The following is a 56,496-nucleotide window of genomic DNA, read 5'->3' on the forward strand; positions in this document are numbered from 1 at the left end:
CAGCGCCCGGCCGGGCAGCACCACGCCCTCCGGCGTCCACCAGGGCAGGCGGGCGCCCCAGTGGTGGGCGTTGCCGTCCGGCAGGTCCCCGGGCGGCTGCGGGCGCACGTGGTAGCGCGCCGCCGGGTCCAGGCCGGGCAGCCGCAGCGGGCCGGGCGGGTAGTCGGCGCTGGAGGCGGTGGCCACCAGGGCGTACAGGGCGTCCGAGCCGTCCGCCGCCACTACGCCGTGCAGCAGCCGGGACGGGTCGGGGTGGTCGGCGTGCACGGCGGTGCCGGTGTGCAGCAGGCCGCGCAGCTCCTTGTACAGCGCGACCCACCGGGCCAGCCGCTGCCGCTCCCCGGGGCCGGCGGCGGTCAGGTCCCATTCGATGCCGAAGTGGCCGAACAGGGCGGTGCCGGCCCGGAAGTCCAGGGTGTGGCGGCGCTCGGTGGTGTGGCTGGTGGCGGCGCCGACATGGGTGCCCATCAGCTCCAGCGGGATCAGCGCGTTGGTCCAGCGCTGGATCTGCTGGCGTTCCAGGGCGTCGATGCAGTCCGAGACCCAGACCCGGTCGGTGCGCTGGAGGATGCCCAGATCGACCCGGCCGCCGCCGGAGGAGCAGGACTCGATCTCCACTCCCGGGTGGCGGCGGCGCACCTCGTCCATCAGCCGGTAGACGGCCAGCGTCTGGTCGTGCACCCCGGCCCGGCCGTCCGGCTGGTGCCCGGCCTCCACCAGGTCCCGGTTGTGGTCCCACTTCAGATAACGGACCGGGTACTCGGTGAGCAGCGCGTCCAGCCGGGCCAGCAGATGTCCGAACGCCTCCGGCCGGGCCAGGTCCAGCACCTGCTGGTGGCGGGCGGCGCCGGGCAGCCGGCCGCCGGTGGCCATGATCCAGTCCGGATGGGCACGGGCCAGTTCGGAGTCCTCGCTGATCATCTCGGGCTCCACCCACAGCCCGAACTCCATGCCCAGCCCGTTGACATGGCTGATCAGCGGGGAGAGCCCGGCCGGCCAGACCTCGTCGGAGACATACCAGTCGCCCAGTGCCCGGCGGTCGTCGCGGCGGGCGCCGAACCAGCCGTCGTCCAGCACGAAGCGCTCGGCGCCGACCTCGGCGGCGGCGTCCGCCAGCGCCTTGAGCCGCTCCAGGCCGTGGTGGAAATAGACCGCCTCCCAGGTGTTGGCCACCACCGGGCGGGGAGTGGCCGGGTGGCCGGGGCGGGCGCGCAGCCAGCGGTGGAAGCGGGCCGAGACCTCGTCCAGGCCGGCCGCCGCGTAGCCGCCGAACTGCCAGGGCGAGGTGTAGACCTCGCCGGGCGCCAGGATCACCTCGCCGGACAGCAGCAGCTCGCCGGAGCCCAGCAGGGAGACCGAGTGGAAGGTGCGTTCGGCGAAGGTGCGGAGATTGCCGGACCAGGCGGTGTGCACCGCCCAGACCTCGCCGTGCCGGCTGCCGAAGCCGGGGGTGCCGGCGGCCAGCAGATGGGCGGCGTCGTAGCCGGTGCGCCCGGTGCGGTTCTCCCGCATCCGCAGGCCCTGGGTGAAGGCGGTCCGCTGCGGGCTGCGTTCGCGCAGATGATGGCCGGTGAAATCGAGCAGTTCGGCGGCGGCGGGCGGCACCGGCAGGGTGAGATGCAGACCGTCCAGGGCGAACGGGGTGGTGCCCCGGTTGGTGACCCGGGCCCGCTGCCGCACCAGCCCGGAGGGGGTGAGTCCGATGGTCAGCTCCAGCCCCAGCCCGGCGGTGGCGTCCTCGGCCCGGACCGTCACCCGGCCGCCGCCGTCCTCGGGGGCGGTGCCCCGGGTCACCGCGGTGTCCGTGACGGTGAAGGCCGTGGAGAAGTCCCGGCCCGCCCGGTGGCCGGTCAGGCCGGGGGTGCCCAGCCAGCCCGCCGACTGCTCGGGCAGCACGGCCACCTCGACCGGGCCGTCCACCGAGAAGCCGATCGGCTGCGGCCGGGCGGCCAGCCGCAGCGCGGCCAGCGCGTCGTCGTCCAGCGGCCCCGGGTCGGCGCCCCAGTGCACCACCCGGGGCAGCCGCCCGCCGGAGAGGTCCAGCACCAGCCCCACACCGTCCGCGCGCAGCTGCACCGTGCCGGCGGGCGGCGGGGACGGCGAGCCCGTCCGTGAGGGGGACTGCGAAGGGGACTGCGAAGGGGACTGCGAAGGGGAATGCGAGGGGAGATGCGAAGTCGTCACCGCAGCAGTGTCCTTCCCGATGACCCCACCGGGCCGTTCCGGCCGGTCGGAGCACTCATTGACTTTCTTAATTCACCTGCATAAGAATCCCCTGCACAGTACCCGGAGACCGACCGATTGAGGAGAGCCCGATGGAACGAGAGAGCCTGCACGAGGGCTGGCGGATGACGGTCCTCTCCGGCCCGGCGCTGCCGGCGGACCTCGCGGGCGCCGAGGTACCCGCCGCCGTGCCGGGCTGCGCGCACCTCGATCTGCTGGCCGCCGGGCTGATCCCCGATCCCTGCCAGGACCGCAACGAGGCGGCACTGGCCTGGGCGCACCGCGCCGAATGGCGCTACACCCTGGACTTCGCCGCCGCGCCCCCGGCCCCGGGCGAGCGCACCGACCTGGTCTTCGACGGCCTGGACACCGTCACCACCATCGAGCTGGACGGCCGCCGGATCGGCGCCACCGCCAACATGCACCGCGGCCACCGCTTCGACATCCGCGGCCCGCTCACCGCCGGCGGCAACGGCAACGGCAACGGCGGCGGGGACGGGGCGGGCCGGCACACCCTGGCCGTCACCTTCCACTCCGCCCTGGAGCACGCCGAGCGGCTCCAGCGGGAGCTGGGCGAGCGGCCCCGCGCCTACCCGCACCCCTTCAACATGGTCCGCAAGATGGCCTGCTCCTTCGGCTGGGACTGGGGGCCGGACCTGCAGACCGCCGGCATCTGGAAGCCGGTCCGGCTGGAGCGCTGGCACACCGCCCGGATCGCCGCCCTGCGGCCCCTGGCCACCGTCACCGGCTCCGGCGCCGGCCGGGTGGAGGTCCATCTGCGCGTCGAGCGCTCCGGCCTGGAGCCCGCCGGCGATCTGCTGGCCACCGCCCGCATCGCGGAGCACGAGGTCCGGACGGTGATCCCGGCCGCCGCCGACGAGGCCGTGCTGACCCTGCAAGTGCCCGACGTCCTGCTGTGGTGGCCGGCCGGCCACGGCGACCAGCCGCTGTACGGGCTCGACGTCACCCTGGCCCGGCCCGGCGGGGCGGAGCCGCAGCGGGAACTGGACAGCGCCGGGCGCCGGATCGGCTTCCGCACCGTCACCGTGGACACCACCCCCGACGAGACCGGCACCCCCTTCACCTTCGTGGTCAACGGCACCCGGATCTTCGCCAAGGGCGCCAACTGGATCCCGGACGACCACTTCCTCACCCGGATCACCCGGGAGCGGCTGGCCCGCCGCATCGACCAGGCGCTCGGCGCCCACATGAACATGCTCCGGGTCTGGGGCGGCGGCATCTACGAGACCGACGACTTCTACGACCTGTGCGACGAGCGCGGCATCCTGGTCTGGCAGGACTTCCTGTTCGCCTGCGCCGCCTACCCGGAGGAGGAGCCGCTGCGCGGCGAGGTGGAGGCCGAGGCCCGGGAGAACGTCACCCGGCTGTGCTCCCACCCCTCGCTGGTGCTGTGGAACGGCGGCAACGAGAACCTGTGGGGCTACCGCGACTGGGGCTGGCGCGAGGAACTCGCCGGCCGCACCTGGGGCCTGGGCTACTACCTGGAACTGCTGCCCCGGATCGTCGCCGAACTCGACCCGGGCCGCCCCTACGCCGACGGCAGCCCGTACACCCCCGGCCAGGCGCCCGACGGCATCCACCCCAACGACCAGGACCACGGCTCCCGGCACGAGTGGGAGGTGTGGAACCGCGCCGACTACACCCACTACCGCGACCACATCCCGCGGTTCTGCTCCGAGTTCGGCTTCCAGGGCCCGCCCGCCTGGGCCACCCTCACCGACGCCGTGCACGACGACCCGCTGACCCCCCTCTCCCCGGGCTTCCGGCAGCACCAGAAGGCCGAGGACGGCAACGGCAAGCTGGAACGCGGCCTGGCCCCCCATCTGCCGGTGCCCGCGGACTTCACCGACTGGCACTGGGCCACCCAGCTCAACCAGGCCCGCGCGGTGGCCTTCGGCATCGAGCACTTCCGCTCCTGGTGGCCGCGGACCGCCGGCGCCGTGGTCTGGCAGCTCAACGACTGCTGGCCGGCCACCTCCTGGGCGGCGGTGGACGGCGCCGGGCGGCCCAAGCCGCTGTGGTACGCGCTGCGCCGTGCCTTCGCCCCGCGGCTGCTGACCGTCCAGCCCCGCAACGGCCGCCCGGCGCTGGCCGCGGTCAACGACACCGCCCGCCCCTGGACCGGTGAGCTGCGCCTGGCGCGCCAGACCCTGGGCGGCGTGATCCGCGCGGAAGATAAGATCGCCCTCGATGTCCCGCCCCGCTCCGCCGCCCTGCTGCCGCTGCCCGGAGCGCTGGCCGAACCGGGAAAGCCGGAGGAGGAGGTGCTGGTGGTCACGGCCGACGACGCCCGGACCTGCCATCTGTTCGCCGAGGACCGCGAGCTGGCCTACCGCCCGGCACCGCTGCGCGCCGAGGCCGTCGCCGTCCCGGGCGGCTACCGGGTGGACGTGCACGCCGAGTCCTTCGCCCGGGACATCGCGGTGTTCGCCGACCGGCTGGCCCCGGACGCCGAGGCCGACGACATGCTGGTCACCCTGGCCGCCGGCGAGTCGCACTCCTTCCTGGTGCGCACCGCCGCCGCACTGGACCCGGCCGCACTGACCCGCCCGCCGGTGCTGCGCACCGCCAACGATCTCCGCGCCGGGCGGTCCTGAGATGAGCACCGCGGAGCACGACCGGCCGTCCCCGGGAGCCGTCGGGCTGGTCCTGGCCAGACCCGCCCGGCTGCTCGGCGTGGAGCCCTTCTTCATGGAGTTCATCGCCGGCATCGAGGAACGCCTGGCCGAACACGACCTCTCGGTCCTGCTGCACGTGGTGCCGCACCATGAGGCGGAGATCGCCGCCTACCGGCGCTGGGCGCGGGGCGGGCTGACCGACGCGGTGGTGCTGGTCAATCTGACCGCGGGGGACCGCCGCCCGGCGGTGCTCACCGAACTGGGCCTGCCCGCGGTGGTGGCCGGCAACTGGGAGGAGCCGCCGAAGCTGCCCGCGGTGCGCACCGATCACGCCGCCCCGGTCCGGGAGGCCCTGGCCCATCTGCTGGAGCTGGGGCACCGGCGGATCGCCCGGGTCAGCGGCCCGGAGGACCTGCTGCACACCATGGCCCGCACGGAGGCGCTGCGGGCCGGCTGCGCCGAGGCCGGGGTGGCACCGGTGATCGTGGCGGGCGACTACTCCGACGAGTCCGGCACCCGGCTGACCGAGGAACTGCTGCGCCGGCCGGAGCCGCCCACCGCCATCCTCTACGACAACGATGTGATGGCGGTGGCCGGGCTGGCCGCCGCGCATGCCCTGGGGGTGGAGGTGCCGGGCCGGCTCTCCCTGGTGGCCTGGGACGACTCCCCGATGTGCCGGCTCGCCACCCCGCCGCTGACCACCGTCAGCATGGATGTGCACCAGTTCGGCATGTCGGTGGCCGAGTCGGTGCTGGAGGTCATCGCGGGCGGCCCGGTCGGCGAACGCTGGTCCCCGGCCGCCGAATACACCGCCCGCGCCACCACCGCCCCCGCTCCCTGAGCACCGCGCTGTCGCACCGGCCCGGCCGCGGCCGGGCCGGGCCGCCCGGCCTCAGCGGCCGGCCGCCGCCCCGGCCTGCACCACCGCGGCGGTCCCGGTGCCGGGCCGGGCGGCCCAGCAGGCCGCCGCCGCGCCGAGCAGGCCGGCGTCGCCGCCCAGCCGGGCCGGGGCCACCCGCACATGACGGGTGAACGGCAGCCCGGTGTAGTCGGCCAGGGCCCGCCGCAGCGGACCGAACAGCACGTCTCCGGCGCGGCTGACCCCGCCGCCGATCACCGCCGTCTCGATCTCCACCAGCGCCGCGGTGGCGGCGATCGCGGCGGCGAGCGCGCGGGCCGAGCGGTCGAAGGCGGCCACCGCCGCCGGCTCGCCGCGCCGGGCGGCGGCCGCCACGCCCGCGGCGCTGTCCGGCTCACCGGGGCCCGGCCGCCAGCCGGCCTCCCGGGCGTGCCGGGCGATATGGGTGCCGCTGGCGAGCAGTTCCACACAGCCCCGGCCGCCGCACGGGCACCGGTCGCCGCCGAAGTCCACACTGATGTGCCCGATGTGCCCGGCGTTGCCGGTGGGGCCGGCATGGATCCGGCCGTCCAGGACCAGTCCGCCGCCGACCCCGGTGGAGACCACCATGCCCAGCACATGGCGCTGCCCGCGGGCCGCGCCCAGCCAGTGCTCGCCGGCCGCGAAGGCATTGCCGTCGCCGATCAGGACCACCGGCCGGCCGGTGTGCTCGGCGACCGCCCCGGCCAGCGGGAACTCCCGCCAGGACGGGATGTTCACCGGGCTGACCGTGCCGGCCGCGATGTCCACCGGCCCGGCGCTGCCGATGCCCACGGCGGTCGTCGCCGCCCAGCCCGGATGACCGGCCAGGGCGTCGGTCACGGCCCGGACCGCGTCCAGCATCTCGGCGGCGGTGCCGCGGGCGGGGGTGGGGCGCTCCACCCGGGCCGCCAGCCGCCCGGCGCGGTCCACCAGGGCACCGGCGATCTTGGTGCCGCCGAGGTCGATGGCGGTCACCAGCTCTGCGGGGAGGGACGACACGGGGCGGCTCCAGCGGTCTGAGCAGGGGCGAGTGCGGGCAGCGGACTGCCCCCGACACGGTATGCCACTTTTTTAAGTCCGTAAACTTACTTCTGGGTGCACGCGCTCTCGCGCTGTGTGTCGATCGGCGTTCGATGCGGCCGTCTTGGGAAAATTCGCCCGCTAAGTTACTTCACTGATATAAGAAAGCCCTCTATAGTCCTGCCCGCGGTTGCGCCGGAACGCCGGATGCCGCGCCCGCGACGCACCCGATAGGGTGAGTCGGTAAGCGCTTTCTACCGTTCTGCGATGCCATCCCGAAGGAGCCGCCGCGTGGCGACGCGCGAGGGACCACTCGATCACCGCTACCGGGGCGAACACCCCGTCCGCACCCTGGTCTATCTCTTCCGGGCGGACCGCCGGCGGCTGGCCGCCGCGGTCCTGGTGTTCACCGTGAAGCACAGCCCGATCTGGCTGCTGCCGCTGATCACCGCCGCCATCATCGACACCGTCGTCCAGCAGCTTCCGGTCTCCCGGCTCTGGGGCAGCGCCGGGGTGCTGCTGTTCATCCTGCTGATCAACTACCCGCTGCACCTGCTCTACGTCCGCCTGCTCTACGGCTCGGTGCGCCGGATGGGCACCGCGGTGCGCTCCGCGCTGTGCACCCGGATGCAGCAGCTCTCCATCGGCTACCACTCCCGGGTCAGCGCCGGGGTGCTCCAGACCAAGGTGGTGCGCGATGTGGAGACCGTCGAGCAGATGGTGCAGCAGACCGCCGAGACCGGGCTGGGCGCGGTCACCGTGCTCATCGGCGGCCTGGTCATCATCGGGGTCCGCACCCCGGAGTTCCTGCCGGTCTTCCTGGTGGTGGTGCCGGCCGCGGCGCTGCTGGTGATGCGGCTGCGCAGCCGGCTGCGCAGCCACAACGAGGACTTCCGCCAGGAGGTGGAGCTGCTCTCCGCCCGGGTCACCGAGATGACCCGGCTGATCACCGTCACCCGGGCGCACGGCCTGGAGCGGGACGCGCTGAACCGGATGGACCGCACCCTGCGCCGGGTGCTCGGTTCCGGTCTGCGGCTTGATCTGCTCAACGGCAGTTTCGCCTCCCTGGCCTGGGTCTTCCTCAATGTGCTGGGCATCGCCTTTCTCACCGGTTCGGCGCTGATCTCCTACTACGGGGTCTGGGGCATCACCCCGGGCGATGTGGTGATGCTGAGCGCCTTCCTCACCACGCTGACCACCTCCACCACCACGCTGATGGGCCTGGCCCCGGTGATCAGCAAGGGGCTGGAGTCGGTGCGCTCGGCGGGCGAGGTGCTCCAGGCGCCGGAGCTGGAGGAGAACGCCGGCAAGACCGAGGTCACCGAGGTGCGCGGCGGCTTCGAGTTCCGGGGCGTGGGCCATGTCTACGACGACGGGGGCGACGGCGGGCAGGGCCGGGCCGCGGTGCGCGACTTCACCCTGACGGTGCAGCCGGGTGAGACCGTCGCCCTGGTCGGCGCCTCCGGGGCCGGCAAGTCCACCGTGCTCAATCTGGTGATCGGTTTCATCCGTCCCACCTCCGGCCGGCTGCTGCTGGACGGCCAGGACATGAGCACCCTGGATCTGCGCAGCTACCGGCGCTTTCTGTCGGTGGTGCCGCAGGAGTCCATCCTCTTCGAGGGAACCGTCCGGGAGAACGTCGCCTACGGCATGGCCGAGGCCGGCGACGACGCGGTGCGCCGGGCGCTGCACGACGCCAACGCGCTGGAGTTCGTGGACCGGCTCCCCGACGGGCTGGACACCGTGGTGGGCGACCGGGGCTCCCGGCTGTCCGGCGGCCAGCGCCAGCGGCTGGTCATCGCCCGGGCGCTGATCCGCGACCCCCGGGTGCTGATCCTGGACGAGGCCACCTCCGCGCTGGACACCCGCTCCGAGGCCCTGGTCCAGCAGGCCCTGGCCCGCCTGGTGGCGGGCCGCACCACCTTTGTGGTGGCCCACCGGCTCTCCACCGTCCGGGGCGCGGACCGGATCGTGGTGATGCGGGACGGCGCCATAGCCGAGATCGGGACCCATGACGAACTCCTGGCCCGTGGCGGCGCCTACACCGCGCTGCACGACGGGCGGCCGGCCTGACCGGGGGACGCGGGCCTTTCCCTCGCTGCTCCCGGGGCCGGCGCACTGCGGGCACCGTCCGCGAACTCGGGGCGGTTTTCCGGGAGTTCGCCCCCGGCTCCTTGACGGGAGCATGGTGAGTTCCTAGAGTGTGGGCGCTCTGATCGGAATATTTCCGAAATATTTCGGAGACGGCTCGGGCGGCTCGGTCCCGGCGCACCGCACCGCGGCAGTGGAGGCCCGGGGCCGGCGCCCGGACAAGCCCGCCCGGCACAGCTGACCGAACGCCCCATCGGTCAGCAAGGGGCCGGCCGGAACCTCCCATCGGTTCCGGCCGGCCCCGCCCGTTCAGCTCCCGCCGGCCGGCCGGCCCAGCAGACCGTCCTCCCGCGCCCGGTCGGCCAGGTCCAGTTTGGTGTAGGTGGGGCGGCCGGCCTCCCGGTACTTGCGCTTGATCCGCTCCAGATAGGTGCGGGCGGTGGCCGGGCGTATCCCGGTGCAGCGGGCCGCCGCGTCCAGGGTCAGCCCGGAGGCATAGGCCAGCAGCAGCCGCTGTTCCTGCCCGGACAGCCCCGGCCGCGGTGTCCCCCCGGCCCGCCGCTCCCCGTCCGGCCCGTCCGGCGCGTCCGGCGTCCCGGACGGCCCGGGTTCCGGCTCCCGCCCCGGCAGCTCCGGCCGTCCGGTGACGATCCGGCGCACCGCGCGGGCGAGTTCATTGAGATCCCGGTCCCTGGTGAGATGGGCCACGGCCCCGGCCGCGCGCACCGCCGGAAGCTGGGCGGCGGCCCCGGCCGCCCCCACCACCAGCACCCGGGCCCCGGTGGCGGCGATCCGGCGCACATTGTCCGCCGGGTCCGAACGGTCCGCCAGCTCCAGCCCGAGCAGCACCACATCGGCCCTGCGGCGGCGGCGCAGCAGCTCGTCGACGGTGGCCGCCGCCGCCCGCAGCCGCAGATCCGGCGTGCGGGCCAGCCAGGCCGCCAGTCCGGAGAGGAGCATCCGGTCGTCCTCGACGGCGGCCAGCGATATCACCCGCGCCACCCCGATCCCGGCTCCGCGGCCCGTTCCGCCGGGCGGCCGTCGGATCTGCGGGGCCGGGGCGCCGAGGGGTGAACGGGGAGAGAGGGCGGGGGGTTCCACTGCGTCGCGGCGGTGCTGCGGACGCCCGCGGAAACAGTCATCGGGCTCTCTCCTCCTCATCGATGCCGTCGTGCCGGTCCGCGCCGGAGCCGCCCCGCCGACGCCCCCGCGCGTCGGGACCAACGCCCGCCGGCGCAGCGCCTCATGCGCCACCCGGACCACCCCAGGAGCATGCCATGGGCAAGCGCAAAGCGGGGGACACGGTGTCCGGTTCTTCACCAACGGTGACGGATTTCCCCTGCTCCGGGTGCGCCTATCGCCGCCAGGTCACGTTGTCAAGAGGGATGTTCATCCGTCTTGGTATCCAAGCGGTGACCGGCCAGGCTGCCACCGGTCCCCTGCCTCCGGGCCGGACCGCCGACCGCCGCCGCGCCGCCGGGAAGACCGGCTCTGCACCCCCGCGGCCCCGCGGAACACGCCCCGGTCGGTGGCCGGGGTCCCCCCGGCCCGCCCCCGGCCGGAACCGGACCCTTCATCCCGCAGGAGCCGCCTCGATGTCACAGAGCCCGTCCCCGGCTTTTCCGCAGGACCCCCCGCCCGAAGCGCTGTCCGCGCCCACGGACCGCTTCCTCGCCGGCATCGCCGAACTGGCCCGCACCCGGTTCGACTGCCAGACCTATCCCCTTCAGCAGCTTCCGGCCGACGACTGGGCCCGGCTGGTCCGGGCCGGGGTGCTGCTGCCCGCCCTGCCCAAGGAGTTCGGCGGCCGGGACAGCCACGCGGAGATGTGCCGCGTGGTGGAGATCCTTGCCGAGTGGAACCTGCCCATCGCCATGTATACCAAGATCATCACGGCGGTGGCGCTGCGGCCGATCGCGCTGCGGGCCGACGAACGGGCCCGCCGTGAGGTGCTGCCGCAGTTCGCCGGGCAGTCCCCGATGATCTGCGGCTTCGCCGCCACCGAACCCGGCTGCGGGTCCGGCATGTCCGCCATGACCACCGTTTTCACCGAGACCGCGGACGGCTATCACCTGCGTGGCCGCAAGCACTGGCAGGGCTTCAGCGGCACCGCCCACTGGTGGCTGGTGGCCGCCCGCAGCGCGGATGACGGGCCGCGTCGCTACGGCTACTTCATCCTCCGCCGTGACGAGGGTTTCCGTACCGTCCGGCGCTACGACGCGCTGGGCATGAAGGCGCTGGACTACGGCCTGAACGAGATCGACGCGGTCATCCCCCGGCACCGCAGGATCGATGCCGAGGAAGGCAACCTCAGCGCCATGGTGGAGATGCTGATGCCGCCGCGCGCCATGATGTCCGCCCTGGCCGCCGGCTTTCTGCGGCGGATCAGCCGGGAGGCGCACGCCTATGCCGAGCGCCGCCGGATCGGGCCGGCCCCGCAGTCCGCGATCCGCTTCGTCCGCTACCGGCTCAAGTCCATCGAGACCTCGGCGCTGATCTGCGAGGCGCTCAGCCACCACCTGCGCACCGAGATGGACCTGAAGGCGGACATGACGGAGTTCTTCCCGGCCGCACTGGCGATGAAGACCGTCGCCACCGAGCGGATGGTCGGCTCCGCCCACCACTACCAGCAACTGGTGGGCGGCGAGGGCTACCGCACCGGCTCCGGGACCAACATCGCGGGGCAGGCGTTTCTGGACACCCGGGTGTTCACCATCTTCGACGGCACCAACGACCTGCTCAGCCAGCAGCTCGCCGAGTACTGCCTGGCCCGCTGCGACGGCCGTCCGCTCAGCGGCTATCTGGCCGCCCACCCGGACTTCGCCGCCGCCGTGGCCGCGCACCGGCTGGACCTGCGGTTCCTGGACGGGACGCTGCGCCAGGAGCATCTGGTGCTGGCCGGCCGGGCGATCGCGTATCTGTTCGCCATCGCCCGGGTGATGCGCTGGGCGGCCGAGGAGCCGGCGGGTTCCCGGCCCGGCCGGGCCCGGCCGGCGATCGCATTCCTGAAGTCGGACATCGACGGGGTGCGGCGCGAGTTCGAGCTGCTGGCCGCCGGCGTCCTGGACGATCCGCCCGACGGCGGTCCGGCCGGACCGGAGGCGGACACCGGGGAGGCGGTCCCGCTGCTCTCCCGCTCGATACCCCGCCCGGCGGTCCCCGCCCACTGACCCGTCCCGCCCACCGGCCGTCCGGCGCGGCGGGCCGGCCCCGGCTCAGCCGCTGTCCGCTTCCAGATCCGCGGCGGCGATCTGCAGTGCGGTGAGCACCGCGCCCGGGTCGCCGTCCGGTGCCACCGCGCCGGGCAGCAGCTCCCGCAGCTTCTCGCGCAGCGGCAGCCAGCTCCCCTTGCTGACCGGCTGGAGCTCCGCCGACGGCATCTGGCGCACGAACTCCCACAGATGCCGGTCCGCCGGATTGGCCAGCACCGCCTGGCTGCCGGACTCGGTGGGCGGGACCGCGCCGTGCTTGGCGCTCAGCAGCTCCACATTGTCCGCCCGGTACACGAACGCCAGGAAGTCGCCGATGGCCTCGCCGTGGCCGCTCCCGCGGAAGGCCAGCAGCCAGTCGGCGTGCCCGGTCGGCACCGCGGCCTCCCCGTCCCGGCCGGGGAAGGCGGCGTGCGCGTACGGCACCGTGGACTCGTCCATGGCGGCCAGCACGGCGGGATGGGCCAGTACCATGCCCGCCCGGCCGGCCAGGAAGGCCCCGTACGCCTCGCCGCGGTCCAGCCGCCACCGGGGCCCGGCCAGCCCGGGCGCCACGATGTTGTCCCGCAGCCACTCCAGCGCCTCGGTGTTGGCCCGCTGGTCCAGCACGTAGTTGTCGGTGATGTTGGTGTAGCCGCCCCCGCCGGCCAGCAGCCAGACCATGGCCTCCTCGTGCACCGAGTCGGCGCCGAACTGGAGCGCGTACGGCACCGGCACCCCGGCCGCGGCCAGGGCCTCGGCGGCCTCCCGCAGTTCCCGCCAGCTCTCCGGCGGACCGTCGAGTCCGGCCCGGGCGAACAGCCCGGTGTTGTAGAACAGCCGCGGGGTGCTGCTGACGAACGGCATGCCGTACTGCTCGTAGTGCAGCTCACCGGCGTGGGCCAGGGAGAGGATGAAGTCGGACTGCACCGGCAGCGGCAGGATCTCCTTGGTCCGGTACAGCAGGCCGTCCGCCGCATAGGACTCGAACGAGGCGGCCTGGGCGATGTCCGGGGCCTTTCCCGCCGCCACCCGTTCGGCCAGCACCGTGTCGAGCCGTTCCCACGGCACCAGCTCCACCTCGATCTCGACACCGGGGTGCTCGACGGCGAAACGGGTGGTCAGCTCCTCCCAGAGCGCCGAGATCGGAAGTGCGGTGCGCCGGCCGTAGTCGGCCGCCAGCAGCGTCAGGGTGAGGTCCCCGTCGCCTCTGGTGCCGGTGCAGGCGGCTCCGGCCAGCAGGGCCGCCGCCACGGCCGCCACGGCGGTGCGCAACCACCGGCCGCCCCTGCCTCGTCGGTGTCCGCTCCGCCCGGCGTCCGTCACGGCATTCCCCCTCCGGCCGCGTCCCCCGCTGGGCCGTGCCTTCCCGTGCGGCCGGTCCGGTAGTCCTGCGGCAAGCGCTTTCCGGAGGCGTTCACAAGGCCGTTCGAAGCACTGCCGCAGCGGGTGTGACCTGGGAGGATCAGGGGGTCGCAAGCGCCGCGCCGGACCGCGCGCCGCAGCGGCCCGGCGGCCGGCCGCGCGGGCTCACCGGACCCGGCGGTCCGGGGCGACGGGCCCGGTCAGCGCGCGGCCGGCCCGCCCCCGTCCGCCGCCGCCGGAACCTGCCGGCCGGCCGTGCGGCCGCCGGACGCCGTCACTTCTTGCCGCCGGGCGGCGGCGCCTCGCTGGGCTGCACCAGCACAAAGCCCTCGCCCTGGAGCATGAGCTGCATGACCTCGCCGGAGCCGCCGGTCACCATGGAGCGCACGCTCTGGCTGCGGTGCAGCGAGGTGTGCAGGGCACTGGACCAGCCGACGACCGCGTCGGTGTCCACATACACCGGCTCCTGGGAGGTGACCGGGATGATGACGGGGTTGCCGTCACAGACCAGTCCGATCCGGCCCTGCCCGGCGAACTGGCAGTTGAACAGACCGCCGCCGGCCATTCCGGCGCCCTTGACCATCTTGATGTCGTAGTTCAGGGTCGGGTCGAAGCACAGCACATTGCGGCCGTTGACGGTCAGCGCGTCCTGCGGCTCCAGTTCGATGACGAAGCAGCTCTGGGCGAGGTGGGCGAACCACACCTCACCGACGCCGCGCACCGCCATCAGCGACAGTCCCTCGCCGGTGACCGCGCGTTTGAACATGTTGCCCAGTCCCTGGTGCTTCACCTCGAACTGGAGATTGCCGCGGTAGGCCACCATGGCGCCCTGCCGGGCATAGCACTCGCCGTTGACCGCGTACTTGATCGCGTGTGAGTGCTGGAGCGTCATGCCCGGCGCGGTCGGTACCTGGGCCTGGAATTCCGACTTGGAGAAAAGATCACTTCTCATGGGCAGATCATAGGCTCGCAAGGGTGAACTGTTCCCCGGAACGCCCCACGCCGGAACCCGTGCGCCCTTAAACTCCGGCGGGTGGATCTTCTGGACGCCGGGCGCATCGTCGCCGGACTGGTGCTGCTCATCGTCGGCGGCGAGCTGCTGGTGCGGGGGGCCTCCGCGCTTGCCCGCCGGGCCGGCATATCCGCACTCGTGGTCGGGCTGACGGTGGTCTCGGTGGCCACCTCCTCGCCGGAGCTGGCGGTGACCCTGGGCGCCGTGCTGCGTGACGAGCCCGGGCTGGCGGTGGGCAACGCGGTCGGCAGCAATATCGCCAACATCCTGCTCATTCTGGGCGTCTGCGCCGTGGTGACCCCGCTGCTGGTGCGGCGGCGGCTGGTGCGGCTGGACCTGCCGCTGATGGCGGCGCTGTCCGCGGCGCTGCTGCTGATGGCGCTGGACGGCCGGATCGGTGCCTGGGACGGGATCGTCCTGCTGGCCGCGATGGCCGGCTATCTGGCGCTCACCGTGGTGACCGGCCGCCGGGAGGCGGCGGCCGGGGCGGCGGGTGATTCGCCGGCCGCCGGAGCCGGCGCCCCCGCCGATGATCCGCCCCTGCCGGTGCCCAGGTCGCTGCTGCTGGTGGCCGGCGGGGTGGGACTGCTGGTTCTCGGCGCGAACCTGCTGGTGGAGGGCGCGGTCAACGCGGCCACCGCGGCGGGGGTCAGCAGCCTGGTGGTCGGCCTGACCGTGGTCGCCGTCGGCACCTCGCTGCCCGAACTCGCGGTCTCGGTCATCGCGGTGCGGCGCGGCGAGCGCGATCTGGCGGTGGGCAATGTGGTCGGCAGCAATATCGCCAACATCGGGCTGATCCTGGGCCTGCCCGCGGTGCTCTCCGGGGACGGCCTGCCGGTGCCGGACGCGGCGGCGGCCCTGGACATCCCGCTGATGCTGGCCGCGGCGGTGGCGCTGCTGCCGATCGCCTTCACCGGCTTCTCCGTCGCCCGCTGGGAAGGCGCCCTCTTCCTCGGGCTGTACACCGCCTACACGGCCTATGTGGTCCTGGCCGCCACCGAGCACGACGCGCTGGACGGCTTCACCGCGGCGATGGCCTGGTTCGTGCTGCCGCTGGTCGCCATGACCCTGATCGCCGTGACCGCCTACGAGTTCGGCCGCCGCGCGGGCCGGCCCGGCCCGGACCCCGGGGAACCCTAGCCCCCGGGCCCGGGCCCGGGCGCGGGCGCGGTCAGGGATCCAGGCGCTGGAGCAGGCCCCAGGTGAATTCGGCGACATGGCGGCCGGGGTTCCCGTGCCGGTCGGGCGCGGTGAAGAGGAGCCGGAACCGGGTGGGCGCCGAGCCCTCCCCGGGCTCGGCGGGCGGAAAGGCCCGGGCCACCTCCTCCACGGTGCAGCTCCACGGCCGCAGATCGGCCAGGGTGCGCGGCTCCGGCCCCCGGGAACCCATGGCTCGCACCAGCCACTCGTTCCACACCGCTCCGCCCGGTCCGGTCAGCACCTCGAACCGCAGATCCGGCCAGAGCGGCACCGGCCAGCGCAGCACCCGGCAGTCGAGGTCGCCGATCCGGCGGCGGCCGGTCTCCGCGGGCGGGCCGAGCAGCGCCCGGTAGCGGGCGAGCGGCCCGCGCGCCCCGGGGGAGCGGACCATGGCCTGCCACCGGCGGTTGGCCTCCCGCATCTCGGCGCGCCCGGTGCCCAGTTCGCGCAGCGCGTCCTCGACCAGACCGGGCTGGTGGTCGGCCATCCGCCGCAGCAGCACGAGCTGGAAGCGGAGCGGGCCGGGCAGTGCGGCGGGGCGGCCGGTGCGGGGGTCGGGCACGGTGGGCTCTTCGGGGCGAGGGGCGGTCGGTCGGACCCGGGTCAGCGGCGCGGGGCGTCCCCGGGGTGGTCGCCGAGCCACTTGGCCGCGATCTCGGAGAGCTCGGCGTCCCGGCCGGCCAGCATCATCGCGATCATCTGCGCGTCGCCGCGCAGCGACCAGGCCGGGTGGCCGAACGTCGCCGGGTTGTTGCCCTCGATCAGGAAGTGCGCCGGCCAGGCGGTGCCGTAGCCGATCAGCGGCAGCCCCGCCAGCAGCCGGGGCCGTCGCCGTACCGCCCCGTAGACCGAGACCGCCAGCCCGGTGAGGGTGCCGGCCAGATGCGCCCAGCGGGTGGCGGGTCTGGAGTGCATGGCCACGTAGTACGGCCAGAACTCCTCATACGACGCAAAGCGGTGAGCGGGCATGACCGCACGCTACCCACCGGCCGGCGCCCTTGTCACCACGGCTGCCGCCCGGCGGCCGGCCGGGCGGCGGGGCCGTAGGCTCGGCCCATGGCGAAGTATTTCGATGTGCATCCGGACAACCCGCAGCGCCGCACCATCGGCCAGGCCGTGCAGATCGTCCGGGACGGCGGGCTGATCGTGTACCCGACGGATTCCTGTTTCGCGCTCGGCTGCCGGCTGGGCAACAGCGCGGGCCTGGACCGGATCCGCGCCATCCGCCGGCTGGACGACCGGCACCACTTCACCCTGGTCTGCCGGGACCTGGCGCAGCTCGGCCAGTTCGCCCAGCTCGACAACGCGGTCTTCCGCACGGTGCGCGCCGCCACCCCCGGCCGCTTCACCTTCATCCTGCCCGCCACCAGGGAGGCGCCGCGCAAGCTGCTGCATCCCAGGCGGCGCACCGTCGGGGTGCGGATCCCCGGCCATGCGGTCGCCCAGGCGCTGGTCGAGGAGCTCGGCGAGCCGCTGATCTCCAGCACCCTGCTGCTGCCCGGCCAGGAGGAGCCGCTGACCCAGGGCTGGGAGATCAAGGAGCAGCTCGACCATGTGGTGGACGCGGTGCTGGACTCCGGCGACTGCGGCACCGAGCCCACCACCGTGGTCGACTTCTCCGCCGCCGAGCCGGAGATCGTGCGCCACGGCGCCGGCGACATCTCCCGCTTCACCTGACGGGGCCCGACGGCTGCGGCCGGCCGGCGCCGCCGGTCCGGGCCGCCGCGCCCCCGCCGCCTCATGCGCCGGGGCGCCGGCCGATGAACAGGGTGCGTCCGGGCCGCTCACCGCCGTCGGCGGTCTCCTGTGCGGAGGAGACCGTGAAGCCCGCCCCGGCCAGCAGCCGGCGCCAGTCGGCGGCCGGGAACAGCCCGGTCACATGGGCCTCGTGCGCCGTCCAGACCCGTCCGTCGGCCTCCCGCACGGTGAAGGTGTAGTCGGTCCGCACGGTGCTGCCGCCCGGCTCCGGGGGCCGGCTCCACTCCAGATAGCGGGCACCGCTGCCGTCCGGCGCGTCGCTGCCGCCGCAGTCGGTGCCGGGCCGGTAGGTCTCGGCCAGGTGGTCCGGGAAGAAGACGGCCACCCCGCCCGGGCGGCAGTGCGCGTGCGCGGTGCGGAAGGCGGCGGCCAGTTCCTCCGTGGTGGTCATGTAGTCGATGGCGTCGTGCACGAACACCCCGTCGAAGTCCCGGCCCAGCCGGAGGTCCCGCATGTCGCCGCGGAGGTGCTCCACCCCGGGGTTGAGCTTCCGGGAGACCGCCAGCATCTCCTCGGAGAGGTCCACCAGCGTCAGTTGGTAGCGGTCGCGCAGATGGAAGGCGGTGTGGCCGCCGCCGCTGCCCAGCTCCAGCACCTGCCGCACCGGCCGCCCGGCCAGGCCGAACAGCCGGGCGACGGTCTCGGCGTCCTCCTGGTAGACCTCGACCGGGGAGATCAGCGGCCACCAGGGGGCGAGGTCGCCGTACAGGCGGGCGGCCGGCGGGCCGTCCGGGGCCGGTGTCGTCATGGCGCTCCGCATCTCCGGCCGCCGGGCGGGCCGCCCCCGGAACACCGCCGGCGGCACCCCGGCGTTCCGCAGGGGATGGTATCCCGCGCCGCCGCACCCTTGACGGACGGGCGCCGGGCCGGTGGGATGGGGAGAGTCGGTGAGCAAGCGCTTGGTCAATGAGGAGGACGGCATGGCGGTGGATCCGCGCGGGGCGGACTTGAAGCGGTATCTGGACGAGGATCCGGGCGGGCCGGTGGTGATGCTCAATCTGCTGCGCTTCGCCGAGGACGGCCGGGAGTCCTACCGCCGGTACGCCGAGGCGCTGGCCGAGACCTTTCTGCCCCGCTACGGCGGCCAGGTGCTCTACGCCGGGCAGGGCTCCACCCCGCTGGTCGCCGAGGAGGGGCAGAGCTGGGACGCGGTGCTGCTGGTCCGCTACCCCAGCCGCGAGGCGTTCTCCCGGATGGTCGCCGACCCCGAGTACCAGCAGGTCACCCGGCTGCGGACGGCGGCGCTGACCGAGGCCGTGCTCCAGGCCACCCACCGCTGGTCCCCGGTGGCCGGCTGACCGCCGGGCACCCGGCCCGCCGGGCTCAGCGGCCGGGCAGCGCGGTGCGGACCACGGCCACCCCCAGCGGCGGAAGGGTGAGCGCGCCGGCGGCCTCGTCACCGGTGATCAGATCGACACCGGCGGCCGGCAGTTCCACCCGGGCCGGCCCGGTCTCGGAGTGATTGAGCAGAAAGAGATAGCGGGCGTCCGCGCCCTCGCGGACGGTGGCCTCCACCTGCGCGGGCGCGCCCGCCAGCAGCGGCCGCACCCCCGCCTCGGCCACCGCCCCGAGCAGCACCCGGCCCAGCGTGGCAGCGTCCGGCCGGGTGCCGAGGTAGTGCACCCGGCCGGCGCCGACGTCGTTGCGCAGGATCGCGGCGCGGCCCGCCAGCAGGCCGGTGCGGTAGGTGGCCACCGTCTCCGCGGTCTCCGGGTGGATGCTGTCCTGCCACCAGTCGGCGCGGCCGGTGGTGCCGTCCGGGAACGCGAGTTCGAAGGTCTCGCCCTCCCGGGCCGGCCAGAACTCGTCGATCCAGGCGCCGATCAGTTCCCGGAACGCCCCCGGATAGGCGGGCTGCCGCACCTGGTTGGCGGCGTCCGCCACCCCGGAGAAGAACGAGCAGACCAGGGTCCCGCCGTCCCGCACGAAGCGGGTCAGCCCGGCCGTGAAGCGGTCGTCCACCAGATAGGCGCTGGGCACCACGACCACCCGGTAGCGGTCCAGGGCGGAGCCGTAGCCCACCACGTCCACCGCGTGCTGCGCCTGGAGCAGCGGCCGGTAGTGGCCGGTGACGATCGCCGGGTAGTCGAAGTCGTTGCGCGGCAGCCCGTGGGTCTCGGTCAGCCCCCACCAGGCGTCCCAGTCGAAGAGCACCGCGATCCGGGCCGCCGGGCCGGTGCTGCCGACCGCCTCGGCGATCCGGGGCAGCTCCCTGCCCAGCGCCTCGATCTCCCGCCAGGTGCGGGAGGCGGTGCCGGAGTGCGGCAGCATCGCCGAGTGGAAGCGCTCGTGACCGCCCCGCCCGGCCCGCCACTGGAAGTAGAGCACGCTGTCCGCGCCGTGCGCGATCGCCTGGTAGGAACCCAGCCGCATCAGGCCGGGCCGCTTGACGTTGTTGACCTTCCACTGCGAGACGGCGCTCGCCGCCTGCTCCATCAGCACCCATGGCTCGTCGCGCAGCGAGCGCATGAGATCGAAGTTGAGCGCCGCCGCCACCCGGGAGTCCGGCTGCCCGGGGTCGGGGTAGATGTCCAGCGCCACCGCGTCCTGCTCGCGAGCCCAGCGCCAGTAGTCGGCGTGCTTGTAGAAGCGCATGTAGTTGGTGAGCACCGGGATGTCGTCCCGGAAGGAGCGGACGATGTCCCGCTCCCGCACGAAGCACTCCAGGAGCGCGTCGGAGACAAAGCGTTTGTAGTCCAGCCGGCGGGTGGGATTGGACCAGGACCGGGGGATCTCCGGCGGATTGACCTGCTCCCAGTCGGTGTACACCTGTGACCAGAAGCGGGTGTACCAGGCGTCGTTGAGCGCCTCCAGGGTGCCGTAGCGGCGGCGCAGCCACTCGCGGAAGGCGACCGCGCTGCCCGGGGTGTAGGGCGTGGGCCCGTACTCGTTGCCGATGTGCCACATGGCCAGCGCCGGATGGTGCGCATACCGCTCGGCCAGCGCCCGGGTGATCCGGGCGGCGTGCTCGCGGTAGCGGGGGGGAGGTGGGGTCGAAGTGCAGGCGGTTGCCGAAGCCGAAGGTCTCCCCGTCCTCCATCACCGGGTGCACCTCGGGATGGCCGTGGCTGAGCCAGACCGGCGGGGCCGCCGTCGGGGTGGCCAGATCGACGGCGATCCCGCCCGCGTGCAGCAGCTCCATCACCTCGTCCAGCCAGCCGAAGGTGAAGCGGCCGGGCTCGGGTTCCAGCGACGCCCAGGCGAAGACGCCCAGGGTCACCAGATTGACCCCCGCGCGTTTCATCAGGGCGATGTCCTCGTCCCACACCGGCCGGTCCCACTGCTCGGGGTTGTAGTCCCCGCCGAAGGCGAAGCCGCCCAGCCGGGCCCGGAATCCGTCCATGCGCCTGTTCACGGTCACCTCGGTCACACCGGTGCTCCTTACCCGCCCCGCGGACCGGCAGTCCTGTCGGCGGCAGAAAGCGGTTACCGGATGCCCTCCCGCATCCCATGACCGGGAGAAACCCCAGGTGGGAGCCGCACTCTCATCCCGGTATCCCGCATTTCCGGCCGGCCGTTGCGTGGGCCGGGCCGGCCGTGGGACACCTTTCCCGGCCCCGGTCGCCGCCGGATGACCGGGCCGGACGGAGCCGACTGACGAGGGGTGAGCATGTTGCAGGTCTCGCTGCTGGGGCCGTTGGAGATCACGGTCGGGGGGCGTCCGGTGCCCGTCACCGCGCGGCGGGCGATGCGGTTCCTGGCGGCCCTGGCGCTGGCCGGCGGCCGGCCGGTCGCCATCCCCGGGCTGGTCGAGTCCGTATGGGCGGACCGGCCGCCGGCCACCGCCGAGGCCCAGCTCCAGACCGTGGTGTGGCGGCTGCGCGCCGCCCTCGCCGAGGCCGGCCTGCCGGCCGGCACCATCGCCCGCCGGTCCGCCGGTTATCTGCTGCCGCGGGAAGCGTTCCGCACCGATCTGGCCCGCTTCCGCACGGATGTGGAGACCGCGCGGGCCGAGCTGGGCCGGGGCCGCACCGACGAGGCGGCCGGCATCCTGCGGTCCGCGCTGGACCGCTGGCGCGGCCCGGCGCTGCTCGGCATCGGCGGCGGGGCGACGCTGGCCGCGGCGGTGGAGCGGATGGAGGAGGAGCGGCAGCGCGCCCATGAGCAGTGCGTCCGGCTGGACGTGCTGCGCGGCAGGCACCACGCGGTCAGCGTGGAACTGCGCGAACTGGTCGCCCTCCACCCGCTGCGCGAGTCCCTGGTGTGCACGCTGGCGCTGGCGCTGTACCGGTCGGGGCGGCAGACGGACGCGCTCGGCGTGCTGCGGCGGACCCGGGACCGGCTGCGCGACAGGCTGGGGATGGACCCCGGCCGGGAACTGGTGCGGGTGGAGCAGGCGATCCTCCGGCAGTCCCTCGCCTTCTCCGCGGCCGAGAACCGGCTGGAACTCCGCCAGATCGAGCGCGCGCTGGAGGGCTGAGCCGATGGCCGTCGCGCCCCCGTGCCGCCGCCCGGCGGCTAGCATCGTGGCCGCAAGGGCTGGGATGTGCGGGAGGACGGCTGCGGATGGGCCACGGCCGGGATGCGGAACTGGCCCGCGAGCTGCGTGCCCTGAAGGAGAGCTCGGGGCTCAGCTTCGAGGCCCTCGCCACCCGGGCCGGCATCAGCCGCTCCGCGCTCCACCGGTACTGCACCGGGGCCACCGTGCCCGGTGAGTTCGCGCCCGTGGAGCGCTTCGCCAGGGCCTGCGGTGCCGGGCGGGAACGTCTGCTGGCCCTGCACGCCCTGTGGGCGCGGGCGACCGGGGAACCCCCGGCGGCGCCCGCGCCGGAGGCTCCCCGGCCGTCCGCGCCGCCCGCCGCGCCGGACCCGCCCGGAGCGGGCCGCGGCCGGCGCACGGCGCGGAACCGGCTCCGCCTGGCCGCCGCCGTCGCCGCGGTCCTGCTGCCGGCCGCGGCGGCGCTGCTGGTGTCCTCCTCCGCCGCCCCCGAGGAGCGGGAGCCGCCCGGACTGCTGCTCACCGACGCCTGTGCGGGCCCCGTGGGGCTCGGCCAGCAGGGCGAGTGCGTACGGGAGGTCCAGCGGCTGCTGGACGCGGCCGGCGCGGCCGGCACCGAGAGCCATGGGCGTTATGTGCCCAACACGATGCGCCGGGTGCTGGCCTTCCAGGTGCTGGCCGGTCTGCGGCCGAACGGCGTCGTGGACGGGGACACCAAGCGGGCCCTGTACCGGGGCGGCGTCAGCCTGGCCGCCTGGGACAAGGAGCGGGTCGCGGAGCACATCCGGGAGGTCTTCGCCGACACCCCGGACCCGGAGGAGGCCGTGCGCCTCGCCGACTGCCGGTCGCTGCTCGATCCGCTGTATGTGCTGTCGGGGCTGCGGATTCCGCGCAGTTGGGGGGTGTTCCAGCTCAGCGAGCCGCTGATCGGGGAACTCGGCGGTACGCTGCGGGACGCGCTCGATCCGGCCTGGAACATCGAGGCGGCGCACCGGCTCTGGTCCCGGAACGGCGACTTCGGGGAGCTTTCGGACTGTCTGGTGTCAATTCCGTGACGTGGTGCGTAGTGGTGCACATGACACGGTAGAGTCTCGCGGGACAGTCGCACGGGGGAATGCTCCGGGGGAATCACCATGTCCGACGTCCGGGTCGAGGACCATGTCAGGGCGCTGGCGGAGTCGTTGCGCACACTGAAGGAGCGCACGCCGCACAGCTACGACACACTGGCCGCCCGGCTGAACATCAGCCGTTCCGCGCTGCACCGCTACTGCACCGGCAAGGCCGTGCCGCCGGATTTCCGGATCGTCGAGCTGCTGGCCGGCCTGTGCGGGGCCGGGGAGCGGGAAGTCGCCGGGCTGCGCCGCACGTGGACGCTGGCGCGGGAGAGCGAGCCGGCCGCCGCCGGGCCGCCGGACACCGCGGAGCCGGAGCCGGAGTCCCGGCCGGAGCGGGACCCGGATCCCGGGCCGGCTCCCGGGCCCGCGCCGTCCGGCGGGCCGCCGGGCGGGGGAGCGGTGGAGCCCCTGCCGCGGTGGCGGCGGGGGCCGTGGATCTCGGCCGCGCTGCTGGCCGCCGTGCTGGTCACCGCGGTGGTGACCTGGAATGTGCGCGGCATCGTCGACTCCCCCGAGGAGCTGCCCGCCGCGGCCGGTGCCGCCGGTGCCGGGGAGGCCGACGACACCGGCACCGAGGACGACGCCCCGCCCGCGCCCACCGATGACGACCGCAGACTCTTCTCCCCCGAGTGCGCCGACCTGATCACCTTCGGGCAGCACGACGACTGTGTGCGGGAGGTCCAGGAGCTCCTTGCCGGCCGGGACGCGCGGATCGGCATCGACGGCCAGTTCGGCCCGGAGACACTGCGGCGGGTCACCGCCTTCCAGGTGCTGGCCGGGATGGACATCGACGGCATCGTCGGCGACGGCACCAAGGAGGCCCTGTACTCCTCGGACGTCACCATGGCCACCTGGACTCCGGAGCAGGTGGAGGCGCGCATCCGGGAGGTGTTCACCGAGGAGCCGGGGCTGGCGGTGCGGATCGCCAAATGCCAGTCCCTGCTGGACCCGCTGCACATCCTGCCCAACACCGACGGCAGCCGGAACTGGGGCGTGTTCCAGATCTCCGACCACCGGCTGCGCGATCTGCGGGGCACCCCCGCTCAGGCGCTGGACCCGGAGTGGAACATCCAGGCCGCACACCGCCTCTATGCGCAGAACAACGACTTCGGCAACTGGCCGCACTGCCTGGCCGCGGCCGAGGACTCGGCCGAGGACGCGGGCGAGAACTGAGACCGGCCGCCGGGCCGGCGGTGAGTCCGGGCGGAGGACCACCAGGGGCACACGCCGTGCCGGCGGCCCGCGCGGCGCGGGCCGCCGCTTCCGGGCGGTCCGCCCCGCAGCGGGTTGCTCACCGGCCGGCCCCTTCCGGCAGCAGATGGGCGAGCAGCAGCTTGACCGCCAGCACCGGGGCCACCCAGGCCAGATACGGTCCGGCGTCCGGCGGGATCAGCAGCAGACCGGCCGTCACCAGGGCGGCGGCCCCGTGCGCGACCGGGCGGCGCAGCGGACCCGGCGCCGCGGTCACCGCCACGGCCGCGGCCAGTACCGCGCCATGGGTGGCCGCGGCGGTGGCCCACCCGTAGCCCGGGACGGTGAGCGCCAGCACGAAGGGCTGGCCGTGCGCGACGACGAATCCCAGCCGGTGGCGGGCGCCCCGGCCGGGCCGGTGCCACCAGCGGCGGGCGGCGTCCGTGGCATTGGCCGCCGCGCCGCCGAACAGGTCCAGCGCCACCACGGCGTACTGCCACCAGTGCCAGCCCGCGCCGCCCTGCCAGGCCGGCCAGGCCACGGCCGTGAAAGCCCCGCAGCCGGCGGTGACGGCGGTGACCCGCCGCTCGCCCGCCGAGGCGCCGGGGCCCACCAGCAGCGCGGCCGGGCGGAGCCGGGGGACGCTCACGCCGGTGCTCCGTCCCCCGGGACCAGCAGCCGCAGCAGCGGTTCGGTGAGCCCGGTGAGTTCGACGGAGGGATCGACCAGCCACTGGAGCAGGCAGCCCTCGATGGCGCCCACCAGCACGGCGGCATGCCGCTCCGGGTCCACCGGCAGGGCCGCTCCGTCCCGCGCCGCCTCGGCCAGCAGCGCGGCGACCGCCGCCCGGTACTCCCGGTAGAACGCGGCCAGGTCCAGCGGCTGCGGTCCTGCCGCGCGGTCCGCCGACCACACGTCCAGCAGCACCAGGGCCAGTTCCCGCTCCCGGGCCAGCAGCGCCAGCACCGCCCGCACCATGGCGGCGAGCCGCCGCGCGGCCGGGGCCTCGCCGGCCGCGGCCTCCTCCAGCACCTGCGCCGAGCGCGCCGCGAGCCCCTCGAAGGCGGCCCGCAGCAGCTCCTCCCGGCTGTCGAAGTACAGATAGACGCTGCCCTTGGCCACCCCCGCCTCGCGTGCCACGTCCTCGATCCGGGCGGCGGCGAAGCCGCGCCGGGCGAAGACCCGCACCGCGGCCGTGAGAATCGTCTCCCGCCGTGCCGCCCGGTCCGCCGCTCTGGGTACCACCCCGGTTGCTCCTTCCGCTCGTTCCGCGCCGCCCGGCGGCCGGTCCCGGATAAATGACTGACTGGTCAGTCATGATAATCGGTGCGGGGCCGCCGGGCAAACGCGCGGCCCGCCGGGGGAGCGCGGCGCGGCTCCGGCTCCGGCCCGCGGCCGGGTGATCGCGGATGATGGGGGACGGGGCCGGCCGGACAGCCGAGGCCGGACCGCCGAGCCACCGCGCGGGAAAGGAACTCTCATGGACGAGCAGGGCGAGCGCTTCGATGTCGTGGTACTCGGAGCGGGCCCCGGCGGATATGTCGCCGCGGTCCGCGCCGCCCAACTGGGCAAGCGGGTCGCCGTCGTGGAGGAGAAGTACTGGGGCGGCGTCTGCCTGAACGTGGGCTGCATCCCCACCAAGGCCCTGCTGCGCAATGCCGAGCTGGCGCACCTCTTCACCCACGAGGCCGAGACCTTCGGCATCCGGGCCGAGGGCCGGGTCACCTTCGACTACGGCGAGGCCTTCCGGCGCAGCCGCCGGGTGGCCGACGGCCGGGTCAAGGGCGTGCACTACCTGATGAAGAAGAACCGGATCACCGAGTTCACCGGCCGGGGCACCTTCACCGGTCCGCACACCCTCCGGGTGGCGCTCGCCGACGGCACGGCCCGCACCCTCCGCTTCGAGCACTGCATCATCGCCACCGGCGCCACCCCCAGGCTGCTGCCCGGCACCCGCCGCAGCGAACGGGTGGTGACCTACGAAGAGCTGATCCTCACCGAGGAACTGCCCCGCTCCGTGGTGATCGCGGGCGCCGGCGCGATCGGCATCGAGTTCGCCTATGTGCTGCACAACTACGGGGTGAAGGTCACCGTCGTCGAATTCATGGACCGGATGGCGCCGCTGGAGGACGCGGACGTCTCCGCCGAACTCGCCCGGCAGTACCGCAGGCTCGGCATCGAGGTGCTCACCTCCACCCGGGTGGACACCATCGACGAATCCGGCCCGCAGGTGCGGGTATCGGTCACCGGCAAGGACGGCGCCCAGCGGGTGCTGGAGGCCGACAAGGTGCTCCAGGCCATCGGCTTCGCCCCCAATGTGGCCGGCTACGGCCTGGAGAACACCGGGGTGCGGGTCACCGAGCGCGGCGCCATCGAGGTGGACGGCCGCTGCCGCACCTCCGTCCCGCACCTCTACGCCATCGGCGATGTCACCGCGAAGCTGATGCTGGCGCACGCCGCCGAGGCCATGGGGGTGGTGGCCGCCGAGACCCTGGCGGACGCCGAGACCATGGAACTGGACTATGTGATGATCCCGCGGGCCACCTACTGCCGGCCGCAGATCGCCGGCTTCGGCTGGACCGAGGCGCAGGCCAGGGAGCGGGGCTTCGACGTCAGGGTCGCCAAGTTCCCGTTCACCGCGAACGGCAAGGCGCACGGCCTGGGCGACGCCACCGGCTTCGTCAAGCTGATCAGCGACGCCCGGCACGGCGAACTGATCGGCGGCCATCTGATCGGCCCGGACGTCACCGAGCTGCTGCCCGAGCTGACCCTGGCCCAGCAGTGGGACCTGACCGTCCATGAGGTGGCGCGCAATGTCCACGCCCACCCGACGCTGGGCGAGGCGGTCAAGGAGGCCGTCCACGGGCTGGCCGGCCACATGATCAACATGTGAGACATGCCGGCGGGCCGCCGGCGACCCGGCGGCCCGCCCGCCCCGCCGGTGCCGCTCAGGGCCAGGACGGTTCGTTGCGCGGAATGACGACCAGTTCGGGAATGCCGCTGCCGGCCGGCACGGACAGCGCGTACAGCACCGTGTCGGCCACGATGTCCGGGCTCTGCAGCTTGCTCAGATCCGTCTCCGGGAACCGCTCGGTGATGAACGGGGTGTTCATGCCGCCCGCGATGATCCCGGTGACCCCGACGCCCAGACAGTCCCGCTGCGCCTCCTTGAAGAGGGTGTGGGTGAACGCCCGCAGCCCGTGCTTGCTGGCGGCATACGGCCCCGCCTCCGTCCAGGTGCGGTTCGCCGCGGTGGACAGGATGTTGACGATATGGCCGCTGCCCCGCGCCACCATCCGCCGGTAGCCCTCCAGGCACATGTACCCGGCGCCCAGCAGATTGGTCGAGACGACCCTGGTGAGCTCCTCGGCGGTCAGGTGCTCCAGCGGCCTGGAGACGTCCACGGCCGCGTCGTTCACCAGGATGTCCGGCGGCCGGCCGCGTTCGTCCAGCTCCCGGAAGGCCGCGGCGACGGCCCCCGGATCGGTGACATCCAGCTCCAGGAAGCCGGCCTCCCGGCCCTCCGCCCGCAGCCGGGCGCAGACCTTCTCGCCCTGCTCCCGGCGGACGTCCGCCACCTGCACGGCCGCCCCCGCGTCCGCCAGCCGCCAGGCGATGGCGGCCCCCAGCCCGCGCGCCGCCCCGGTCACCACGGCGTGCCGTCCGCTGAGGTCGCATGCCGCCGTTTTCTCCATGGAACTCTCCCTTCGGCAGCCGAATCCGATCCGGCAGTGCTGACCGCCGCCCGGGGTAGCCGCGGAGGTTCCGGCTGAAACACCGCTGCTCCCGGCGGCGGTCCTGCGGTGCCGGTACGGGACCGGCGGCCGGTTACTCGTTGAACACCGCGTGGCTCACCTTGTCCGGCCCGCTGAACTCGTCCTCCTTGAGGTGGGAGAGCTTGTCGATCACGGCGTCGTCGGCCTTCTTCTTGCGGGCGTTCTGCACGAGCTGATCCCGCTTGGCCGGGTAGTCGACGCCGCTGAGCGCCTTCTGCAGATCGATGGGGTTGATCTTGGCCATGGTTGCTTCCTCCCTGGACATGGCGTGTCCGGTGCGCTCCGGGTTCCCGTCCCGCCCGGCGGTAACCGGCCGGCGCCGCCCGGCGCGGCACCCGGGGTTTTCCCGGCGGCGGCTGGGCACCCGGGGGACGGACCAGCCGCAGCAGCGCAGGGAGGTGGTCCCGATGGCGGGGCACAGGACGATTCCCCGGCGGCACGGGCGCACACCGGCGCCGTCGCCCCCGGCACCGGCCGGGGTGCGGGCGCCGTCGCCGGAGGAGCGGGCCCGTCCGGCCCGTCCCGGGGTGGAGCACGGCCCGCCCCCGTCGGAGCAGACCGTGGTGCACCCGCCCGCCCTGGGGCTGCGGGACGACGTGATCGGTTTTCTGCTGATCATCGCCGGCGTCTGGCTGTTCTTCGCGCCGTGGGCGCTGGGCTACCCGTTCGCCGACGGGGCCAACGACGCCCATCTGGTGGAGACCGTCACCGGTGTCGTGGTCTTCCTCGTCGGGCTCGGGCACGTGCTCTCCCGGGCCCGGGGCTTCTTCGCCGACATGCTGGTGATCGCCTCGGGGGCGCTGCTGGTCAGCGCGCCGTTCGTGTTCAACTACGGCGGCGAGGAGGGCCTGGGCGGCGCCCGGGCCAACGCGCTGGCGGTGGGCGTCGTGCTGATCCTGCTCGGGCTGTTCAGCTTCGCCTTCGGCGCCGGGGCCCGCCGCAGGCGCCACCGGGAACTCGGACGGAGCGCCGCCGGACCGCCCCGGTGACCGGGGCGGCGGTGAACGGGCGGCGGTGAAAGGGCGGGCCCGCCGCCCGCCTCAGTCCCCGGTCTCCTCCTCCTGCACCGCGCGGGCGAGGTCGTCCTTGTTCATCTTCGACCGGCCCGGGATGTCGTGCTCCCTGGCCTGCTCGTAGAGCTCGTCGCGGGTGGCGCCGGAATCCCCGGCGCCCCCGGCCGCCGGCTCGTACTCCTCCAGGGCCTCTTCCCGGCGCTCGCCGAACTCCTCGGCCAGCTCGGCGAGGCGGTCCCCGGCCACGGCCTCGCGCAGCGCGGGCAGCACCTCGGACTCCTCCTTCTCGACATGCTCGGTGACCGCCTCGACGAGCCGGCCCAGCAGATCGTCGAACTCCCCGCTGTCCGGGCCGGCCGCCAGCAGCCGGTGGATCAGCTCCTCGGCCTCCTGGTGCTCCGCCTCGCTGTGCCGGACCTCCTCCGCCTCGCCCGGCACCTCCTTGGCGATCAGCGGGTACACCCGCTCCTCCTCGGCGCGCGAGTGGGCGATCAGCAGCCGGGCGACCTCGTCCATCAGCGCCGCCCGGTCGCCCCCGTCACGCAGTTGCTCGAACAGTTCCTCCACCCGCCGGTGGTCGCGGGTGATGAGATCGATGACATCCGCCACGGTCGGTTCCTTCCTCTCCGCCCCGGGGCTCCCGGGCCGCGCGGCCGGGTACCCGCGGCCCCGGGCGGGTGTAACGCCGCCGTCCGGGTGGCCGGGCGCGCTCAGGGCAGCGGGCGGATGGTGATGCCGCCGTCCTGGCTGCGCGCGGTGATCACACGCTCCGTGCCGGCCCCGTGTCCGGGGCGTCCAGGGTGAGCGTCCCGCCGTCGCCGGGCAGCGGGAAGGTGCGCTCCTCGCCCTTGATGCCGTGCGTCTCGTTGGCGCAGGCGGTCGCCGCGCCCGGCGGCAGGAGCGCGCCGAAGGCCGTGGCCGGGGACCGGGCGGCCACCCGGGGGCGGAGCCGGTGCCGCGGCCCGCCGGTGCTGATCGTCGTCATGCGGGCAACGCCAGAAGCGAGCTGACCCCACCCCGCGGTCAGCCGCCGGCCGCGGCCAGCAGGCGGGCGCTCCACCGGGCGGGGATCACGGCGGCGGCCGGGGAGGGATCGCCGATCAGGGTGCAGCGCACCGTCCCCGGTGTCCGGGTGAAGGAGACATACACGCTGCTCGGCTCGTCCGGGAGAAGCGTGGGATGCGGGTGGTAGACCATGGACGCCCCGGTGAGCCGGGCGCCGCCGTATCCGGCCGGAGCCGGCAGCGTGACCGAGCTGACGCCCACCGGGCAGCTTCTGGCGAGGCTGCCCAGCACCCACCGGCCGACCGGCTCCGGTGCCCGCTCCAGGGTGCGGCGCAGCGTGTGACGCGTCCGGGCCCGCCGGGCCGCCTCGGTGGCGCGGCCGATCCGGCGGGCGGCCGCCCACGGGTCCGGCGCCGAGCAGGGCAGCATCATGGGGTGGCCCACCACCCGGTTGCCGGGCGCGTACCGCTCGTCCGGCCGGCGGGTGGACATGGCGAGCAGCACCGGGATGTCGGTGCGGATGTCCAGCGCGGCGGCCAGTCCGGCCAGGCACACGTCGTTGACCGTCATCCCCCAGGCGTCCGCGGCACGCCGCAGATGGTGCTCGGCCACCTCCGCGTGCCGCAGCATCCGGGCCGGGCCCGGGCCGGGCCCGTCCGCACTGCGGGGCGCGGCCAGCGGCGGCGGCAGCGGGACCGTGCGGGGCGGCAGCAGGGAGCGCAGCAGCCAGCCCCCGGTGCGGACGGCCCCCCGGACGGTGGCCGGCCGGTCCGGGTGCAGCCGGGGGCCCTCGTCCCCGGGCCGGCCCAGCAGGGCGAGCAGCGAGTACGCGGCGCCGACCCCGTCCTGCACCATGTGATGGACCCGGAAGCAGAGCCGGAAGGCGTCCGGCGCGTGCCCGGTGAGCAGCCACAGGTCCCACGGCGGATGCCCGCCGTCCGGCAGCGGATGGCCCAGCAGCCCCTCGCTGACCGCGGTCAGCTCCGCCGGGCCGGTCAGCCCGGTGCGGATGCGCAGGTGGACGGCCGGATCGAGCTCTGCCTCCGGGGCCCGCCAGCGCGGCCGGCCGGGGCCGGTGAGCAGCACATTGAGGGCGGGCAGCGCGCGGGCCCGGCGCAGCACGTCGGCGGCCAGCCGCCCGGCATCGGGGGCGGGGCCGTGGAAGTCGGCGAAGAACCCGGTGGTCGGCTGATGGCGGCCGGCGAGTTCGCGGAAGAACCGGTCCACCGGCCCGACCGGACAGCCGTCCGGGCCGGTGTTCTCCGGGAGGGGGGACGAGTACGGGGCATCGTGCTGCGCACAGCGCGGATCGGGCATCAGTGTCACCGGGCGGGTCGGGGAACGCGGGAACCGGGCTCGGCTCCTCCGCCAAGGGCACTTCCAGGCCGGAGCCGCCGGGAAACGGTTTTGCCCCTGCGCTCAGCCCGGAGGGTGAATCGGCCGACAATCGTCCCGGAACCGCCCCGCCCGGTCCCGCCCGGCCCGGTCCGCCGGGAAGCGGACGGCTACTCGGCCATATAGGTGCGCCTGCTCCACTGGAACACCCTCAGCAGACGCCCCTCGTGCTCGACCGTCTCCGCGGTCGGCTCGTAGTGCTCATAGGCGTTTCCGGAGGGGAGCTTGCATGTGGTGCGGACATCGGTGACCCGGTGCACCCGCGGGGGACCGGCCGGACCGGCGGGTCCGCCGCGCAGCAGCACATTGGGCGGCTCGGGGAGGGAAGTCGACGCGGAAGGGGGTGGGGAAGAGGTCATGGCACATCACGCTCCTTCGGCCGAGTGAACCCCCAGCCTGTCGCGCCCGCCTCGGGCCCCGCTCGTACTCCGCTCGCCCCCGCCCGGCCTACCGCCGGTCCCGGCCGCCGCCTTCGGAGCGGGCCCGGTCCCGGATCTCCCGGTAGCCGTCGCGCTCATGGCGGATGCGCACCAGGGCGTCCACCAGGCGGACGAACTCCCGGTCGCCGCCGGCCAGGCCGCGCAGCCCGGCGGCGTCCTCGTCCAGCTCCAGCCGGGCCGCCGCGTCCAGGGCCTTCTTGTCGGCGAACGGCATCAGCTCCGTCCAGAGCAGCTGTGCCTCCCGGACGAAGGCGTCCACCACGGTGTCGTCCACGCCCGCGAAGTGCCGCAGCAGGGCACGTTCCCGCTCCGGGTCCCGGCCGGCGTCCTCGCGCAGCTCGCCCAGGTCGCCGCCGTGGTCCTCCTGAAGGTGCAGGGCGGCGTCCCGCATCGCGGTGGTGATCCGCTCGCTGTCGCTCTCCGGCAGGCCCGCCGCGGTGAGGGTCCGGGAGACCTCCGCCGGGTCGGCCCGCACCATGTGGCCGGCCGTGGACCACCGTCTGCCGCGCAGCTCCGTGAAGATGCGGACGGCCTCGCCGGGGCCGGTCCGGGCGTCGGCGAGTGCCGCGAGCTGGAGGAGCTGGTAGAGGGAGTGCGGCGCGCCCTGGAGATTGATCTCGGCCTCCTCGGCGAGGCTGCGGTGTCCGTACCGGTCCAGCAGCGCGCCGGCGATCCGCTCCTGCTCCGTGCGGGTCATGAGGTCACCTTCCTGTCGCTGGTCCTGGCCCCTGGTTTCTGGTCCCCGGTCACGGGGGCGGCGGGGCGGCCACCGGGTGTCCGTCCAGCTCCGTGGTGACCGACCGGTGCGCGAAGCACAGGTGACCGCCGACCCGGGTCGCCTCCTCCAGGGGCCGCGGATAGGACCAGGCCACATCGGCCACCTGCCGCCCGTCCGCGGTGAACGACCAGTAGGACGCGGTGCCCTTGTAGGGGCAGACGGTCCGCTTGGGGCTCGCCGCCAGCAGCGACTGCCGCACGTCCCCGGCCGGGACGTAGTAGCGGTTGGGCAGCCCGGTCTCGGTCAGCAGCATGGGACGGTCCGTCTCGGCGACCGGCACGCCCTCCACCAGCACCCGCAGCCGGCCGCTGGTGCGCCGGACGTCGACCCGGTGGTAGGGGTCCCGCAGATGGCCGTGGACCTGCTCGTCCTCGTCGAACCAGGCGTCCGCGGCATGCCAGTACAGGGCGAGATGACCGCGCAGCCAGCCGGCGCCCTCGATCGGCTCCGGATACGCCCACACGCCGTTCTCCACGCGGCGGTTCCCGGCCCGGATGTGCCAGTAGACCGCCTGTCCCTTGAACGGGCAGTGGGTGGTGTGGGCGGCGGCCTCCAGCAGCCCGGGTCGCACGTCGCCGGCCGGGATGTAGAGCTGCGGCAGCAGGCCGGTCTCGTGCAGCAGCCTGCCCTCCCGGGTGTCCGCCACCGTCTCGCCGCCGAGCACCGCCCGCACCCGGCGCGGAAAGCGCTGGAAGAACAGGCGGTGCGCCGGGCCGGACAGGTCGTAGTTCACCGTGTCCACGGGGGAGGCGGACAGCGGTCCCCCGTCCTTGGTCAGGCTCATGGGCGGTCCCGTCTCGTCGGACAGCTCGGGTCCGGTGTGCCGGCAGCGTCTCCCGCCCGGTTTCCCGCCCGCCGGGGCGGACAAACCGCCCGACGGGTGGGCTTGGTCAGGCGGGGTACGCGGGGTGGGTGCCCGTTTGCGGGCTTCTGTCCCACCATGACGAGAGGACGGCATCGCGATGCGTTCCCTGGCCCGAGGGCTGGTGGCCGGCGCCGCCGGCACCGTGGCCCTCAACCTCAGCACCTACGGCGACATGCTGGTGCGCGGCCGTCCGGCCAGCAGCATGCCCGCCGAGGTGGCCGACCGCCTGGCCGACCGGGCCGGGGTGGAACTCGGCGAGGAGCAGCAGAAGTCCAGCCGGGAGCAGGCCGCCGGGGCGCTGCTGGGCTATCTCACCGGCCTGGGGGTCGGTGCCGCCTACGGCATGCTCAGCGGGCGGCGCGCCCGGGTTCCGGCGCTGGTGGCCGGGCCGTTGCTCGGTGCGGCGGCCATGGCCGGGAGTGACGCGCCGGCCACCGCGCTGGGTGTCACCGACCCCAGGCGGTGGAGCGGCGGCGCCTGGCTGTCGGACATCGCCCCGCACCTGGCCTACGGCGTGGTCACCGCGGCGGTCCACCGGGCCCTGCGCTGACCGGGCGGCCCGCGCCGGGCCCCCCGATGCGGGCGCACTGCTATCCGGGCCGGGGGCAGGGGGCCCGGGAGGCCGAACTCCGCGCGGAGGGCGGCGAACCCGGCCGCCTTGTCCGCGCCGAACCCGCTGATCCAGGACGCGACTCCTCGTAGGACAGCAGCCTGGCCGGGTCGGCCTTGGTGTGGAACTTGTCCGCGTACATCACCAGGCGCTCCTCGGCGGTCCTGGCCAGACAGTCCCCGGGCGGCAGCGGCAGCCGCTGCCGGGCGATGTCGGCGCGGGTGAGCCCGACCCCGGTGTGACAGGAGCAGAACCGGCACAGCCGCTCCGGATATCCGGCGTCGGCCAGCAGCCGGTGCCCGAGGATGCCGTGCCGCACATAGGTGCTGTGGTCCAGCCGGCCCGCCCGGTCGTAGAGCCGGTAGACGCCGATGTCGTGCAGCAGACAGCCGGCCCGCACCAGGTCCGCGTCGACCGCCGGGCCCCCGCGGTCGATGAGCTGCCGGGCGATCCGCCAGACGGTGACACAGTGTCCGTGGACCAGCTCCAGCGCCTCCGCCGAGGGCGCGTGCCGCTCGTGCAGCGCCCGGATCTCGTCCTCCCCCGGAATATTCATCAGGTCAGATTAACCCTTGACCGGGGGGCTTGGGGTCGTCTTTTCCCGGGCTATTCTCCCCGTGCGCCAGGAACAGTTGTATGGCCGCTCCTTCGTGCGGGTGGCGATGGTGCCCGGTCTTGCGCAGCCGCTTTTCAGCCCTTCGCTTCGATCACATCATGACCGCATGAGCACACAAAAGGACCGGGAAAACCGGGATGCGGACGGCGGCAGAAGGACCACCCGGCGCGGACTGATGGCGGCGCTCGCACTGGCCCCCTTGGCGGCCGGCGCCGTGGGCGCGGCCCGGGCGGCGGCGGCCGGGCCGCACGGGGCCGAGGGGGCCGAGGGGGCAGGCGGGCCGGTCCGGCCGGTCCCCACCACCCCGGCGGACTGGCAGCACGTGTGGCGGCTGCTGGGCGGGATCCACGGCATGCGCGGGCCGCTGGTCTCCGTGGTGTCGATCCTGCGGGAGGATCTGCGGGTGGTGACCGAGGGCGTGGTGCTGGCGCCGGCCGTGGTCGGGCTGCATCTCAGCTTTGTGCGGTACGCCGACGGCCGGACGCTGCTGATGGGCGACCTCGCCGTCACCGAGGACGAACTCCAGGACGTCGGGCGGGAGCTGCACCGGCACGGCATCGTGCAGACCGCGGTCCACAAACATGTGCTCGCCCAGCAGCCCCCGGTCTGGTGGTGCCACATCCATGCCCATGCCCATGAACCGGTGGAGCTGGCCCGCGGTGTGCGGGCCGTGGTCGAGCGCACGGGCCTGCGGCGCGGTCCGGGGCGGCCCGCCGCCCCCGGCGGTTCTGACCCGGCCCCGGAGACGCGCCTGGACCTGGACACCGCCGGCATCGACGCCGCCCTGGGCTTCCCGGGCCGCGCGGCCAACGGCGTCTACCAGAGTCTGCTCGCCCGCCGCGAGACCATCGTGGACGACGGCCGGGTGCTGCCCGACGGGCTGGGTTCGATGACGGCCTTCAACTTCCAGCCGCTCGGCCGCGGCCGGGCCGCGCTGATCGGTGACGTCGCCATGGTGGCGGAGGAGGTGCCCGAGGTGCTGCGGCGGCTGGGCGCGGCCGGTGTCGATCTGGTCAGCCTGCACAGCCACAGCCTGGCGGAGGACCCGCGGCTGTTCTTCGTGCACAACTGGGCGGTGGGCGACGCCGTGGCGATCGCCCGTGCGCTGCGGCCGGCCGTCGATGCCACCCGCACCGTGCCGGTGCCGGTGTCCTGACGCCCGGCTGGGGGCGGCCCCGATGGGCACAGAAAAGAATGATTGCCGGATCGAATGAGAAAGTCGGTTCGGCATGCAATTTTCACCCCTATGGGTGGTCTTGACGTCTCATCACATCCTGTTCCTTAATGGATATCGGTGGGGTACTCCATTCGAGCGAGGAATTCGGTATGGCGACATCTGCGGCTCCTGACACATCCCCCGTCGATTTCGTGGATCTGACGCTCTCCCTGTGCAATGCGCAGGCGCTGCTGACCGGACTGGAACTGGGTCTGTTCACCGCCCTGCACGCCGCCCCCGCGGACGCCGCGACCATCCGTTCCCGGCTCGGCCTGGCCGGCCGGGGGCTGTCGGACTGGCTGGATCTGCTGGTCTGCAACGGCCTGCTGGAGCGGGACGGCGAGCGCTACCGCAACACCCCGGCGGCCGACCGCTATCTGGTGCGCAACAGCCCCGCGTACACCGGGGAGGTGCTCCAGCGGCGGCTGTTCCCCGCTCTGTCCGGGCTGACCGAATCGCTGCGCACCGGCAGACCGCACGCCGGCGAGGAGTTCATGGAGGCCGTGCACGGGCTGGACGTGCTGCGCCACTTCGCCAACCAGATGGACCACATCACCGAGCCGCTCGCCCCGCTGCTGATCAAGGCGTACGACGGCTGGGAGCGCCACGGCTCGGTGCTCGACGTGGGCGGCTGCCGGGGCAATGTGGTCTCCCACATCCTCGCCGCGCACCCGCATCTGACCGGACAGGTCTTCGATCTGCCGACCCTGGCGCCGCTGTTCGAGGAGAAGGCGGCCCAGCGGGGCATGACGGGCCGGATGACCTTCCATCCCGGCGACTTCCTCACCGACCCGCTGCCCCCGGCGGACCTGGTGCTGATCGGCCATGTGCTGGTCAACTGGGACGCCGAGCGCCGCGGCCTGCTGATCCGGAAGGCGTTCGACTGCCTCACCCCGGGCGGGGCCCTGCTGGTGTACGACCGGATGCTCACCGGCAGCCCGGGCGACACCGAGAGCGCCAATCTGCGGGTCAGCCTCTCCATGCTGCTGGTGACCACGGGCGGCTCGTCGTACACCTTCGGGCACCTGTGTGACCAGGCCGCCGCGGCGGGCTTCGCCGATGTGGGCCGGCACCGGCTCGGCGCCCACGACACCCTCGCCGTCTGCCGCAAGCCGGCCTGAGCCGGCGGCGGCACGCCGGAGGCCGGACGCGTCAGGCCTCCGGCCCCGCGTGCTCCCCGCCGCGGCGGCGGACGACCAGGGCCCGCACGGCCTCGTGCCCGGCCGTGAGGGCGAGTGCCAGCCCCAGCCCGAGGAGCAGGCCCTTGACCGGCTCGTCCCGGAACACGGCGCCGCCCAGAAAGCCCAGCCCGGCCGAGTACACCGCCCAGGTCACCGCGGCGACGGCGTCATAGCGGGTGAAGGAGCGGCGCGGGTAGCCGACGGCGCCGGTGGTGAGCGTGGCCGCGGTCCGGCCGCCCGGGATGTACCGCGCGACCACGATCACCAGGCCGCCGCGCCGGCGGAGCATCAGCCCGACCCGGTCGTACACCCGCTGCCTCCGGCTGCCCGGGCGGATCCTGCGGAACACCCGGGCGCCCGCTCTCCGGCCGATGGCGTAGGAGATGTGGTCCCCGGTGAACGCGCCCACCGCGGCCGCGCACACGATCAGCACCGGATGCGGCCGGCCCTCCGCGGCGGCGAACACCGCCAGCGTGATCACCAGGGATTCGCTGGGCACCACGGGGAAGAATGCGTCGAGGGCCGCGAGGCCGTACAGCGCCAGATAGACCCACGGGGTGCTCACCAGCTCCTCGACGGCCCGGATGATTGCGTCGTCCACCCTGCCGAGCCTAGGAAAACCGCGGCCCCTCCCGCGCGGGGAGCGGTGTCCGCCGGGCGCGGCGCCTCAGGAGCGGCTGGTCACGGGCTCCGGCCGCCGCGCCGGTGCGCCGGCGGCGGATTCGTGCCGCAGGCCCGCGCCCTCGACGTCGACATCGGGCAGCATCCGGTCCAGCCGGCGCGGCAGCCACCAGGCGGCCCGGCCGAGCAGGGCCAGCACGGCCGGCACGATCGCCATCCGGACCACAAAGGCGTCGAACAGCACGGCGACGGCCAGACCGAAGCCGATCATCCTGACCATCGACTCGGAGGAGCCGATGAAGCCCGCGAAGACGCTGATCATGATCAGCGCGGCGGCGGTCACCACCCGGGCGCCATGGGTGAAGCCGGTGACGACGGCCTGCCGCGGGCTCTCGCCGTGGACATGTGCCTCACGCATCCGGGTGACCAGGAAGACCTCGTAGTCCATGGCCAGGCCGAACACCAGGCCGATCATGAAGATCGGCATCAGGCTCATCACCGGGCCGGTCTGCTCCACCCCGAACACCCCGGCCAGCCAGCCCCACTGGAAGACGGCCACCACCGCGCCCAGCGCGGCGACCACCGACAGCAGAAAGCCGAGCGCGGCCTTGAGCGGCACCAGGAGCGAGCGGAAGACCACCGTCAGCAGCACAAAGGCCAGGCCGACCACCAGGGCCAGATAGGGCACCAGGGCGTCGTCCAGCTTCTGCGAGACGTCGATCGCCATGGCGGTCTGCCCGGTGACCATGACCTGCGCGCCGGTGGTGCCGGCGAGGGACTCCGCCTCGGCCCGGATGGCGTGCACCAGTTCCTCGGTCTCCGCGCTGCTCGGCGCGGCGGCCGGGACGACGGTGAGCATCGCGGTGTCACCGGCCTGATTGAAGGTGGCGGGGGTGACGGCCGCGACCCGGTCCAGATCCCGCACGGCCGCGGCGGTCTCCTCGGCGGCGGCCCGCGGGTCGTCGCTCCGCCGGGCGTCGACGGTCACCAGCAGCGGGCCGTTGGTGCCCGGGCCGAAGCCCTGGGCGATCAGGTCGTATGCCTTGCGCTGGGTGGTGTCGGCGGGCTGGGAGCCGTCGTCGGGCAGGCCGAGCTGGAGGTCGGCGGCGGGCAGGGCGATCAGGCCCAGCCCGGCCACGGCGGTCAGCAGCACCGCGGCCGGGCGGCGCAGCACGAAGCGGGCCCAGCGGGTGCCGGCCCCGGGCCGCGTGCCGGGCGCCGCGCCGTCCCCCGACCGCTGCCGCCGGGGCAGGACCCGGTGCCCGGCGAAGCCCAGCAGCGCGGGGATCAGGGTCAGCGCGACGAGGACCGCGAGCACCACGGCGCCGGAGGCGGCCAGGCCCATCTTGGTGAGGATCGGGATGTTGACCACGGCAAGTCCGGCCAGCGCGATGACCACCGTCAGCCCGGCGAAGACCACGGCGGAGCCGGCGGTGCCGGTGGCGCGGCCCACGGCCTCGGGCGGGGTGCGGCCCTCGGCGAGCTCCGCGCGGTAGCGGGAGACGATGAACAGGGCGTAGTCGATGCCGACCGCCAGGCCGATCATGGTGGCCAGGATGGGCGTGGTGCTGTTCAGTTCCAGCACCCCGGTGAGCGCGGTGATGGCGGCGACGCTGATGCCGACCCCGAGGACCGCGGTGAGCAGCGGCAGGCCGGCGGCGACCAGCGAGCCGAAGGTGACCAGCAGTACCACGGCGGCGATGAGCACGCCGATCACCTCGGTGGTCCCGGTGTGCGGCACGGTCTGGAGGGCGTCGCCGCCGATCTCCACGGTGAGCCCGGCGTCCCGGGCGTGCTGTGCGGCCGTCTCCAGGGCCGCGCGGGACTCCTCGGTCAGGTCCAGGGCGGTGGTGGCGTAACCGACCTGGGAGTAGGCGATGGTGCCGTCGGGGCTGACCGCCCCGGCCGCGAAGGGATCGGCCGCCTGTGTCACCTGCGGGCCCGCGGCCAGTTCGGCGACGGCGTCCCGTACGGCGGCCCGGTTCTCCGGGCCGGTGATCCGCTCGCCCCCGGGGGCCTGGAAGACCACCCGGGCGGTGGCGCCGTCCGGGCTGCTGCCGGGGAACCGCTCCGCCAGCACTTCGAACGCCTTCTGCGCCTCGGTGCCCGGGATCGATATCGCGGCGGAGGCGGGCGACGAGGCCGAGGCGGCGGCGCCTCCGGCGACCGCCAGCACCGCCACCCACAGCAGGGCGACCAGCCCGCGCCGCCGGAAGGCGAAGCGGCCGAGCCGGTACAGGAACGTGGCCATTGCAGAACTCCAGAGTCGTCAGGGGGGCGGACGGGACGGCCGGCGGACCGGTGACGGATCAGACGGGGGAGAGCAGGGGGAGGACCGCGCCGTGCGGGCAGCGCTCCGGGAGAACGGCGTCCGGGGGGCCCACCGGGCCGGCGGCGGTGAAGCGCTCCGGTTCGTGCCCGGGCGGCGGCCGGCCGCGGCGGCCCGGCCGGTGCTCGGCGGATGCGGCATGCGCGCTCCATCGGAACGAAACCGTTTCGTACGTCAGGAGCGTATCCGCCCGCCCGGGGGAAACGCAAAAGTTCCGGCTCATGCGCGCTTCGGTGCGCCGGCTCACCGGTCCGGCCGGTCCCTGCCGTACATGCTTTCGACCGCGGTGGTTGCGGGCATCTCCCGAAGACAGCCCCGGCGAAGGAAGGCCGTCTCCAGGTGTCCCGAACCGTGACCATGCCCTACCCCTTCCAGCAGGCCGATCTGCGGTTCGGCCGGCTGATCGGCGGCGCCCGCCAGACCCTCGGCCGGTTCGCCGGCTGGCGGGAGCGCAACGCCCCGCGGATCGCCGCGCACATCGACCGCTACACCGCGCACACCCGCCGGCTGGCCGCCGACCACCGCCGCCGCGCCGACCGACGCGGCCATCTGGCGCGCGAGATCACCTACTTCGGGGTCTACAACCTCGCCGAGGTGCCCGACCCCGCGACGGTGCTGCGGGTGCTGGACGGCGCCCCGCCCGGGCTGACCGGACTGCCCGACCGGCTGGCCCGCGGCTACCGCCGGGGCGGCACGGCCGGAGTGCTCGCCGCGGTGCACACCGCCTTTCCCGAACTGCGCGGCCTGCCCGAGACCGGCCTGCTCGCCGGACGGCTGGAACGCCTCCAGGCCGCACTGCCCGAACGCGTGCTGCGGGAGGGCGCCATGGGAAAGGTGGCCAGGACACTGGCCGGGGTGCTGGCCATCGCCGCCTACGACACCGCGGGCCGCTCCCGGGCCGAGCGGACCGCGCAGCTCGGCAGGACCGTGCTGGGCGGCTATGCGATGGGCGCCGCCTACGCCATCGTGGACGACGCCTTCCACGACGCGCCGCCCGGCGCCCTGCCGCCCGCGGAACGCGCGCGCTGCCACCGGATGCTGCTGCGCGGCCTCGGCCGTGGCATCCCGCCCGGCCCCGGGGAGATACCGGACCACCCCCTCGCCGAGGAGCTGGCCGATCTGCACCGGGAGATGCTCGCCGACCGGCCGTTCGCCGCCCACCGGCATCTGTACCGGGCGGCCACCGCCATGTATCTGGCGCAGGACATGGACGCGGACGGCCCCCCGGACCCGCCCCCCGGCGGGGCGGACCCGGCGGACCGCTACCCCGCCATGTTCGTCAAGGCCGCCATGAGCCGCTGCATCGCCAACATCCTGGGCCGCCGCGCCCTGCCCGACGGGTTCTACACCCGCTGCCTGAACACCATCTTCCTCAGCCAGTTGCGCGACGACCTCAAGGACCGCGACGAGGACCTGGCCGCGGGCCGCGGCACGGTCTTCACCGTGCCCCGGTCCCGCTCCGCCGCCAACCCGCTGTACGACATGTTCGCCTACGAGGCGTATGTGGCCTCCGAGGTCTACGGGGACGACCCGGTGGTCGCCGATTCGCTGAGCTACTTCGGCGCCAAGTCGCTCGCCCCGCACCTGGCCGCCGATCCCGCGGCGGCGGCCCGCACCGCCGCCGAGTACGAGGCCACGCCCCAGATCCGGGCCTTCTTCGAGACCGCCGTGGACACGCTGCGCAGCCGCCGGCTGCGGCGCCGGGTCATGCCCCTGGACAAGCGGCTCAAGCACCGGGTCGCCGAGGTCTCGCGCCGCACCGCCCGCACCCGCCCGGACGTCCGGGTCTATCTGGCCGACCGGATCCCCGACATCGACCGGGCCGTGCGCCGCTGGGCCCCGCCCGCCGCGGCCGGCCGCGCGGAACACGCCGCCGGGAACGGGAACGCCGGGAACAAAGACGCCGGCCTGGCCGAGATCATCGGCTACACCCTGTTCGCCCCGGGCAAACGGGTCCGCGCCGGTCTGACCCTGATGCTGGCCGACAGCCTGCGCGTGCCCCACCGCGATCTGGAACCGCTGCTGGCCGCGGGCGAGATGTTCCACACCGCCAGCCTGATCTTCGACGACCTGCCCGCCCAGGACAACGCCGCGCTGCGCCGGGGCCGCCCCGCCGCCCACACCGTCTACGACGAGGGAGCCGTCCAGCTCGCCGGGATCTCGCTGATCTCCCATGCCTTCGGCCTGCTGCCCCGGCTGTCCGCCGCCTTCCCGGCCGCCCGGGTCGGCGAGGTGATCGCCTACACCGGCACCGTGCTGGGCAGCGAGCGGCTGTGCCGGGGCCAGCATCTGGACCTGGCCGGGGCGCACCGCCCCCCGGACGCACCACCCGCCCCGGTCGGCGACATCCTCGCCATGTACCGGCTGAAGACCTCCACCACCATCGAGTCCGCGCTGCTGCCGCTGATGCTGCTGCTGGACCGGCCGGCCGCGGAGACCGCGGCCGTCTCCCGGTTCGCCGACGCCGCCGGCATCGTCTTCCAGCTCCGCGACGATCTGCTGGACGCCACCGCACAGGCCGCCGTGCTGGGCAAGACCGCCCACCAGGACGCGACCAAGTCCAATGTGGTCCGGGACCACGGAATCGCCGAGGCCCGCCGGCTGATGGCCGAACAGGTCCGGACCGCGGACCGGGCCTGCGACGAACTGCCCTTCGACACCGGACTGCTGCGCGGCGCGGTGCGCTACTTCGCCTCCCGCCGCCGCTGACCCCCGGCGGCCGGCACCGCGAGCCGGCCGCCCAGCAGCAGCAGCCGGGTCACGCCCGCCGCCGCGTCCGTCACCAACCCGGCCGAGCGGGCCAGCGCCTCCTCCAGGCGCAGCGGGCCGGGCAGCACCCCCACGCACACATCGATGCCGCACTCCCGCGCCCGGTGCTCCCCGGGCCCCCAGCCGGGTCCGACCGAGCCCGCCAGCGCGATCACCGGGCGGCCCAGCCGGCGGGCCCGGCGGGCCACCTCGGCCGGCGTCTTGCCCGGGAAGGTCCGCTCGTCCAGGGACCCTTCGGCGGTGATCACCACATCCGCCCGGGCCAGCGGGCCGTCCAGATCGACATGGCGCAGCAGCAGCTCGAAGCGGGGCACCAGGCGGGCGCCGAGCGCGGCCAGGCCCGCGGCCAGCCCGCCGGAGGCTCCGGTGCCCGGGCCCAGGCGCAGATCCGCCGCCGCCCCGCCGGCGCCGGGCGGCCGGCCGGGCAGATCGCGGGCCAGCACCCGGGCCCAGTTCTCCAGCCCGGCCGCCAGCGCCCTCACCCCGGCCGGACCGGCACCCTTCTGCGGCCCGTAGACCCGGGCGGCGCCCCGCGGCCCGCACAGCACGGTGTGCGGATCGACGGCCACCCGCAGCTCCGCGCCGGCCAGCCGCCGGTCCAGCCCGGCCGGGTCCAGCCGGTCCAGCCGGGCCAGCGCGGCCCCGCCCGGCGGCAGTTCGCCGCCCCGCGCGTCCAGCAGCCGGGCGCCGAGCGCGCACAGCGCCCCCGCCCCGCCGTCGCAGGTGCCGGAGTCCCCGCAGCCGATCAGCACCCGGCGGGCACCGGCGTCCAGCGCCGCGGACACCAGCCGGCCCACCCCGAAGGTGGTGGTGACGCCCGGATCCCGGCGGTCGCGCGGCACCAGACGGAGCCCGGCCGCCGCCGCCATCTCCACCACCGCGGTGCGCGGGCCGTCCCCGCCGAGCAGGGCGAACCGGGCGGTCACCGGCGCACCCAGCGGGCCGGGGACGGTGACCGGGAGCAGCCTGCCGCCGGTGGCCCGGGCCAGGATGGCGGCGGTGCCCTCCCCGCCGTCCGGCACCGGGACCGTCTCCGCCACGGCACCGGGCCCGGCCCGCCGGACCCCCTCGGCGATGGCGGCGGCCACCTCCTCGGGGGAGAGCGCCTCCTTGAACCCGCTGCATGCGACCGCGACCCGGATGCCGCGTCCCGCCGCCGGACGCCAAACCGGGTGCGGCTGCTGCTGCGGCATGCCCGCACCATGCCAGCCCCGCCGCGGCAGCGGCAACCGTCCGGCACCGGGACCGGTCCGCGCTCCCCGGACGCGGCAGCCGCTCGCTACCATTCCGGCAGGTTTCCGCACCGGGGAACGGAAACCGGGAACGCGGAACGGGGGGAGCCGGGTTGTTCGGGATCGTCAGGCCGTGCACACACCGGCTGGCCAAGGGGCTCAGGACGGAATGGACGGCGCATCTGTGCGGGCTGTGCCTCGCGCTGCGCACGGAGCACGGCCAGCTCTCCAGGGTGGCCACCAACTACGACGGGCTGGTCGTCTCGGTGCTGACGGACGCCCAGTCCGGGCCCACCGGGATCCGGCGCCGCACCGCGGGGCCCTGCCCGCTGCGCGGCATGCGCACCGCACCGGTCGCCCTGGGCGAGGGCGCCCGGCTGGCCGCCGCCGTCTCCCTGGTGCTGGCCTCCGCCAAGCTGCGCGACCACATCACGGACGGGGACGGGCCGCTGCGCCGCCGGCCGCTGGCCGCCGCCGCCCGCCGGGTCGCCGCCCACTGGGACCGGGCCGGGGCCCGCGGCGGCGCCGGACTCGGCTTCGACACCGGCGTGCTGGCCGACGCGGTGGACCGGCAGCCCGCCGTCGAGCGGGCGGCCGGCCCCGGCACCCCGCTGCTGACGGTGACCGAACCGACCGAGACCGCCACCGCGGCGGCCTTCGCCCACACCGCGGTGCTCGCCGGGCGGCCCGCCAACGCCGCCCCGCTGGCCGAGGCCGGCCGCCTCTTCGGGCGGCTCGCCCATCTGCTGGACGCGGTGCAGGACTTCCCCGCCGACACCGCCTCCGGCGCCTGGAACCCGCTGGCCGCCACCGGCACGGGACCCGAGGAGGCGCGCCGCCTCGCCGACGACGCGCTGCGCGGCATCCGGCCGGCCCTGGCGGAGGCCGAGTTCACCGACGACCGGCTCACCCATGTGCTGCTGGTGCACGAACTGCGCCACGCCGTGGACCGGGCCTTCGGCACCACCGGCTGCACCCACCACGACGGCCGGATGGCCCCGGCCAAGGGCAGCCCCTTCGACCGGCACGGCGGCGGCTTCGCCTCCGGACCGGTGACGCCCCCCGCATCCCGGCGCCGCGGCTTCCGGGCGGGCTGCGGCGCCTTCTTCTGCCTCTGCTGCACCTGCCGGATGTGCTGCGCCGAGGGGTACGAGGGGCCCTGGTCCCGCAAGCGGCGCGAGGGCTGCTGCCACAAGTGCGACTGCGGCGACTGCTGCGACACCTGCTCCTGCGACTGCTGCTCCTGCGACTGACCGCCCGCCGTCCCGGACGACCGCGTTCCTCCCCGCCGGTCGCCCCAGCCGGTCATCCCAGCCGGTCATCCCAGCCGGTCCGCCGTGGCGGAACAGCAGCACGCCGGCGGTCAGCCCGCCGATGGCGCCGGCCATGGCGTCGTTGCGCAGCGCGGCATGCGGCGTCGGGGCTCCCGGCGGCACCTCGGGAAGCCCGCCGCCGCGTCGGGCCGCCACGGAAATGCCCACCTTGGCGGCGGCGAACACCGAGCCGCCGGCCGCGCCGGCCGCGCCGGCCGGCACCGGGCCGGGGACCAGGGAGCCGGCCGGCGCGGCCGGCAGGTGGAGCCGCCGCGCACCCCGGCGGCCAGCCCCAAGGCATGGAGGAAGCCGAATCCCGCACCGAACGCCAGGCCGAAGGGCACCGCGAAGACCACGGCCATGTTCCAGCCGAGGACCAGCCCCGGCAGCAGGCCGGGCCCCGCCCGCCGCAGCCCGTCCCGGGCGGGGAGGCGGCCGTGGGGCCCGGTTGTGCAGGTCAGTCGTCCACCACGACGCCCTGCACCTCCGTCACCGGGACCGGGGCCTCCTCCCAGGGGCTCTCCAGGGTCTCCGGCAGGCCGGGCACCTCCACCGGCGCGCCGTCCTCCTCGAAGCGCACCGTGTACACCAGGCGGGCCCGGACCGGGTAGGCGGCCGTGCCGTCGGCGGTCTGGGCGGTGCCGTTCACCGACGCCTTCTCGTAGACATGGGTGCAGGCGTCGGACTTGACGGTGGTGAAGGGGCAGTCGAGCACGCCGCTGCCGTCGCCCGGGTCCACCTCCATCCGGTCGGGCGCGGCGATGGCCACCACGCCCTCGACCGAAGCGCTGCGCAGCTCGCCGTCACCGGCCCCGGCCGCCCACCACCAGGTGTCCAGGGCGACCACGGCCTGCTGCGGCGGGCTGAAGGCGATGCCGAAGTCCGGGGTGGCGAGCTGGCCGAACGCCTCCCAGGCGCGGTCCGGCAGCGAGCGCTCCTCGGGGGTGTACCAGCCCCACTCGTCGTAGGCGTGGCTGCCGTCCGGCCCCAGGCAGTACTTGTAGATGTAGACGGAGTCCTCGGAGGGCTGGCCGGGGGGCCAGGTGTCGGGGGTCGGGTAGGCAGCCGAGGGGATGTTGGCCCAGCAGGCGTTCTCGCCCTCGCACCAGCGGTGGGTGCTGGACTCCACCAGGGACAGGTCGCAGGTCGGTTCGGTGCCGTTCCCGCCGTCCTGGCCGCTCTCGCCGTTCTCCCCGCCCTCGCACGTGAAGACCAGCTCGCCGTCCTCGTTGCGCACCTCCCGGCAGTGGTGGTCCGCCTGGGCGGAGCCCGCCCCCGGGCCCAGCAGCACCATCGGCGCCAGCAGGACGGCCGCGGCGATCCCGGGCCGCGCGTACCGGGCGCGCCGTGCTCGGTCGGTCAGCATGTCACGTTCGCCTCCTCCGCGGGCACGGTGTCGGTGATCAGCCAGTCCCCCTCGACCCGCTCGGCGTCGAAGACCCGCGGGGCCGGGCCGAGCAGCTCCAGGTCGGCCGGTTCGCCGTTCTTCAGCAGCAGCCAGGCGTCCTCGTCGACGCACGACTCGATGCGCGCCGTGTCGCCGTCCACGGTGACGGTCACCTTGTCGACGGCCGGTTCCCCGTCGCGCCGCATGCCGTTGTCCTTGAACGGCCGGATGCGGCTCACCTGCTGTTCGGTCAGCTCCTGGGAGGCGATTCCCGCCAGCGGGGACGGGTCGAGTTCCTCGGCGTTCTCCATGGTGACCAGGGCGGCCCAGTAATCGGCGTACAGCGATTCCAGGGCGGCGACGTCCTGCGCCTGCGACCCCTCACCCCCGGCTTCCTCCCCGCCCCCGGCGGCGGTGCCGGTGTCGCCCGAGGGGGTCGCGGACCCGGCGATCTCGTCGTCCACGGGTTCGCCGTCCCCCGAGGAGCAACCGGTGAGCACCACGGCGGCCGTCAGCGCGGCGGCCACCACACCCTTGCGAACTGCGCGTGCTGCCATCCCACTCATCACGTCGCTCAGCGTAGTCCGTGAATCCGCGACGAAGCAGAGGTTTCAACAGCGGGACCGGTCACCGTCGCCGGACTGTGACGGCGGGGGCGGAGGCAGCAGAGCGCGCAGGGTCCGCAGGGCCGCCGCCATGCCCCGGCCGGCCGGCAGCAGGGCGTCCTGGTGCTCCACATAGAGCACGCCGGTGAACCGCTCCTCGGCCAGCGCCGCGAGGATGGCCCGCCAGGGCAGTTCTCCGCTGCCCGCCGCCCGGAAGCGGAACGGCGGCCCGGGCCCGTAGCGGGTCCAGCCCGGCCCGTCCGGCGCGCCCGGGCCGGGCCAGCGCTGCACGTCCTTGGCGTGCACGGCGGCCGGTGCGGTGCCCCAGCCGCGCACCGCTTCCACCGGATCGTGGCCCACCGCGGCGAAGTTGGCCGGGTCCAGGCACAGCCGGACCGGCGCCCCTCCGGCACCGGCCGCCGCGGCCAGTACGGCCTCGGTGCTCGGCCGGTCGTAGGCGACCTGCTTGGGATGCGGCTCCAGCAGCAGGGTGATCCGGTGCCGGGCCGCCTCGGCCAGCACCGGCCGGGCCGCCTCCGCCCAGGCCGCCACATTGTCCGCCCAGCTCACCCCGCTGCCCCACCAGGACATCCAGCGGCCGAAGTCCGGCACGCCGAGCATCAGCCGGACCTGTCCGGTGCCCAGGTCGGCCGCCAGCCGGACGGTGTCCAGTGCGGCGCGCAGCGCATGCGCCCGCTTCTGACGGCCGGTGCCGGGACAGACCGGGTCGGTGTGCGGGCCGTGCGGCCCGAGCAGCAGCAGGGCGTCGTGGCTGTTGCTGACGCAGCCCACCTCCAGCCCGGAGCCGCGGACCAGGGCGCGCAGCGCGGCCCGGTGGTCCCGGTCCCCGGCCCAGCGGGCCAGATCGACCAGCCCGGCGGTGCTGTCCGTGGGCAGATCGACCGTGCGCACCCCGAGTCGGCGGGCCCCGGCCAGCGCCCGGCCCAGCGCCCGCTCCGGCCCGGGCCCGGCGCCGGGGCCCAGGCAGACCCCCAGCCGCGGGACGGGCCCGGGCACCGCTTCCACCTCCGGCCCCGGCCCCGGCTCTGGTCCCGGTGGCTCCGGCTCTGGTCCCGGCCCCGGCCCCGTTTCCAGACCCGGCCGGGCGGCGGGGCGTGCCCGGGGCGGCGGTGGGAGTTCGATGAGCCGGGTTTCGCCCGAGTGCTGCCACTCCGGCGGCCGCGGCCGGCCGCCGGGCGGGCCGGGCGGGCCGAGGGCCGTCAGTCCCGCCAGCACCGTGCGTGCCGGGTCGTCGACCAGCACCACCTCGCGGGCGCCGAGTCCGGTGCGCACCCGGCCGGCGAACTCCCGGAACAGTCCGGGGCAGTTGCGCAGCACCCCGCCGCCCGCCGCCATGGACCAGCCGCCGTCCAGCCCGGCCCGGTCCCGGGCGGTGCGCACCCCGAGCAGGAGTTCGTCCAGCGCGGCCCGCACCAGCGCGCCGGCCGTGGCGTCCCCGTCCCGCCAGGCGCGGCAGACCAGCGGCGCCAGCGCGGCCACCGCCGCCTTGGGGAACGCCCGGCCGGCCAGCGACCGGGCCGCCTCCGGGGCGGGCATGCCGAAGCGGCCGGCCAGCAGTCCGGTCAGCGCGGTGGGACCGGCCCGCCCGTCCGCCGCCCGGACCGCGGCGCGCAGTCCCGCCAGCCCCAGGTCGAAGGCGCTGCCCTCGTCGCTGCCGAGGTATTCGCAGCCGCCCACCCGGACCGGCCCGCCGTGCTCCGCCCGGGCCAGAAAGCCCGATCCGGTGCCGCAGACGGCCACCACGCCCCGGCCGTGCAGCGGGGGCGCCAGCAGCCAGGGCACGGTGTCGTTGGACACCGCCAGCCGGCCGGGCAGTCCCGCGTCCCCGGCGAGCCGGGCCACCTGCTCCGCCACCCGGGCGCCGCCGGAGGGCTCATAGGCGGCGGTGGCCAGCCAGCCGACGGCGTCCCGCCCGGCCGCCCGCCGGGCCAGCTCGCGGAACAGGCCGCGCAGCCTGTCGCCGGCCGTGTCCGCCCCCACCGAACCGGGGTTGACCGAGCCGCAGGTCCACCGGTGGCCGTCCGAGGTGAGCACCGTGGTGGAGGTGCCGCCGGCGTCTACCCCCCAGCGGAACACGGCACCCCTCCCGCCGCCGGGGCCGGGCCGGCCGGACCGGCGTGATCCAGGGCCCGCAGGATCTCCTCCTCCGTGACATCGTCCACGATCACGGTCGTCCCCAGCTCCTCGGGGAGCACGAACCGCAGACTGCCGTCCCGGATCTGCCGGACCTTCTCCAGAGCGGCCAGCACCCGGGGCACCTCGGGCACCACGGCCAGCTCCGGAAGGCGGACCGGCAGGCCGAGCCGGCCGAGCAGGCCGGTCACCCGGTCCGCGGTACCGGCGGCGAGCACCTCCCGGGCCCGCGCGATCCGCACCGCCGCCGCCATGCCGAAGGCGACGGCCTCGCCGTGCAGCACCGGACCGTGGCCGGTGGCGGTCTCCACCGCATGCCCCAGGGTGTGCCCGAAGTTCAGCGGACGGCGCAGATCCCGCTCATAGGGGTCCCGGGCGATCAGCTCCGATTTGACGGCACCGGCGGCCCGGACCACGGTCTCGCGGTGCGGGCCGGTGCCGGCCAGCACCTCCTCGGCCCGCTCCTCCAGAAAGGCGAACAGCTCCGGCGAGGCGATCACCGCCTTCTTGACCACCTCGGCCAGCCCGGCGCGCAGCTGCCGGGCGTCCAGCGTGTCCAGATACGCCAGGCAGGAGATCACCGCATGCGGCTGGTAGAAGGCCCCGATCAGGTTCTTGGCGCTGCTGTGGTTCACCGCGACCTTGCCGCCGATCCCGGCGTCCACCTGGCCGAGCAGCGTGGTGGGCACATTGATGTACGGCACCCCGCGCATATAGGCGCCGGCCACCCAGCCGACGGTGTCCACCAGGGCTCCGCCGCCCAGGGCGATCAGCACGTCCCGGCGGGTCAGCCCGACGCCGGCCAGCCAGTCCAGCAGCCGCCCGCCGGTGCCGAACTGCTTGCCGCGCTCGCCCGGCGCGATGGTGGTGACCCCGGCCAGCAGGCCGTGTTCCCGCAGGGCCGCGGCCAGCGGCGCGCCGTGCAGCCGGTGCACCACCGGATCGGTGATCAGGGCGGCGCGTCGGCCGGCGAGTTCGCCGCGCAGGGTGCGCAGCGCGGCTGCCGGGCCGGGCACCACATGGACGCGGTAGCTGTCCTCGCGCCGCACCCGGACCGTCAGACCGGCCGTGCCCTGGGGGAGCGGCAGCCGGTCGTGGTGACGGACGGCGGGGTGCCGCGACGGGGCGGCACCGGCGTGGCGGAGCGGGTCTTCCGGGACGCCGCAGGTGTCGCCCGGCGATGTGGATCGCGGCATCGCACCTCCCTCATGATTGACTTATGGTATTCGTATCATCTCGGAGAGTGACCGTCCTCCCCGGTGGTCCGCCCGGTGGCCGGCCGGGATCCCGGGCGGCCCCGCCCCGCGCCCCCGCACCCACCGGAGGACAGCCATGCAGAGCGACGCCGTCGCCGACCCGTCCCGCTACGCCTACTACGAACTGGGCGACATCCGGCTGGTCAGGGGGGAGGGGGTGCGGGTCTGGGACAGCGAGGGCCGCGAGTACCTGGACTGCATCTCCGGCACCTTCAACCTGCTGCTCGGGCACGGCCATCCGGCCGTGACGGCGGCCGTGCGGGACCAGCTCGACGAACTGGTCTTCGCCGGCTCCGCCTTCCAGACGGACGCCACCAACCGGGTGATGGAACTGCTGGTGCAGCTCAGCCCGCCCAACCTCACCCGGGTCAATCTGCGCAGCTCCGGCGGGTCCACCGCCAACGAGGGCGCGGTGAAGATCGCCCAGCTGATCACCGGCAGGCGGGACGTGATCGTGCCCTTCCGGGGCCAGGTCGGCCAGACCCTCGCCATGGCCGGCTACAACGGGCTGGCCCGGATGCGCGAGCCCTTTCCCCACCGCTTCCCCGGCGCGGTCCATGTGCCCGAGCCCTACTGCCACCGCTGCTTCTACCGCCAGTCGCCGCGCGACTGCGGCCTGCTGTGCGTCGACCGGATCGAGGACTTCCTCACCTGCGCCAGCTCCGGCAGCGTGGCCGCCATGATCATCGAGCCGGTCAGCGGCGTCGGCGGCAATGTGGTGCCGCCCGAGGGCTATCTGGCCAGACTGCGGGAGTTCTGCGACGAGCGCGGCATCCTGCTGATCTTCGACGAGATGCAGACCGCCTTCGGCCGCACCGGCCATCTCTTCGCCGCCGACTGCTTCGGGGTGGCGCCGCACATGATGACCGTGTCCAAGGGCCTGACCGGCATCGGGCTGCCGCTGGCCGCCATCCTCACCGAGGAACGGCTCACCGGCATGGAACGCTCGCTGCACGGCTTCACCTTCGGCGGGCACAACCTCTCGGCCGCCGCCGCGGTGGCCACCCTGGAGATCGTCCGGCAGCCGGAATTCCTGGCCGGGGTGCGGGCCACCGGCGCCGTGCTGCTGGAGCGGCTGCGCGAGCTGCGGGCCGGCCACCCCTGCGTCGGGGACGTCCGCGGCGTGGGGTTGATGCTGGGGGTGGAGTTCGAGGACGCCGACGGCGGACGGTCCCCGGCGCTGGCGAACGCCTGCAACCGGGCCCTGCTCGCCCGCGGGGTCATCACCCGGGTCTCCGAGCACGGCCGGGGCAATGTGATCGAACTGCGCCCGCCGCTGGTGCTCACCGAGGAGGACGCGCATCTGGTCGCCGACCGGTTCGCCGACGCCGTGGCGGCGCTGTGAGCCCGGGCCGGCTCCGCACCGCCCGCGCCGGGCCGCCGGCCGCGGACCTGCTCCGGCTGCTGGCGGGCGGACCGCTGCCGCTGCCGGGCGGGGCGGCGGCACCGGTCACCGCCGTCGAGGAACGCTTCCCCGCCGCGCGCAGCACCCACCGGGTGCACCGGCTGCGGCTCACCCTGGCCGGCGGCCGGCGGCTCGACGCGGTCTTCAAACGCCTGCGCCACCAGCCAGGCAAGGACGCCGGACGCGAGGTGCACGTCTACCGCCGGCTGCTGGCCGACGGCGCCCTGGGCGCGCCGCGGCTGTACGCCTCGCTGCACGACGAGGCGGCCGGCCGGTACTGGCTGCTGCTGGAGGACGTCGGCCGGCGCGGGCTGGACCGCTGCCGGGGGCGCGCGGCGGAGGCCGCCGTCCGCTGGGCGGCCCGGATGCACGCCCTCCACCAAGGCCGCGAGGAGCGGCTGCGCGGCCTCGGCTGTCTGGGCGAACACGGGCCGGAATTCTGCGGCCTGCTGGTCCGCGCCGCCCGGCGGCGGATCGCCGGGGCGGCGCCGCACGGGCTGCTGGACCGCTTCGACCGGCTCGCCGCCGGACTGCCGCGCACCGTGCGGGCACTGGGCCGGCAGCCGCGCACCCTGGTCCACGGGGACCTGGCCGGGCACAACCTGCTGGTGCAGCACGGCGGCTCGCGGGTGCGTCCGGTGGACTGGGAGTGGGCGGCGATCGGGCCGGGCGCGTGGGATCTCGGCAGGCTCCTGGCCGGCACCGGCCCGGCGGCGGTGCGGAACCGCCTGCTGACGGCCTACCGCGAGGAGTTCGCCCGGCACACCCCGGACGCCCCGGAGCCGGGGGCGCTGCGGGCGGCGCTGGCGCACTGTGCCGTGCTGCGCGGGCTGTGGCAGCTCGGATGCCCCTCCCCGCTGCCCCGGGGCGTCCGGCTGGAGCCCGCCGCGCTGGGGCGGCATCTCGACGCCCTGGCCCGGATGCAGCGGGCCGCGGGCGGCGGATGAGCCGCCCGCGGCACCGCGGGACTCAGGGGACGGCCGGCCGGCGGCCGGTCACCGGGCGCGGGCCAGGTCCCCCATGGTGAACAGCGCGCCGAAGTCCAGACCCTTGGCGGCGAGCCGTTCCGGTGCCCCGTGCTCCCGGTCCACCGCGCAGACCACCCGGTTCACCTCGGCTCCCGCCCCGCGCAGCTCCGTGCAGGTGCCCATGATGAACCGGCCGGTCTTGATGGCCGGCTCCACCGCCACGACCCGGCGGCCGGCCACCTCGGCGCCCTCGATGATCTTGCAGGTGCCGTAGTCCCTGGCCTGCTTCCTGACGAAGGCCGCGGGCAGTCCGGTGATCTGCGCGAGCAGCACGGTGAGCGGCACTCCGCCCAGGTCCGGGCCGGTGATGACCTCGGTGTCCGCGGGCAGCAGCGCGGTCATCCGCTCGGCCACCTCGCGCAGCAGCGCCGGATCGCCCTGCCAGGTGTAGCAGTCGAAGTACTCCGTACTGCGCTCGCCGGTGCTGAGCACGAAGTCACCGGTGAGATGGGCGTGCTGGTAGATGCGGGCGGCCAGGTCCCGCGTACCGGAATCGTTCATGGGTTCTCCTCGCTGGGGATCGGGGTGGTAGCGCAAGGTAAACGGTATATAACCGTACGAATATGTGCATGGTGGGCGGGCCGGTCCGGGCCGGCGGCGCCTCCGCCGGGGACCGGCCGGCTCCGCCCTCCCGTTCTCCCCGGACCCGGGGCCCGGCCGCCGGGCCGGTGCCCGTGTACCGCGGGCGGCGGCGCGTCGGTAGCCTGCTTCCGGCAGCCGGGCGCCGGCGGACCGTCAGGAAGCGGAGGCATGGTGGAGGCACAGCGGCCGAAGGACGAGAACGGCAACGGCGGGCCGTACCCGCCCGGAGCGCCGGCCGGCCCGCCCGGCCCGCCGCCGCACCCCCTGCCCCCGCCGCCCCCGCAGCAGGCGCCGTACCCCGGCGGCCCCCCGTACCCCGGCGGCCACCCGGGCCCCGGCGGTCCCGGCTTCCCGCCCTACCCGGCCCCCTACGGCCCGCCGCCCCCGCCGCCGCGGCGGAACGGGCGCGTCGCGCTGATCGTGGCCCTGTGCCTGGTGGCGGTGGTCGCGGTCGGCGGCGGTGCCGGACTGTTCCTGGCCAGCCGCGGCGACGGCGACGAGGACGGGGCCGCCGCCCGTGACACGGCCGGCGCGCCGGGGCGCGACGACGGGGCCGGCGGTGCCGGCGGTGCCGGCGGGCAGGACGCCGCGGGCGGGCTCGTGCCCCCGGAACACGCCTCCGGCCGGGACGGGCTGACCGTCCTGATCGGCGACGAGGCCGCCCCCGACCGGCTGATCCTGTTCGAGGAGCCGCGCTGCCCGCACTGCGCGGACTTCTCCCGCCGCCTCGGACCGGCCATCGAGGACGGCATCCGGGCCGGGGACTTCTCCGTCGAGTTCTCCTTCGGCGCCTTCTTCGACGAGCAGTCCGCGGACAACGGCTCCAAGAACGCCATCAGCGCACTGGGCGCGGCCCTGGACGTCAGCCCGGAGGCGTTCCTCGGCTATCTCGACGCGCTCTACTCCGAGGAGTTCCACACCAGCAGCAACGGAGCGTCGGACTTCGAAAGCGACGAGCGGCTGATCGAGATCGGCCGTTCGGTGGACGAGCTGTCCGCCCCCGAGGACTTCGCCGAGTTCGAGCAGGCGGTCGCCGGCGGGGTCTTCGCCCCCTGGGCCGCGGAAGTGGCGGAGAAGTTCAGCCGGGAGATACCGGGTTACGGGGTCACCGGCACCCCGAGTGTGGTGGTCAACGGGGAGAAGGTGGAGACCCCCGCCACCCCCGCCGACCTCTACGCCCTGCTCTCGGCCGACGCCGCCTCCGGCAGCCGGGCCTGACCCCCGGCCGCCCGGCCGGGGGGTGCGCGCCGGCTCCGGGGCGTGGCCGGATATTGACGCGGGCATGTCGCGCTTCGATGATGGGAGCGCTCCCAGACCGATTGTGTCCGGCGGGCCGCGCCGCACGGGACCGCGCAAGGACGACGGGCGCGCCCCGCCCGCGGCCGGCCGCTGCCGCGGTCTCCCGTCCATCCGTGAAGGGAACGCGCCCATGCCGCCTGCCCACCACCGACCGGCCTCCCGGCCGGACGTCCTCCGAAGAGCCGCCGCAACCGTCTGCGCCGCCGCCGCGGTCGCCGCCACCGCCCTCGCCGGCGCCCCCGCGCCCGCCGCGGCCGGTCCCGCCGGGGCGACGGCCGTGGAGGTCACGGTCAATCCCCTGCTCGGCCTCGGCACCCTCCACGAGGCGGCGTTCGGGGTCAATGCCGCGATCTGGGACGCCCATATGAACGACCCGGAGGTCACCGGGCTGATGACCGCGGCCGGCATCGGGGTGATGCGCTACCCCGGCGGCTCCTACGGCGACATCTACCACTGGGAGGACCACACCGCTCCCGGCGGTTATGTGGCGCCGGGCACCGGGTTCGACGAGTTCATGGGCACGGTGCGGGCCACCGGGGCGCAGCCGATGATCATCGCGAACTACGGCACCGGCACGGCCGAGGAGGCCGCGGAGTGGGTGCGCTACGCCAACATCACCAAGGGCTACGGCGCGAAGTACTGGGAGATCGGCAACGAGATCTACGGCAACGGCCACTACGGCAGCGCCTGGGAGGCCGACGACCATCCCGACAAGAGCCCGGCCGAGTACGCGCGCCATGTGCGGGCCTACGCCGAGGCGATGAAGGCGGTCGATCCGACGATCGAGATCGGCGCCGTGCTGACCACCCCGGGCGACTGGCCGGACGGCATCACCGGCCCCGGCGACACCGGGGACTGGAACAACACCGTGCTGTCCATGACCGCCGACACGATCGACTTCGCCGTCGTGCACTCCTACCCCGGCGGGGCCACCGCCGACGAGGCGCTGGACCGGGTGGCCCGGCTGCCCGGACAACTGCGCGAGGTCCGCCGCCAGATCGACCGGCACGCCGGGGACCGCTCCGCCGAGATCGGCATCGCGCTGACCGAGGTCAACTCCGGGGTCCAGCAGAACAGCCGCCCCAACGCCCTGTTCGCCGCGGACGTCTACCTGACGGCCCTGGAGAACGGCGTCTTCAACGTCGACTGGTGGAACACCCACAACGGACCCACCGAGGTCAGCACGGTCGACGGCGACCTCGACTTCAACGACTTCGGCCTGCTCTCCAGCGGCGGCTGCGTCGACGGCGTCTGCCAGCCGCCGGTCAACACACCCTTCCACCCCTACTACGGGATCAAGTCCCTGACCACCCTCGGCGCACCGGGCGACACCCTGGTGGCCGCCGCCTCCAGCAGCGACCGCGTCTCGGCCCACGCCGTGCACCAGGCCGACGGCGACCTGAGCGTCATGCTGATCAACAAGGACCCGGACACCTCCCACCCGGTGGACCTGCGCTACGCCGGCTACACACCCGCCGCACAGGCACCGGTCGTCCACCGC

At 74.8% G+C, this 56,496-nt stretch carries 49 protein-coding genes and 1 pseudogene (2 of these 50 running past the window's edge); 21 read left to right on the forward strand and 29 right to left on the reverse strand.

The window, feature by feature from the left end; all coding sequences use genetic code 11:
• On the reverse strand, positions 1–2,076 hold the 5' portion of the coding sequence (locus BM242_RS23455; protein WP_245834439.1) for an alpha-galactosidase. 75 nt of this gene lie to the left of the window's left edge; the window shows 2,076 of its 2,151 coding nt (coding positions 1–2,076); its start codon is at positions 2,074–2,076; its stop codon lies beyond the left edge, outside the window.
• A 239-nt stretch (positions 2,077–2,315) separates the two neighbouring features.
• Here BM242_RS23455 and BM242_RS23460 point away from each other — a divergent pair, with 239 nt between their 5' ends.
• Both BM242_RS23460 and BM242_RS23465 read left to right on the forward strand, forming a co-directional pair.
• A complete protein-coding gene (locus tag BM242_RS23460; RefSeq protein WP_093840908.1) occupies positions 2,316–4,841 on the forward strand; it encodes a glycoside hydrolase family 2 protein in 2,526 nt (841 codons plus the stop codon).
• 1 nt (position 4,842) lies between these two features.
• Positions 4,843–5,703, forward strand: a complete 861-nt coding sequence (locus BM242_RS23465) for a LacI family DNA-binding transcriptional regulator (RefSeq protein ID WP_093840909.1) — start codon at positions 4,843–4,845, stop codon at positions 5,701–5,703.
• A gap of 51 nt (positions 5,704–5,754) precedes the next feature.
• Here BM242_RS23465 and BM242_RS23470 read toward each other — a convergent pair whose 3' ends face one another.
• Positions 5,755–6,741, reverse strand: a complete 987-nt coding sequence (locus tag BM242_RS23470; protein ID WP_093840910.1) for an ROK family protein — start codon at positions 6,739–6,741, stop codon at positions 5,755–5,757.
• A 288-nt stretch (positions 6,742–7,029) separates the two neighbouring features.
• Between BM242_RS23470 and BM242_RS23475 the strand changes: the two genes are divergently transcribed.
• Entirely contained in the window at positions 7,030–8,835 is a 1,806-nt protein-coding gene (locus BM242_RS23475) for an ABC transporter ATP-binding protein (protein WP_093840911.1), read from the forward strand.
• A 327-nt stretch (positions 8,836–9,162) separates the two neighbouring features.
• Here BM242_RS23475 and BM242_RS23480 read toward each other — a convergent pair whose 3' ends face one another.
• Positions 9,163–9,855 (reverse strand): DNA-binding response regulator, encoded by a 693-nt coding sequence (locus tag BM242_RS23480; protein WP_217652577.1) that lies wholly within the window; start codon positions 9,853–9,855, stop codon positions 9,163–9,165.
• 593 nt (positions 9,856–10,448) lie between these two features.
• On the opposite strand from BM242_RS23480, the gene BM242_RS23485 reads away from it, so the two are divergent.
• Positions 10,449–12,023: an acyl-CoA dehydrogenase family protein gene (locus BM242_RS23485; protein ID WP_175541546.1), complete on the forward strand. Its 1,575-nt coding sequence runs from the start codon at positions 10,449–10,451 to the stop codon at positions 12,021–12,023.
• Between the two features lie 45 nt (positions 12,024–12,068).
• Here the strand turns inward: BM242_RS23485 and BM242_RS23490 are convergent, their stop codons facing one another.
• Positions 12,069–13,316, reverse strand: a complete 1,248-nt coding sequence (locus tag BM242_RS23490; protein WP_175541547.1) for an extracellular solute-binding protein — start codon at positions 13,314–13,316, stop codon at positions 12,069–12,071.
• Between the two features lie 364 nt (positions 13,317–13,680).
• Positions 13,681–14,358, reverse strand: coding sequence for an AIM24 family protein (locus BM242_RS23495; protein ID WP_093840914.1), 678 nt, complete (start codon positions 14,356–14,358; stop codon positions 13,681–13,683).
• Positions 14,359–14,439: 81 nt separating this feature from the next.
• Here BM242_RS23495 and BM242_RS23500 point away from each other — a divergent pair, with 81 nt between their 5' ends.
• Positions 14,440–15,558 carry a calcium/sodium antiporter gene (locus BM242_RS23500; protein WP_093840915.1) on the forward strand — a complete coding sequence of 373 codons (1,119 nt, stop codon included), beginning with the start codon at positions 14,440–14,442 and terminating at the stop codon, positions 15,556–15,558.
• A gap of 31 nt (positions 15,559–15,589) precedes the next feature.
• Here the strand turns inward: BM242_RS23500 and BM242_RS23505 are convergent, their stop codons facing one another.
• Positions 15,590–16,105: a hypothetical protein gene (locus tag BM242_RS23505; RefSeq protein WP_245834447.1), complete on the reverse strand. Its 516-nt coding sequence runs from the start codon at positions 16,103–16,105 to the stop codon at positions 15,590–15,592.
• Positions 16,106–16,221: 116 nt separating this feature from the next.
• Positions 16,222–16,587 (reverse strand): Mpo1-like protein, encoded by a 366-nt coding sequence (locus BM242_RS23510; RefSeq protein WP_093840917.1) that lies wholly within the window; start codon positions 16,585–16,587, stop codon positions 16,222–16,224.
• An 87-nt stretch (positions 16,588–16,674) separates the two neighbouring features.
• On the opposite strand from BM242_RS23510, the gene BM242_RS23515 reads away from it, so the two are divergent.
• On the forward strand, positions 16,675–17,295 hold the full coding sequence (locus BM242_RS23515) for an L-threonylcarbamoyladenylate synthase (protein WP_093840918.1): 621 nt from the start codon (positions 16,675–16,677) through the stop codon (positions 17,293–17,295).
• A gap of 61 nt (positions 17,296–17,356) precedes the next feature.
• Here BM242_RS23515 and BM242_RS23520 read toward each other — a convergent pair whose 3' ends face one another.
• Positions 17,357–18,124 (reverse strand): class I SAM-dependent methyltransferase, encoded by a 768-nt coding sequence (locus tag BM242_RS23520; protein WP_175541548.1) that lies wholly within the window; start codon positions 18,122–18,124, stop codon positions 17,357–17,359.
• 139 nt (positions 18,125–18,263) lie between these two features.
• Between BM242_RS23520 and BM242_RS23525 the strand changes: the two genes are divergently transcribed.
• On the forward strand, positions 18,264–18,674 hold the full coding sequence (locus BM242_RS23525; RefSeq protein WP_245834441.1) for a DUF1330 domain-containing protein: 411 nt from the start codon (positions 18,264–18,266) through the stop codon (positions 18,672–18,674).
• Between the two features lie 25 nt (positions 18,675–18,699).
• On the opposite strand, the gene BM242_RS23530 is transcribed toward BM242_RS23525, so the two are convergent.
• On the reverse strand, positions 18,700–20,331 hold the full coding sequence (locus tag BM242_RS23530; protein ID WP_245834449.1) for a beta-galactosidase: 1,632 nt from the start codon (positions 20,329–20,331) through the stop codon (positions 18,700–18,702).
• A gap of 85 nt (positions 20,332–20,416) precedes the next feature.
• A pseudogene (locus BM242_RS30530) lies at positions 20,417–20,719 on the reverse strand (beta-galactosidase); the annotation flags it as partial.
• A gap of 267 nt (positions 20,720–20,986) precedes the next feature.
• Here BM242_RS30530 and BM242_RS23535 point away from each other — a divergent pair.
• From BM242_RS23535 to BM242_RS23545, 3 genes are all read left to right on the forward strand, one after another.
• Positions 20,987–21,796, forward strand: coding sequence for an AfsR/SARP family transcriptional regulator (locus BM242_RS23535; RefSeq protein ID WP_093840921.1), 810 nt, complete (start codon positions 20,987–20,989; stop codon positions 21,794–21,796).
• Between the two features lie 86 nt (positions 21,797–21,882).
• Positions 21,883–22,869, forward strand: coding sequence for a helix-turn-helix domain-containing protein (locus BM242_RS29625; RefSeq protein ID WP_175541549.1), 987 nt, complete (start codon positions 21,883–21,885; stop codon positions 22,867–22,869).
• A 78-nt stretch (positions 22,870–22,947) separates the two neighbouring features.
• A complete protein-coding gene (locus BM242_RS23545; RefSeq protein ID WP_093840922.1) occupies positions 22,948–24,102 on the forward strand; it encodes a helix-turn-helix domain-containing protein in 1,155 nt (384 codons plus the stop codon).
• 118 nt (positions 24,103–24,220) lie between these two features.
• Here BM242_RS23545 and BM242_RS23550 read toward each other — a convergent pair whose 3' ends face one another.
• Both BM242_RS23550 and BM242_RS23555 read right to left on the reverse strand, forming a co-directional pair.
• On the reverse strand, positions 24,221–24,769 hold the full coding sequence (locus BM242_RS23550) for a hypothetical protein (RefSeq protein ID WP_093840923.1): 549 nt from the start codon (positions 24,767–24,769) through the stop codon (positions 24,221–24,223).
• Positions 24,766–25,365 (reverse strand): TetR/AcrR family transcriptional regulator, encoded by a 600-nt coding sequence (locus tag BM242_RS23555; RefSeq protein WP_093840924.1) that lies wholly within the window; start codon positions 25,363–25,365, stop codon positions 24,766–24,768. The genes BM242_RS23550 and BM242_RS23555 overlap by 4 nt, the downstream gene beginning before the upstream one ends.
• A gap of 235 nt (positions 25,366–25,600) precedes the next feature.
• On the opposite strand from BM242_RS23555, the gene lpdA reads away from it, so the two are divergent.
• Complete coding sequence (gene lpdA, locus BM242_RS23560; RefSeq protein ID WP_093840925.1) at positions 25,601–27,013, forward strand: dihydrolipoyl dehydrogenase; 1,413 nt, start codon at positions 25,601–25,603, stop codon at positions 27,011–27,013.
• Between the two features lie 55 nt (positions 27,014–27,068).
• Here lpdA and BM242_RS23565 read toward each other — a convergent pair whose 3' ends face one another.
• Together BM242_RS23565 and BM242_RS23570 are read right to left on the reverse strand one after the other, a co-directional pair.
• On the reverse strand, positions 27,069–27,815 hold the full coding sequence (locus BM242_RS23565; RefSeq protein ID WP_093840926.1) for an SDR family oxidoreductase: 747 nt from the start codon (positions 27,813–27,815) through the stop codon (positions 27,069–27,071).
• A gap of 133 nt (positions 27,816–27,948) precedes the next feature.
• Positions 27,949–28,140, reverse strand: a complete 192-nt coding sequence (locus tag BM242_RS23570) for a DUF2795 domain-containing protein (RefSeq protein WP_093840927.1) — start codon at positions 28,138–28,140, stop codon at positions 27,949–27,951.
• 163 nt (positions 28,141–28,303) lie between these two features.
• Between BM242_RS23570 and BM242_RS23575 the strand changes: the two genes are divergently transcribed.
• Complete coding sequence (locus BM242_RS23575; RefSeq protein WP_107365167.1) at positions 28,304–28,885, forward strand: SPW repeat domain-containing protein; 582 nt, start codon at positions 28,304–28,306, stop codon at positions 28,883–28,885.
• A gap of 51 nt (positions 28,886–28,936) precedes the next feature.
• Here BM242_RS23575 and BM242_RS23580 read toward each other — a convergent pair whose 3' ends face one another.
• The 6 genes from BM242_RS23580 to BM242_RS23605 all read right to left on the reverse strand — a co-directional run bounded on the left by BM242_RS23580 (position 28,937) and on the right by BM242_RS23605 (position 33,311).
• Positions 28,937–29,518 (reverse strand): hemerythrin domain-containing protein, encoded by a 582-nt coding sequence (locus BM242_RS23580; protein WP_093840929.1) that lies wholly within the window; start codon positions 29,516–29,518, stop codon positions 28,937–28,939.
• 151 nt (positions 29,519–29,669) lie between these two features.
• Positions 29,670–29,894 (reverse strand): hypothetical protein, encoded by a 225-nt coding sequence (locus BM242_RS23585; RefSeq protein WP_093840930.1) that lies wholly within the window; start codon positions 29,892–29,894, stop codon positions 29,670–29,672.
• A 38-nt stretch (positions 29,895–29,932) separates the two neighbouring features.
• Complete coding sequence (locus BM242_RS23590) at positions 29,933–31,231, reverse strand: wax ester/triacylglycerol synthase domain-containing protein (RefSeq protein WP_139238419.1); 1,299 nt, start codon at positions 31,229–31,231, stop codon at positions 29,933–29,935.
• A 188-nt stretch (positions 31,232–31,419) separates the two neighbouring features.
• Complete coding sequence (locus tag BM242_RS23595; protein WP_093840932.1) at positions 31,420–31,668, reverse strand: DUF5988 family protein; 249 nt, start codon at positions 31,666–31,668, stop codon at positions 31,420–31,422.
• Positions 31,669–31,756: 88 nt separating this feature from the next.
• Positions 31,757–32,446 (reverse strand): hypothetical protein, encoded by a 690-nt coding sequence (locus BM242_RS23600; RefSeq protein WP_093840933.1) that lies wholly within the window; start codon positions 32,444–32,446, stop codon positions 31,757–31,759.
• Between the two features lie 49 nt (positions 32,447–32,495).
• A complete protein-coding gene (locus tag BM242_RS23605; protein ID WP_093840934.1) occupies positions 32,496–33,311 on the reverse strand; it encodes a DUF427 domain-containing protein in 816 nt (271 codons plus the stop codon).
• Between the two features lie 178 nt (positions 33,312–33,489).
• Between BM242_RS23605 and BM242_RS23610 the strand changes: the two genes are divergently transcribed.
• Positions 33,490–33,942: a hypothetical protein gene (locus BM242_RS23610; RefSeq protein ID WP_093840935.1), complete on the forward strand. Its 453-nt coding sequence runs from the start codon at positions 33,490–33,492 to the stop codon at positions 33,940–33,942.
• A gap of 40 nt (positions 33,943–33,982) precedes the next feature.
• Here the strand turns inward: BM242_RS23610 and BM242_RS23615 are convergent, their stop codons facing one another.
• Positions 33,983–34,558, reverse strand: a complete 576-nt coding sequence (locus BM242_RS23615; protein ID WP_342747002.1) for an HD domain-containing protein — start codon at positions 34,556–34,558, stop codon at positions 33,983–33,985.
• A 166-nt stretch (positions 34,559–34,724) separates the two neighbouring features.
• On the opposite strand from BM242_RS23615, the gene BM242_RS23620 reads away from it, so the two are divergent.
• Together BM242_RS23620 and BM242_RS23625 are read left to right on the forward strand one after the other, a co-directional pair.
• The gene (locus BM242_RS23620) at positions 34,725–35,774 is read left to right on the forward strand and encodes an LppY/LpqO family protein (RefSeq protein ID WP_245834443.1); all 1,050 of its coding nucleotides are present in this window, start codon (positions 34,725–34,727) and stop codon (positions 35,772–35,774) included.
• 170 nt (positions 35,775–35,944) lie between these two features.
• A complete protein-coding gene (locus BM242_RS23625) occupies positions 35,945–36,955 on the forward strand; it encodes a methyltransferase (protein ID WP_093840937.1) in 1,011 nt (336 codons plus the stop codon).
• 31 nt (positions 36,956–36,986) lie between these two features.
• Here the strand turns inward: BM242_RS23625 and BM242_RS23630 are convergent, their stop codons facing one another.
• Positions 36,987–37,616 carry a DedA family protein gene (locus BM242_RS23630; protein WP_093840938.1) on the reverse strand — a complete coding sequence of 210 codons (630 nt, stop codon included), beginning with the start codon at positions 37,614–37,616 and terminating at the stop codon, positions 36,987–36,989.
• Between the two features lie 66 nt (positions 37,617–37,682).
• Positions 37,683–39,887, reverse strand: coding sequence for an MMPL family transporter (locus BM242_RS23635; protein WP_093840939.1), 2,205 nt, complete (start codon positions 39,885–39,887; stop codon positions 37,683–37,685).
• A 417-nt stretch (positions 39,888–40,304) separates the two neighbouring features.
• On the opposite strand from BM242_RS23635, the gene BM242_RS23640 reads away from it, so the two are divergent.
• On the forward strand, positions 40,305–42,674 hold the full coding sequence (locus BM242_RS23640; RefSeq protein ID WP_139238420.1) for a polyprenyl synthetase family protein: 2,370 nt from the start codon (positions 40,305–40,307) through the stop codon (positions 42,672–42,674).
• Here BM242_RS23640 and BM242_RS23645 read toward each other — a convergent pair.
• The gene (locus BM242_RS23645; protein WP_093840941.1) at positions 42,650–43,927 is read right to left on the reverse strand and encodes a glycerate kinase; all 1,278 of its coding nucleotides are present in this window, start codon (positions 43,925–43,927) and stop codon (positions 42,650–42,652) included. The genes BM242_RS23640 and BM242_RS23645 overlap by 25 nt on opposite strands.
• A gap of 152 nt (positions 43,928–44,079) precedes the next feature.
• Here BM242_RS23645 and BM242_RS23650 point away from each other — a divergent pair, with 152 nt between their 5' ends.
• On the forward strand, positions 44,080–45,219 hold the full coding sequence (locus BM242_RS23650; protein WP_093840942.1) for a DUF5685 family protein: 1,140 nt from the start codon (positions 44,080–44,082) through the stop codon (positions 45,217–45,219).
• Positions 45,220–45,736: 517 nt separating this feature from the next.
• Here BM242_RS23650 and BM242_RS23655 read toward each other — a convergent pair.
• Genes BM242_RS23655 through BM242_RS23670 form a run of 4 tightly spaced genes read right to left on the reverse strand, consistent with a single transcriptional unit; the run spans position 45,737 to position 50,621 of the window.
• Positions 45,737–46,645 carry a hypothetical protein gene (locus BM242_RS23655; protein ID WP_093840943.1) on the reverse strand — a complete coding sequence of 303 codons (909 nt, stop codon included), beginning with the start codon at positions 46,643–46,645 and terminating at the stop codon, positions 45,737–45,739.
• Positions 46,639–47,223 carry a hypothetical protein gene (locus BM242_RS23660; protein ID WP_139238421.1) on the reverse strand — a complete coding sequence of 195 codons (585 nt, stop codon included), beginning with the start codon at positions 47,221–47,223 and terminating at the stop codon, positions 46,639–46,641. Before BM242_RS23660 ends, BM242_RS23655 begins: the two co-directional genes overlap by 7 nt.
• 54 nt (positions 47,224–47,277) lie before the next feature.
• Complete coding sequence (locus BM242_RS30945) at positions 47,278–49,368, reverse strand: TIM barrel protein (RefSeq protein WP_139238422.1); 2,091 nt, start codon at positions 49,366–49,368, stop codon at positions 47,278–47,280.
• Positions 49,350–50,621, reverse strand: a complete 1,272-nt coding sequence (locus tag BM242_RS23670; RefSeq protein WP_093840945.1) for a 3-dehydroquinate synthase family protein — start codon at positions 50,619–50,621, stop codon at positions 49,350–49,352. Before BM242_RS23670 ends, BM242_RS30945 begins: the two co-directional genes overlap by 19 nt.
• 136 nt (positions 50,622–50,757) lie before the next feature.
• Here BM242_RS23670 and BM242_RS23675 point away from each other — a divergent pair, with 136 nt between their 5' ends.
• Both BM242_RS23675 and BM242_RS23680 read left to right on the forward strand, forming a co-directional pair.
• Positions 50,758–52,026, forward strand: a complete 1,269-nt coding sequence (locus BM242_RS23675; RefSeq protein ID WP_093840946.1) for an aspartate aminotransferase family protein — start codon at positions 50,758–50,760, stop codon at positions 52,024–52,026.
• Positions 52,023–53,033, forward strand: coding sequence for a phosphotransferase (locus tag BM242_RS23680; protein ID WP_093840947.1), 1,011 nt, complete (start codon positions 52,023–52,025; stop codon positions 53,031–53,033). The genes BM242_RS23675 and BM242_RS23680 overlap by 4 nt, the downstream gene beginning before the upstream one ends.
• Before the next feature lie 48 nt (positions 53,034–53,081).
• Here BM242_RS23680 and BM242_RS23685 read toward each other — a convergent pair whose 3' ends face one another.
• Entirely contained in the window at positions 53,082–53,615 is a 534-nt protein-coding gene (locus BM242_RS23685; RefSeq protein ID WP_093840948.1) for an orotate phosphoribosyltransferase, read from the reverse strand.
• A gap of 249 nt (positions 53,616–53,864) precedes the next feature.
• Here BM242_RS23685 and BM242_RS30950 point away from each other — a divergent pair, with 249 nt between their 5' ends.
• Positions 53,865–54,914 (forward strand): thioredoxin domain-containing protein, encoded by a 1,050-nt coding sequence (locus tag BM242_RS30950; RefSeq protein ID WP_093840949.1) that lies wholly within the window; start codon positions 53,865–53,867, stop codon positions 54,912–54,914.
• A gap of 211 nt (positions 54,915–55,125) precedes the next feature.
• A protein-coding gene (locus BM242_RS30955; RefSeq protein WP_093840950.1) for a cellulose binding domain-containing protein crosses the window boundary here: on the forward strand, positions 55,126–56,496 show its 5' portion. Its footprint extends 732 nt past the window's final position; the window shows 1,371 of its 2,103 coding nt (coding positions 1–1,371); it begins with the start codon at positions 55,126–55,128; its stop codon lies beyond the right edge, outside the window.

It is taken from the genome of Streptomyces aidingensis (assembly GCF_900112355.1).
Taxonomy (GTDB): Bacteria; Actinomycetota; Actinomycetes; order Streptomycetales; family Streptomycetaceae; genus Streptomyces; species Streptomyces aidingensis.

What these genes read in the sequence shown, in the direction of transcription:
- BM242_RS23460 (WP_093840908.1), top strand. Translation starts at nt 2,316, where the DNA reads ATGGAACGAGAGAGCCTGCACGAGGGCTGGCGGATGACGGTCCTCTCC.
- BM242_RS23465 (WP_093840909.1), top strand. Translation starts at nt 4,843, where the DNA reads ATGAGCACCGCGGAGCACGACCGGCCGTCCCCGGGAGCCGTCGGGCTG.
- BM242_RS23475 (WP_093840911.1), top strand. Translation starts at nt 7,030, where the DNA reads ATGCCATCCCGAAGGAGCCGCCGCGTGGCGACGCGCGAGGGACCACTC.
- BM242_RS23485 (WP_175541546.1), top strand. Translation starts at nt 10,449, where the DNA reads ATGTCACAGAGCCCGTCCCCGGCTTTTCCGCAGGACCCCCCGCCCGAA.
- BM242_RS23495 (WP_093840914.1), bottom strand. Translation starts at nt 14,358, where the DNA reads ATGAGAAGTGATCTTTTCTCCAAGTCGGAATTCCAGGCCCAGGTACCG.
- BM242_RS23505 (WP_245834447.1), bottom strand. Translation starts at nt 16,105, where the DNA reads ATGGCCGACCACCAGCCCGGTCTGGTCGAGGACGCGCTGCGCGAACTG.
- BM242_RS23510 (WP_093840917.1), bottom strand. Translation starts at nt 16,587, where the DNA reads ATGCCCGCTCACCGCTTTGCGTCGTATGAGGAGTTCTGGCCGTACTAC.
- BM242_RS23515 (WP_093840918.1), top strand. Translation starts at nt 16,675, where the DNA reads ATGGCGAAGTATTTCGATGTGCATCCGGACAACCCGCAGCGCCGCACC.
- BM242_RS23520 (WP_175541548.1), bottom strand. Translation starts at nt 18,124, where the DNA reads ATGACGACACCGGCCCCGGACGGCCCGCCGGCCGCCCGCCTGTACGGC.
- BM242_RS23535 (WP_093840921.1), top strand. Translation starts at nt 20,987, where the DNA reads ATGTTGCAGGTCTCGCTGCTGGGGCCGTTGGAGATCACGGTCGGGGGG.
- BM242_RS29625 (WP_175541549.1), top strand. Translation starts at nt 21,883, where the DNA reads ATGGGCCACGGCCGGGATGCGGAACTGGCCCGCGAGCTGCGTGCCCTG.
- BM242_RS23545 (WP_093840922.1), top strand. Translation starts at nt 22,948, where the DNA reads ATGTCCGACGTCCGGGTCGAGGACCATGTCAGGGCGCTGGCGGAGTCG.
- lpdA (WP_093840925.1), top strand. Translation starts at nt 25,601, where the DNA reads ATGGACGAGCAGGGCGAGCGCTTCGATGTCGTGGTACTCGGAGCGGGC.
- BM242_RS23565 (WP_093840926.1), bottom strand. Translation starts at nt 27,815, where the DNA reads ATGGAGAAAACGGCGGCATGCGACCTCAGCGGACGGCACGCCGTGGTG.
- BM242_RS23570 (WP_093840927.1), bottom strand. Translation starts at nt 28,140, where the DNA reads ATGGCCAAGATCAACCCCATCGATCTGCAGAAGGCGCTCAGCGGCGTC.
- BM242_RS23575 (WP_107365167.1), top strand. Translation starts at nt 28,304, where the DNA reads ATGGCGGGGCACAGGACGATTCCCCGGCGGCACGGGCGCACACCGGCG.
- BM242_RS23585 (WP_093840930.1), bottom strand. Translation starts at nt 29,894, where the DNA reads ATGACGACGATCAGCACCGGCGGGCCGCGGCACCGGCTCCGCCCCCGG.
- BM242_RS23590 (WP_139238419.1), bottom strand. Translation starts at nt 31,231, where the DNA reads ATGCCCGATCCGCGCTGTGCGCAGCACGATGCCCCGTACTCGTCCCCC.
- BM242_RS23595 (WP_093840932.1), bottom strand. Translation starts at nt 31,668, where the DNA reads ATGACCTCTTCCCCACCCCCTTCCGCGTCGACTTCCCTCCCCGAGCCG.
- BM242_RS23600 (WP_093840933.1), bottom strand. Translation starts at nt 32,446, where the DNA reads ATGACCCGCACGGAGCAGGAGCGGATCGCCGGCGCGCTGCTGGACCGG.
- BM242_RS23605 (WP_093840934.1), bottom strand. Translation starts at nt 33,311, where the DNA reads ATGAGCCTGACCAAGGACGGGGGACCGCTGTCCGCCTCCCCCGTGGAC.
- BM242_RS23610 (WP_093840935.1), top strand. Translation starts at nt 33,490, where the DNA reads ATGCGTTCCCTGGCCCGAGGGCTGGTGGCCGGCGCCGCCGGCACCGTG.
- BM242_RS23615 (WP_342747002.1), bottom strand. Translation starts at nt 34,558, where the DNA reads ATGAATATTCCGGGGGAGGACGAGATCCGGGCGCTGCACGAGCGGCAC.
- BM242_RS23620 (WP_245834443.1), top strand. Translation starts at nt 34,725, where the DNA reads ATGAGCACACAAAAGGACCGGGAAAACCGGGATGCGGACGGCGGCAGA.
- BM242_RS23625 (WP_093840937.1), top strand. Translation starts at nt 35,945, where the DNA reads ATGGCGACATCTGCGGCTCCTGACACATCCCCCGTCGATTTCGTGGAT.
- BM242_RS23635 (WP_093840939.1), bottom strand. Translation starts at nt 39,887, where the DNA reads ATGGCCACGTTCCTGTACCGGCTCGGCCGCTTCGCCTTCCGGCGGCGC.
- BM242_RS23645 (WP_093840941.1), bottom strand. Translation starts at nt 43,927, where the DNA reads ATGCCGCAGCAGCAGCCGCACCCGGTTTGGCGTCCGGCGGCGGGACGC.
- BM242_RS23655 (WP_093840943.1), bottom strand. Translation starts at nt 46,645, where the DNA reads ATGCTGACCGACCGAGCACGGCGCGCCCGGTACGCGCGGCCCGGGATC.
- BM242_RS23660 (WP_139238421.1), bottom strand. Translation starts at nt 47,223, where the DNA reads ATGGCAGCACGCGCAGTTCGCAAGGGTGTGGTGGCCGCCGCGCTGACG.
- BM242_RS23670 (WP_093840945.1), bottom strand. Translation starts at nt 50,621, where the DNA reads ATGCCGCGATCCACATCGCCGGGCGACACCTGCGGCGTCCCGGAAGAC.
- BM242_RS23675 (WP_093840946.1), top strand. Translation starts at nt 50,758, where the DNA reads ATGCAGAGCGACGCCGTCGCCGACCCGTCCCGCTACGCCTACTACGAA.
- BM242_RS23685 (WP_093840948.1), bottom strand. Translation starts at nt 53,615, where the DNA reads ATGAACGATTCCGGTACGCGGGACCTGGCCGCCCGCATCTACCAGCAC.
- BM242_RS30950 (WP_093840949.1), top strand. Translation starts at nt 53,865, where the DNA reads ATGGTGGAGGCACAGCGGCCGAAGGACGAGAACGGCAACGGCGGGCCG.